At 68.5% G+C, this 57,671-nt stretch carries 45 protein-coding genes and 1 pseudogene (2 of these 46 cut by a window edge); 32 read left to right on the plus strand and 14 right to left on the minus strand.

The annotated features are described in order from the left end of the window. A protein-coding gene (gene hflX, locus ACIPEK_RS19465) for a GTPase HflX (RefSeq protein WP_401997453.1) crosses the window boundary here: on the plus strand, positions 1-221 show its 3' portion. The gene continues 1,300 nt to the left of window position 1, outside the view; only the last 221 of its 1,521 coding nucleotides appear in the window; its start codon lies off the left edge, out of view; its stop codon occupies positions 219-221. Between the two features lie 76 nt (positions 222-297). Here hflX and ACIPEK_RS19470 read toward each other — a convergent pair. The 3 genes and pseudogenes from ACIPEK_RS19470 to ACIPEK_RS19480 form a co-directional block, all read right to left on the minus strand. Continuing rightward, positions 298-477, minus strand: a pseudogene (locus ACIPEK_RS19470) (hypothetical protein); the annotation flags it as partial. After that, the gene (locus ACIPEK_RS19475; RefSeq protein WP_401997455.1) at positions 471-701 is read right to left on the minus strand and encodes a hypothetical protein; all 231 of its coding nucleotides are present in this window, start codon (positions 699-701) and stop codon (positions 471-473) included. The gene ACIPEK_RS19475 and the pseudogene ACIPEK_RS19470, both read right to left, overlap by 7 nt. A gap of 258 nt (positions 702-959) precedes the next feature. Further along, positions 960-2,180, minus strand: coding sequence for a trypsin-like serine peptidase (locus ACIPEK_RS19480; RefSeq protein ID WP_401997458.1), 1,221 nt, complete (start codon positions 2,178-2,180; stop codon positions 960-962). A 327-nt stretch (positions 2,181-2,507) separates the two neighbouring features. Here ACIPEK_RS19480 and ACIPEK_RS19485 point away from each other — a divergent pair, with 327 nt between their 5' ends. Genes ACIPEK_RS19485 through ACIPEK_RS19505 form a run of 5 tightly spaced genes read left to right on the plus strand, consistent with a single transcriptional unit; the run spans position 2,508 to position 10,643 of the window. Continuing rightward, a complete protein-coding gene (locus ACIPEK_RS19485; protein WP_401997461.1) occupies positions 2,508-3,887 on the plus strand; it encodes a diaminobutyrate--2-oxoglutarate transaminase family protein in 1,380 nt (459 codons plus the stop codon). A gap of 29 nt (positions 3,888-3,916) precedes the next feature. Beyond that, positions 3,917-5,806 (plus strand): IucA/IucC family protein, encoded by a 1,890-nt coding sequence (locus ACIPEK_RS19490; RefSeq protein ID WP_401997464.1) that lies wholly within the window; start codon positions 3,917-3,919, stop codon positions 5,804-5,806. 44 nt (positions 5,807-5,850) lie between these two features. After that, positions 5,851-6,657: a GNAT family N-acetyltransferase gene (locus ACIPEK_RS19495; protein WP_401997467.1), complete on the plus strand. Its 807-nt coding sequence runs from the start codon at positions 5,851-5,853 to the stop codon at positions 6,655-6,657. 60 nt (positions 6,658-6,717) lie between these two features. After that, entirely contained in the window at positions 6,718-8,622 is a 1,905-nt protein-coding gene (locus ACIPEK_RS19500) for an IucA/IucC family protein (protein WP_401997470.1), read from the plus strand. A gap of 50 nt (positions 8,623-8,672) precedes the next feature. Beyond that, positions 8,673-10,643: an ATP-dependent DNA helicase gene (locus ACIPEK_RS19505; RefSeq protein ID WP_401997473.1), complete on the plus strand. Its 1,971-nt coding sequence runs from the start codon at positions 8,673-8,675 to the stop codon at positions 10,641-10,643. An 83-nt stretch (positions 10,644-10,726) separates the two neighbouring features. Here the strand turns inward: ACIPEK_RS19505 and lexA are convergent, their stop codons facing one another. Further along, positions 10,727-11,521 carry a transcriptional repressor LexA gene (lexA, locus tag ACIPEK_RS19510; protein ID WP_383073634.1) on the minus strand — a complete coding sequence of 265 codons (795 nt, stop codon included), beginning with the start codon at positions 11,519-11,521 and terminating at the stop codon, positions 10,727-10,729. Positions 11,522-12,055: 534 nt separating this feature from the next. On the opposite strand from lexA, the gene nrdR reads away from it, so the two are divergent. Beyond that, a complete protein-coding gene (nrdR, locus tag ACIPEK_RS19515) occupies positions 12,056-12,568 on the plus strand; it encodes a transcriptional regulator NrdR (protein WP_093898913.1) in 513 nt (170 codons plus the stop codon). A gap of 162 nt (positions 12,569-12,730) precedes the next feature. Continuing rightward, complete coding sequence (locus ACIPEK_RS19520) at positions 12,731-15,634, plus strand: vitamin B12-dependent ribonucleotide reductase (RefSeq protein ID WP_401997478.1); 2,904 nt, start codon at positions 12,731-12,733, stop codon at positions 15,632-15,634. Between the two features lie 164 nt (positions 15,635-15,798). On the opposite strand, the gene ACIPEK_RS19525 is transcribed toward ACIPEK_RS19520, so the two are convergent. Both ACIPEK_RS19525 and ACIPEK_RS19530 read right to left on the minus strand, forming a co-directional pair. Further along, positions 15,799-16,335 (minus strand): TerD family protein, encoded by a 537-nt coding sequence (locus tag ACIPEK_RS19525; RefSeq protein ID WP_401997481.1) that lies wholly within the window; start codon positions 16,333-16,335, stop codon positions 15,799-15,801. A 133-nt stretch (positions 16,336-16,468) separates the two neighbouring features. Continuing rightward, positions 16,469-17,425: a DUF1152 domain-containing protein gene (locus tag ACIPEK_RS19530; RefSeq protein ID WP_401997484.1), complete on the minus strand. Its 957-nt coding sequence runs from the start codon at positions 17,423-17,425 to the stop codon at positions 16,469-16,471. An 89-nt stretch (positions 17,426-17,514) separates the two neighbouring features. Between ACIPEK_RS19530 and ACIPEK_RS19535 the strand changes: the two genes are divergently transcribed. Continuing rightward, on the plus strand, positions 17,515-18,120 hold the full coding sequence (locus ACIPEK_RS19535; RefSeq protein WP_266357288.1) for a YdbC family protein: 606 nt from the start codon (positions 17,515-17,517) through the stop codon (positions 18,118-18,120). A gap of 58 nt (positions 18,121-18,178) precedes the next feature. Here ACIPEK_RS19535 and ACIPEK_RS19540 read toward each other — a convergent pair whose 3' ends face one another. After that, positions 18,179-18,871 carry a TetR/AcrR family transcriptional regulator gene (locus ACIPEK_RS19540; RefSeq protein ID WP_401997488.1) on the minus strand — a complete coding sequence of 231 codons (693 nt, stop codon included), beginning with the start codon at positions 18,869-18,871 and terminating at the stop codon, positions 18,179-18,181. A gap of 167 nt (positions 18,872-19,038) precedes the next feature. On the opposite strand from ACIPEK_RS19540, the gene ACIPEK_RS19545 reads away from it, so the two are divergent. The 6 genes from ACIPEK_RS19545 (at position 19,039) to ACIPEK_RS19570 (ending at position 26,003) form a co-directional block, all read left to right on the plus strand. Continuing rightward, the gene (locus ACIPEK_RS19545) at positions 19,039-20,649 is read left to right on the plus strand and encodes an ABC-F family ATP-binding cassette domain-containing protein (protein WP_401997492.1); all 1,611 of its coding nucleotides are present in this window, start codon (positions 19,039-19,041) and stop codon (positions 20,647-20,649) included. Between the two features lie 25 nt (positions 20,650-20,674). Continuing rightward, complete coding sequence (locus ACIPEK_RS19550; RefSeq protein ID WP_401997495.1) at positions 20,675-21,334, plus strand: histidine phosphatase family protein; 660 nt, start codon at positions 20,675-20,677, stop codon at positions 21,332-21,334. Positions 21,335-21,346: 12 nt separating this feature from the next. Further along, on the plus strand, positions 21,347-22,249 hold the full coding sequence (locus tag ACIPEK_RS19555) for an ADP-ribosylglycohydrolase family protein (RefSeq protein WP_401997498.1): 903 nt from the start codon (positions 21,347-21,349) through the stop codon (positions 22,247-22,249). Positions 22,250-22,482: 233 nt separating this feature from the next. Next, complete coding sequence (locus ACIPEK_RS19560) at positions 22,483-24,210, plus strand: DUF4153 domain-containing protein (RefSeq protein ID WP_401997501.1); 1,728 nt, start codon at positions 22,483-22,485, stop codon at positions 24,208-24,210. A 401-nt stretch (positions 24,211-24,611) separates the two neighbouring features. Continuing rightward, positions 24,612-25,322, plus strand: coding sequence for a ribonuclease HII (locus tag ACIPEK_RS19565; RefSeq protein ID WP_401997504.1), 711 nt, complete (start codon positions 24,612-24,614; stop codon positions 25,320-25,322). A 60-nt stretch (positions 25,323-25,382) separates the two neighbouring features. Then, positions 25,383-26,003, plus strand: coding sequence for a hypothetical protein (locus ACIPEK_RS19570; protein ID WP_401997507.1), 621 nt, complete (start codon positions 25,383-25,385; stop codon positions 26,001-26,003). Between the two features lie 67 nt (positions 26,004-26,070). On the opposite strand, the gene ACIPEK_RS19575 is transcribed toward ACIPEK_RS19570, so the two are convergent. Both ACIPEK_RS19575 and ACIPEK_RS19580 read right to left on the minus strand, forming a co-directional pair. Further along, entirely contained in the window at positions 26,071-26,706 is a 636-nt protein-coding gene (locus ACIPEK_RS19575) for a hypothetical protein (protein ID WP_401997510.1), read from the minus strand. A gap of 216 nt (positions 26,707-26,922) precedes the next feature. Beyond that, on the minus strand, positions 26,923-29,094 hold the full coding sequence (locus ACIPEK_RS19580; RefSeq protein WP_401997513.1) for a RecQ family ATP-dependent DNA helicase: 2,172 nt from the start codon (positions 29,092-29,094) through the stop codon (positions 26,923-26,925). A 110-nt stretch (positions 29,095-29,204) separates the two neighbouring features. Here ACIPEK_RS19580 and ACIPEK_RS19585 point away from each other — a divergent pair, with 110 nt between their 5' ends. The 6 genes from ACIPEK_RS19585 to ACIPEK_RS19610 all read left to right on the plus strand — a co-directional run bounded on the left by ACIPEK_RS19585 (position 29,205) and on the right by ACIPEK_RS19610 (position 37,400). Continuing rightward, complete coding sequence (locus ACIPEK_RS19585) at positions 29,205-30,503, plus strand: DUF4192 domain-containing protein (protein ID WP_401997516.1); 1,299 nt, start codon at positions 29,205-29,207, stop codon at positions 30,501-30,503. A gap of 375 nt (positions 30,504-30,878) precedes the next feature. Beyond that, positions 30,879-31,643: an NUDIX domain-containing protein gene (locus tag ACIPEK_RS19590; RefSeq protein WP_383073659.1), complete on the plus strand. Its 765-nt coding sequence runs from the start codon at positions 30,879-30,881 to the stop codon at positions 31,641-31,643. Between the two features lie 112 nt (positions 31,644-31,755). Next, positions 31,756-33,519 (plus strand): ATP-binding cassette domain-containing protein, encoded by a 1,764-nt coding sequence (locus ACIPEK_RS19595; RefSeq protein WP_401997519.1) that lies wholly within the window; start codon positions 31,756-31,758, stop codon positions 33,517-33,519. A 160-nt stretch (positions 33,520-33,679) separates the two neighbouring features. After that, positions 33,680-34,567, plus strand: a complete 888-nt coding sequence (locus ACIPEK_RS19600; protein WP_401997522.1) for a FadR/GntR family transcriptional regulator — start codon at positions 33,680-33,682, stop codon at positions 34,565-34,567. Positions 34,568-34,890: 323 nt separating this feature from the next. Continuing rightward, positions 34,891-36,438, plus strand: coding sequence for an RNA polymerase sigma factor (locus ACIPEK_RS19605; RefSeq protein WP_383073666.1), 1,548 nt, complete (start codon positions 34,891-34,893; stop codon positions 36,436-36,438). A 131-nt stretch (positions 36,439-36,569) separates the two neighbouring features. Beyond that, positions 36,570-37,400 (plus strand): S1 family peptidase, encoded by an 831-nt coding sequence (locus tag ACIPEK_RS19610; RefSeq protein ID WP_401997525.1) that lies wholly within the window; start codon positions 36,570-36,572, stop codon positions 37,398-37,400. Between the two features lie 100 nt (positions 37,401-37,500). Here ACIPEK_RS19610 and ACIPEK_RS19615 read toward each other — a convergent pair whose 3' ends face one another. Further along, a complete protein-coding gene (locus tag ACIPEK_RS19615) occupies positions 37,501-37,734 on the minus strand; it encodes a hypothetical protein (protein ID WP_024489001.1) in 234 nt (77 codons plus the stop codon). Positions 37,735-38,168: 434 nt separating this feature from the next. Here ACIPEK_RS19615 and ACIPEK_RS19620 point away from each other — a divergent pair, with 434 nt between their 5' ends. The 6 genes from ACIPEK_RS19620 (at position 38,169) to ACIPEK_RS19645 (ending at position 44,933) form a co-directional block, all read left to right on the plus strand. Continuing rightward, on the plus strand, positions 38,169-40,289 hold the full coding sequence (locus ACIPEK_RS19620) for a type IIA DNA topoisomerase subunit B (RefSeq protein WP_401997528.1): 2,121 nt from the start codon (positions 38,169-38,171) through the stop codon (positions 40,287-40,289). A gap of 128 nt (positions 40,290-40,417) precedes the next feature. Continuing rightward, entirely contained in the window at positions 40,418-40,936 is a 519-nt protein-coding gene (locus ACIPEK_RS19625; RefSeq protein ID WP_401997531.1) for a DUF1453 domain-containing protein, read from the plus strand. After that, positions 40,933-42,096 (plus strand): sensor histidine kinase, encoded by a 1,164-nt coding sequence (locus ACIPEK_RS19630; RefSeq protein WP_401997534.1) that lies wholly within the window; start codon positions 40,933-40,935, stop codon positions 42,094-42,096. Before ACIPEK_RS19625 ends, ACIPEK_RS19630 begins: the two co-directional genes overlap by 4 nt. Further along, positions 42,093-42,770, plus strand: a complete 678-nt coding sequence (locus ACIPEK_RS19635) for a response regulator (protein WP_401997537.1) — start codon at positions 42,093-42,095, stop codon at positions 42,768-42,770. Before ACIPEK_RS19630 ends, ACIPEK_RS19635 begins: the two co-directional genes overlap by 4 nt. A 130-nt stretch (positions 42,771-42,900) precedes the next feature. Further along, the gene (locus ACIPEK_RS19640) at positions 42,901-43,344 is read left to right on the plus strand and encodes a DUF485 domain-containing protein (RefSeq protein ID WP_401997809.1); all 444 of its coding nucleotides are present in this window, start codon (positions 42,901-42,903) and stop codon (positions 43,342-43,344) included. Continuing rightward, entirely contained in the window at positions 43,341-44,933 is a 1,593-nt protein-coding gene (locus ACIPEK_RS19645; RefSeq protein ID WP_401997540.1) for a cation acetate symporter, read from the plus strand. The genes ACIPEK_RS19640 and ACIPEK_RS19645 overlap by 4 nt, the downstream gene beginning before the upstream one ends. Before the next feature lie 31 nt (positions 44,934-44,964). Here ACIPEK_RS19645 and ACIPEK_RS19650 read toward each other — a convergent pair whose 3' ends face one another. Then, on the minus strand, positions 44,965-45,648 hold the full coding sequence (locus tag ACIPEK_RS19650; protein WP_401997543.1) for a response regulator: 684 nt from the start codon (positions 45,646-45,648) through the stop codon (positions 44,965-44,967). After that, on the minus strand, positions 45,645-47,336 hold the full coding sequence (locus tag ACIPEK_RS19655) for an ATP-binding protein (RefSeq protein ID WP_401997546.1): 1,692 nt from the start codon (positions 47,334-47,336) through the stop codon (positions 45,645-45,647). Before ACIPEK_RS19655 ends, ACIPEK_RS19650 begins: the two co-directional genes overlap by 4 nt. A 116-nt stretch (positions 47,337-47,452) precedes the next feature. Here ACIPEK_RS19655 and ACIPEK_RS19660 point away from each other — a divergent pair, with 116 nt between their 5' ends. Next, the gene (locus tag ACIPEK_RS19660) at positions 47,453-48,472 is read left to right on the plus strand and encodes a LacI family DNA-binding transcriptional regulator (RefSeq protein ID WP_401997549.1); all 1,020 of its coding nucleotides are present in this window, start codon (positions 47,453-47,455) and stop codon (positions 48,470-48,472) included. A gap of 29 nt (positions 48,473-48,501) precedes the next feature. Here the strand turns inward: ACIPEK_RS19660 and ACIPEK_RS19665 are convergent, their stop codons facing one another. Beyond that, positions 48,502-49,818 carry a citrate/2-methylcitrate synthase gene (locus ACIPEK_RS19665; RefSeq protein WP_401997551.1) on the minus strand — a complete coding sequence of 439 codons (1,317 nt, stop codon included), beginning with the start codon at positions 49,816-49,818 and terminating at the stop codon, positions 48,502-48,504. Positions 49,819-49,928: 110 nt separating this feature from the next. Here ACIPEK_RS19665 and ACIPEK_RS19670 point away from each other — a divergent pair, with 110 nt between their 5' ends. Further along, on the plus strand, positions 49,929-51,089 hold the full coding sequence (locus tag ACIPEK_RS19670; protein ID WP_401997554.1) for a citrate synthase/methylcitrate synthase: 1,161 nt from the start codon (positions 49,929-49,931) through the stop codon (positions 51,087-51,089). A 21-nt stretch (positions 51,090-51,110) separates the two neighbouring features. Next, complete coding sequence (locus tag ACIPEK_RS19675) at positions 51,111-52,244, plus strand: CobW family GTP-binding protein (protein WP_401997557.1); 1,134 nt, start codon at positions 51,111-51,113, stop codon at positions 52,242-52,244. 29 nt (positions 52,245-52,273) lie between these two features. Here ACIPEK_RS19675 and ACIPEK_RS19680 read toward each other — a convergent pair whose 3' ends face one another. Next, positions 52,274-54,724 (minus strand): DNA topoisomerase (ATP-hydrolyzing) subunit A, encoded by a 2,451-nt coding sequence (locus tag ACIPEK_RS19680; protein WP_401997560.1) that lies wholly within the window; start codon positions 54,722-54,724, stop codon positions 52,274-52,276. 270 nt (positions 54,725-54,994) lie between these two features. On the opposite strand from ACIPEK_RS19680, the gene ACIPEK_RS19685 reads away from it, so the two are divergent. Together ACIPEK_RS19685 and ACIPEK_RS19690 are read left to right on the plus strand one after the other, a co-directional pair. Then, complete coding sequence (locus ACIPEK_RS19685) at positions 54,995-56,383, plus strand: M16 family metallopeptidase (protein ID WP_383073694.1); 1,389 nt, start codon at positions 54,995-54,997, stop codon at positions 56,381-56,383. A 26-nt stretch (positions 56,384-56,409) separates the two neighbouring features. Continuing rightward, a protein-coding gene (locus ACIPEK_RS19690) for a M16 family metallopeptidase (protein WP_401997811.1) crosses the window boundary here: on the plus strand, positions 56,410-57,671 show its 5' portion. It continues 121 nt past the right edge of the window; 1,262 of the gene's 1,383 nt are visible here — the first part of the coding sequence; its start codon is at positions 56,410-56,412; its stop codon lies off the right edge, out of view.

Here is a 57,671-nt window from a genome sequence, read left to right on the forward strand (position 1 = left end):
GTATCGCCGAGCTGCTCGCACTCATCGACATCGAACTGCCTCGGCCCTCGGTCGAGGTCGAGGCGCTCGTCCCGTACACCCAGGGCGGACTTGTCTCCAGGGTGCACGCCGAGGGCGAGGTGATCTCCGAGGAACACACGTCGGAGGGCACCCTGCTCAAGGCGCGGGTCCATGAGGAACTGGCAGCCGTCCTCTCCTCGTTCGTCCCCGTGGCGCACTGACCGCAGCGCGGCACGGCTCAGAACGGACCGAAGGCCCGCTTCCTCGGGAGCGGGCCTTCGGGCGTACGGGCGGCTGCTACCGGATGCCGAACTTCTCACTCATCGCGGTGAAGACGTCCTGTGCTCCCTTGCCCAGGTGGGGGCCGGCGAGCCAGCCCGAAGTCACCGGGCCGATGGAGGTGTCGGAGACCAGCGCGAGCTTGCCGTCACTGCCTTCGCTGAACCACCCGCCGCCGGAAGAGCCGCCGGTCATGGTGCCCAGTTCTTCCACTCGCCGTTCTTCCACTTCTCCAGGTCGACGCCATGCTTCTTCAACGTCTCGGCCAGACCTTCGGACAGGGAGCCGGAGTCCTTGCCACCCGAGGAGTCCGCGGCGGGTTTGTCGGCTGCGTTGTCCTCGCTCGGACCACAGGCCGTGGCCGTCAGCGCGAGCACGCGACGAGGCCCGGTCGCGGCGAGTAGCGGACGTATGGATCGCATGGAAAAGATCCCCCCGAAATCTCCGAAATTGCCATGAACTCGTCATGCAAAATGGTGGCCGGACCAACGGCCACCGACGATGCAGACCCACCCTGTGACGGTGCGGACCGTGCTCTCTGCCGCAGAGACACAACCCGCATGGGGTGCGGGCCATCGGGGCCGTAGCGCGACAGCAAAGGCCCCGGCGGGCAACAGCCGCACCGGGGTCTCTGATGTGCCGTCACCGTCACCCGAGCCTGGCCGGGTGACGGTCCGTCGTCACTGCCCTGCGTACTTCTTGCTGACCGACTCGTAGACGCCCTTGGCTTCCTTGCCGAAGCGCGGTCCGGCCAGCCAGCCGGCCGTCACCGGGCCGATGGAGGTGTTCGAGACGAGGGCGGCCTTGCCGTCCTGACCCGCCGCGACCCAGCCACCACCGGACGCACCGCCCGTCATGGTGCAGCCGATGCGGTACATCGTGGGGTCCTGCGCGGTCAGCGAGAGCCGACCCGGCTTGTCCGCGCACTGGAAGGCCTTCTGGCCGTCGTAGGGCGGAGCGGCCGGGAAGCCGGTGGCGGTCATGCTGTCGATGTTCGGCACGGCCGGGGCGTTGAACTCGACAGGCAGCGCGGAGCCGACCGTTTCCTCCAGGGACTTACCCGTCGAGCCCTTCTCCGGCGTGACATGCAGCACCGCGAAGTCGTACGGGGCGCCCAGCCCGCCGATCGAGGAACCCTGCGAGATCCACTGGTCGGACGTCTGTGCCCACTGGCCCCACCACACGCCGTAGGGCGCGATCTCCTGCTTGGTCGCCTTCTGCAGCTCGGCCGTCGACAGACCGCTGTTGTTGTACGACGGCACGAAGGCGATGTTGCGGTACCAGCCGCCCTTCTTGCCCGCGTGCACACAGTGCCCCGCGGTCCACACCAGGTTGGACTTTCCGGGGTGCGCCGGGTCCTTCACCACGGTCGCGGAGCAGACCATGGAGCCCTCGGGGCTGTCGAAGAGCAGCTTCCCGGACTGCGCGGCATTGGCGTGGTACGGCGTCCGGACGCCGGCGGCCTGGACCGGCGCGGGCGTCGGGTCCGTCACACCCACGTCACCCGAGATGTCATTGTCGACCGGCTTCTCCGGCGATTTGTCGGCATCCCGCATCCGGTCCGGGTCCCAGAGGCCCTCGATGATCGGGTTGACGAAGTCCTTGGCCTCGCGCAGCCACTTGTCCCTGTCCCAGTTCTTCCACTCGCCGTTCTTCCACTGGTCGAGGTCGATCCCGTGTTCCTTGAGCCGGTCCTTCAGATCGTCCGGAATGGTGATCTTGCCGTCCGAGGACTGGCCGGCGGAACTGCTCGGCTTGTCACTGGCGTTGTCCTCGCTCGGACCGCAGGCGGTGGCGGTGAGCGCAAGGACCGCTGTGGCCGCGGCCACGGCGAGCACCGAGGAACGCGTGCGACGTGCGCTCCCCTGACGTGCGGTGAGAGCTGGTCGAATGAGTCGCATGTGGTGATCCCCCTGGGACTTCGTAACTCAACACTTCTGTACTGCACTTCGGTGCTGCTCCGAGCCACCGGATCCGAACGTCCTGCGGACTCCCGGATATCTGCCCGAGCCCTCCGTGCGCCCCCACTATGCCGGTGCCGATGGGGACGGTACGCAGCAGGGCCATGGTTCCGCCCCGCAGGGATCTTCAGATCCACCCGTGATCCCCTGCGCCTGGCGTCGTTGGTACGTACGAGGGACTCGAGGACAGCGTTCATCCTCGCAGTCCGTCCGTGCGCCGACGTACTGACGTGCAACGCAACTGTTACAGCGGGAGGACCAACAGCCGTGGCCGTGACCGAACCAGCCCCGGTGGCAGCACCGGCGGTGCACGAGGGGATCCTGCGCCGCCAGTCGCTGCGTGAATCCGCCGCCCGTACCTATGCGCGTTCACTGCCGATCGTGCCGGTACGCGCCCGTGGGATGACCATCGAAGGCGCGGACGGGCGGCGATACCTCGACTGCCTCTCCGGAGCCGGCACCCTGGCGCTCGGGCACAATCATCCGGTGGTTCTGGAGGCGATCAGGAAGGTGATCGACTCGGGCGCACCGCTGCATGTGCTCGACCTCGCCACCCCCGTAAAGGACGCCTTCACCACGGAGCTGTTCGCCACCCTGCCGCGGCAGTTCGCCGACAACGCCCGGATCCAGTTCTGCGGACCTGCCGGTACGGACGCCGTCGAGGCAGCGTTCAAACTGGTCCGTGCCGCGACCGGCCGCAGCGGACTCCTCGCCTTCACCGGCGCCTACCACGGGATGACGGCAGGAGCCCTTGCCGCCTCGGGCGGTGCCGAGGACGTACGGGTGACGCGTCTGCCCTTCCCGCAGAACTACCGTTGCCCCTTCGGTATCGGCGGTGAGCGCGGCGCGGAGATCGCCGCCCGGTGGACCGAGAATCTCCTGGACGACCCCAAGGGAGGCGTGCCCGCGCCGGCCGGGATGATCCTCGAACCGGTGCAGGGGGAGGGCGGTGTGAACCCCGCCCCCGACAGCTGGATGCGCCGGATGCGCGAGATCACCGAGACCCGGTCCGTCCCCCTGATCGCCGACGAGGTCCAGACGGGCGTCGGCCGCACCGGTGCCTTCTGGGCGGTTGAGCACAGCGGGATCGTGCCCGATGTGATGGTGCTCTCCAAGGCCATTGGCGGCTCCCTCCCGCTCGCAGTGATCGTCTACCGCTCCGAACTCGACACCTGGCAGCCGGGCGCCCACGCCGGCACCTTCCGGGGCAACCAGCTCGCGATGGCGGCGGGCACGGCCACCCTTGCCTTCGTGCGGGAGCACCGCCTCGCCGAGCGCGCCGCGACACTCGGCGCCCGGATGGTCGCACGCCTCCAGGCACTGGCCACGGACCACTCATCCATCGGAGACGTCCGCGGACGAGGCCTGATGATCGGGGTGGAACTCGTCGACCCCGAGGCCGCTGCGCGGGGCGGCAGCCCTGAGCCACCGCCCGCCCCGGTCCTCGCCGCAGCCGTCCAGCAGGAGTGCCTGCGCCGAGGGCTCATCGTCGAACTCGGAGGACGCCACTCCACCGTCGTACGCCTCCTCCCGCCCCTCACCCTCACCGACGAACAGGCAACAGCGGTCGTGGACCGCCTCGCCGACGCCCTGGCGGCCGCCGAGCGCCTGCCGCACCGCCGGACCACGACCGGGTCGATCCGCTGATCCCGGACACCATCACAAGAAGGACCGCCGTGAACCCCACCACCGCACCCCAGGCCGACGGCCCTCCCCCCACCCAGCAGCGAGGACAGGCCGGGCTCACCGGCAACCTCGTCGTCGACCAGACCACCGTGCCCCGTCAGATGGCGGCACTGCACGACGAGCGGTACGCCCCGACGGCCACGTTCACCTGTGCGGCACCGGCCGACCTCCTCGACCATCCGGACCCGCTGAGGGCCGCCGACACGGCGGGTGTCGAGAATCTGATCCGATGCTGGGTGCGGGAGAGCGACCTGCCAGGGCCGGACGGGGAAACGCTCCGAATCCCGCTCCCCGCCAGCGGAACCGCTCTGCTCGTCCCCGTCCTCTACTGGTCCGCCACGGGCTGGCACCGCTTCGGCATGCCCACCCTGGAGGGGGCACCCGAAGAAGCACCGCCCACCGACGCCGTCACGGTCGCCGCTCTCCTGGGCCGCGAGGCCGACCGTCACGAAGGCGCCGACATGGTGGCCCGGGTCGCCGATTCCGTACAGCGGACGGCCGGCTTCATCGCCGAGCGGCGCCGCACACCCGGCGCCCCGGCCGAAGCGGACCTCTTCCTCACCGCCGAGCAGTCACTTCTCCTCGGACATCCGCTCCACCCCACCCCCAAGAGCCGCGAAGGCCTCTCGGACTCCGAATCCCGCCTCTACTCACCCGAGTTGCACGGCTCCTTCCCGCTGCACTGGATGGCTGTCGACCGGTCCGTGCTGGCCACCGACTCCGCCTGGACCGACGGAGGCCGGCCTGTATCGGCCACGGAACTGATCACCTCCCATGCCGAAGGACTGCAACTCCCCGACAACACCACGCCGATTCCGCTCCACCCGTGGCAGGCACGCGAACTCGGACACCGGCCCGCAGCCGCCGCCCTGTTCGACGCCGGACTTCTGCATGACCTCGGACCGCACGGGAAGCACTGGTACCCCACCTCATCCGTCCGCACCGTGCATCGGCCCGGTGCCGAGCTCATGCTCAAGCTCTCCCTCGGCGTTCGCATCACCAACTCCCGTCGAGAGAATCTCCGCAAGGAACTCCACCGGGGAGTGGAGGTCCACCGGCTGCTCCGCAGCGGACTCGCCGCGCAGTGGCACGCCGTCCACCCGGGCTTCGACATCGTCCGCGACCCCGCCTGGCTCGCTGTCGACGGCCCGGACGGCGGGCCTGTCGCAGGCCTCGACGTGATGCTGCGCCACAACCCGTTCGGTCCGTACGACGACGCGGTCTGCATCGCCGCGCTCACCGCCCCGCGCCCCTGGCCGGGCCGTACGGGCATGCACTCACGGCTCGCCGAGATCGTGATCTCCCTGGCCGCTGCCACCGGAAGAGCCGTAGGTGCCGTCGCCACCGAGTGGTTCCTGCGCTACCTCGACCGTGTCGTACGCCCCGTGCTCTGGCTCGACGCCCACGCAGGCGTGGCCCTCGAAGCCCACCAGCAGAACACTCTGGTGCTGCTCGATCCCCACGGCTGGCCCGTCGGCGGCCGGTACCGCGACAATCAGGGCTACTACTTCCGTGAGTCCCACCGCGCGGCACTGGAGCACCGGCTCCCCGACATCGGATCGGTCAGCGACACCTTCGTCTCCGATGCGGTCACCGACGAGCGCTTTGCCTACTACCTCGGCATCAACAATGTGTTCGGCCTGATCGGAGCCTTCGGTGCCCAGCACCTCGCCGGCGAACACGTGCTCATCGCCGCGTTCCGTCGATTCCTCGGCTCGGCCACCGCACTGGGCTCCCCGCTGCCCGCACATCTGCTGGAAAACTCCCACCTGCGGTGCAAGGCCAACCTGCTGACCCGGCTGCACGGCCTCGATGAACTCGTCGGGCCTGTCGACACCCAGTCCGTCTACGTCACCATTGCCAACCCCCTATGTGCCTGAGGGAACATGACCACCGCCTGAACCGCCGAGAGGAGAGCGACACCGTGGCTCCCGCCGATGCGCACACCGACGCCGGTACCGGCCCTGCCCCACAGGCCGACACAGGTGCCGAGGACACCCTGGACCTGCCGCTCCCCGAAGAACTCCTTGCCCTGTTCGGCGAGGACCCACCCGCCACCGCGACATGCCCCCAGCCGCCGAACGCGTCCGCGTCATCCGAACCGGACGACGCGGGCCCGGCCACAGGCACGCAGGCAACCATGAGCAGGCCGGCCGCCTCGGATCTGCTCGACCACCCTGCCGACTGGGGGCCGGTCACCACCCCGGCCGGAGTGTTCCAGCTCGTCCCCGTGCGAGTGGGACGCGATCTCGCCGTGATCAGCCGCTGGATGAACGACCCCGCAGTCGCCGCATTCTGGGAACTCGCCGGATCCGAATCCGTCACAGCCGACCATCTGCGTCCTCAACTCGATGGTGACGGACGCAGTGTCCCGTGCCTCGGCGTGCTGGCAGGCGTTCCCATGAGCTACTGGGAGATCTACCGCGCGGATCTCGATCCGCTGGCGCGCCACTACCCCGCTCGGCCGCACGACACCGGAATCCACCTCCTCATCGGCGGTGTGAACAACCGTGGACGCGGGGTCGGTACCGCCCTGCTCCGGGCCGTCTCCGACCTCGTACTCGACAACCGTCCCCTGTGCGCACGTGTTGTGGCAGAGCCCGACCTGCGTAACACCCCTTCCGTTTCCGCTTTCCTCAGCGCAGGCTTCCGCTTCTCCGCAGAAGTCGAACTCCCCGACAAACGAGCCGCCCTGATGGTCCGCGACCGAACCCACCGTGCCCTGCTGTGAACGGTCTGCTGCTTTGCATACACCGCTCGAACCCCATCGGTTTCATCCCGAGGAGTCCCCGTGCCGAAATATCCTGCGAGCCATGATTCAGCGGAGTCTGCCGACCTGCTCAGCCCGCCAGAACTGAACCGGACGGTCTGGGACGGAGCCGCTGCCCGACTGCTCGCGAAGATGCTCGGGCAATTCGCCTACGAGGAAGTCATCGCGCCGGTCCGGCAGGACGACGGGGGCGATACGTACACCCTCGGGCTCGATGACGGTGGAACCCTGAGCTTCAGCGCCCGGCGGGGCGTGTACGGCAGTTGGCGCGTCGCCCCCGATTCGGTTCTGGAGACGCGCGGGAGCGCCCGGGAGTCGCCGGCGGACTCGATGCGGGACAGCGGCCGGGGCGCGCCTGCCGAGCCACTGCGGGACCAGAACAACGACACCGTCCCCTTCCGCGACCCGCTGCAGTTCCTCGCCCGCGCCCGCCACATCCTCGGAATCGACGGCGCCACCCTCGGCCACCTCATCCGCGAGATCACCACCACCCTCGCCGCCGACGCCCGGCTCGACCACACCGCGCTCTCCGCCGACCGGCTGGCCGATCTCGACTACGCCGAGCTGGAAGGTCACCAGACAGGACATCCCTGGCTCGTCGCCAACAAGGGACGCCTCGGCTTCTGCGCCACCGACGCCTCCCGCTACACACCGGAGGCCCGCACGCCGGTCAGGCTGCCGTGGATCGCTGTCTCCACCCGGATCGCCGCCTACCGCGGAGTGACCGGCCTGGCCACACCCGAGCAGCTGTACGTGCAGGAACTCGACCCGTCGGTCCGTGACTCCTTCGCCGCCGTGCTCCGCGCCCGCGGCCTCGATCCCGGCAGCTATCTGTGTCTTCCCGTGCACCCCTGGCAGTGGGACGAATGGATCGTTCCGGTCTTCGCCCCGGCCATTGCCGCAGGCGATATCGTTCCGCTCCACTCCGACGCCGATCTCCGGCTGCCTCAGCAGTCCATCCGCACGTTCACCAACGTGGCCCGCCCCGACCGGCACACCGTCAAACTTCCCCTGTCGATCCTCAACACGCTGGTCTGGCGAGGACTGCCGACCGAACGCACCCTCGCGGCCCCCGCCGTCACCACCTGGGTCCAGGGCCTGCGCGACCGGGACGCCTTTCTGCGCGACACCTGCCAGGTCATCCTGCTCGGCGAGGTGGCCTCCGTGACCGTCGAGCATCCGCTCTACGACCACCTCCCGGAAACCCCATACCAGTTCAAGGAAATCCTCGGCGCGATCTGGCGAGAACCCCTCCAGCCCCGGCTCGCGCCGGGCGAACGGGCCCGGACCCTCGCCTCGCTGCTCCACACCGATCCACGGGGCCGCGCCTTCACGGCCGAGCTCGTCGCCCGCTCGGGGCTCACGCCCATCACCTGGCTGACCCGGCTCTTCTCCGCGCTGCTCCCGCCGCTGCTGCACTTCCTCTACCGCTACGGCACCGTGTTCTCCCCGCACGGCGAGAACGCCATCGTCGTCTTCGACAACCAGGACGTACCGGTGCGCCTGGCGATCAAGGACTTCGTGGACGATGTGAACATCAGCGCCCAGCCGCTGCCGGAGCATGAGTCGATGCCACAGGACGTACGCCGCATCCTGCTCACCGAGGAGCCCTCCTTCCTCACCCAGTTCATCCACTCCGGACTGTTCATCGGTGTCTTTCGCTTCCTGTCCCCACTGTGCGAGGAACAGCTGGAAGTTGCGGAGGCCGATTTCTGGTCACTCGTGCGGGCCGAGATTCTGCGGTACCACGCCCGCTTCCCCGAGCTCAAAGAGCGATTTGAGATGTTCGACATGCTGACGCCCCGCATCGAACGTCTCTGTCTGAACCGCAACCGCCTGCACGTGGACGGTTACCGGGACCGCCCCCGGCGTCCGCACGCCGCCATTCACGGGACCGTGCCCAACCCGCTCCACCCCTCCGTCTGAGGCCGGGAGTGATCGCCGTTGTCAGTGGTGCCCCGTAGGCTGGTCGGGCTATGACAAAGCCATCCCTCCCCGAGCTCCTCCACGCCGCAGTGACCGCCGTCGGCGGTACGGAACGGCCCGGCCAGGCCGCCATGGCCGAGGCCGTTGCCCAGGCTGTCGACGACAATGCCCATCTGCTCGTCCAGGCCGGCACCGGCACGGGCAAATCCCTCGGCTACCTGGTGCCCGCACTGGCGCACGGGGAGCGCGTCGTGGTGGCGACGGCGACCCTGGCACTGCAGCGTCAGCTCGTGGAGCGCGACCTCCCGCGCACGGTCGACGCCCTGCATCCGTTGCTGCGCCGCCGTCCCCAGTTCGCCATGCTGAAGGGCCGCTCGAACTATCTCTGCCTGCACCGGCTCCATGAAGGCGTGCCCCAGGACGAGGAGGAGGGGCTCTTCGATCAGTTCGAGGCAGCGGCCCCGTCGAGCAAGCTCGGTCAGGATCTGCTTCGGCTGCGGGACTGGTCGGACGAGACCGAGACCGGCGACCGCGACGACCTCACCCCGGGCGTATCCGACCGTGCCTGGGCGCAGATCTCCGTCTCCTCCCGCGAATGCCTGGGCGCCAGCAAGTGTGCGTACGGCGCGGAGTGTTTCGCGGAGCAGGCCCGTGAGCGTGCCAAGCTCGCCGATGTCGTCGTCACCAATCACGCCCTCCTCGCCATCGATGCCATCGAGGGCGCTCCCGTGCTTCCGCAGCATGAGGTACTGATCGTCGACGAGGCCCATGAGCTGGTCTCCAGGGTCACCGGAGTGGCTACCGGCGAGCTCACCCCCGGCCAGGTCAACCGCGCGGTGCGCCGAGCGGCGAAGCTGGTCAACGAGAAGGCCGCTGACGCCCTGCAGACCGCATCGGAGGGCTTCGAGCGAGTGATGGAGCTGGCGCTCCCCGGTCGCCTGGAAGAGGTTCCCGAGGACCTCGGATACGCGCTGCTGGCGCTTCGTGACGCGGCGCGTACGGTAATCTCGGCCCTGGGTGCCACCCGGGACAAGTCCGTCCAGGACGAGGACGCCGTCCGTAAGCAGGCACTCGCATCGGTGGAGACGATTCACGGCGTCGCCGAGCGCATCACCCAGGGCTCGGAGTACGACGTCGTCTGGTACGAGCGTCATGACCGTTTCGGCGCCTCTGTGCGGGTCGCCCCGCTCTCCGTATCCGGACTTCTGCGCGAGAAGCTCTTCGCCGAGCGGTCCGTCGTCCTCACCTCGGCCACGCTCAAGCTCGGTGGGGATTTCAACGGGGTGGGGGCGTCGCTCGGCCTCGCTCCCGAAGGCACTGCGGGCGACGACATTCCGCAGTGGAAGGGACTCGACGTCGGGTCGCCGTTCGACTACCCGAAGCAGGGAATCCTGTACGTCGCCAGGCATCTGGCCACGCCCGGTCGGGAGGGTTCTCGCACCGACATGCTGGATGAACTCGCCGAACTGGTGGAGGCGGCGGGCGGGCGCACCCTCGGGCTGTTCTCGTCCATGCGGGCGGCCCAGGCCGCCGCCGAGGAACTGCGCGGCCGACTCGACAAGCCGATCCTGCTGCAGGGCGAGGAGACCCTCGGAGAGCTGATCAAGAACTTCGCAGCCGATCCCGAGACCTGCCTCTTCGGCACGCTGTCGCTCTGGCAGGGCGTGGATGTGCCCGGGGCCAGCTGCCAGCTGGTGGTCATGGACAGGATTCCGTTCCCACGTCCCGACGACCCGCTGATGAGCGCACGCCAGAAGGCGGTTGAGGAGGCTGGAGGCAATGGATTCATGGCCGTCGCGGCGACGCATGCGGCGCTGCTGATGGCTCAGGGCGCCGGCCGGCTCGTACGGGCCACGGGCGACAAGGGAGTGGTCGCGGTGCTCGATCCGCGGCTGGCCAACGCCCGGTACGGCAGTTATCTGCGAGCCTCGCTGCCCGATTTCTGGTACACCACCGACCGCAACCAGGCGCGCCGCTCACTCGCGGCTATCGACGCGGCGGCCAAGGCCAACGAACAGTAGCCCGCCCCGGGTGCCCGGCGGCACACGCAGGGCCCCGGGATCGGCGCAGTGGATCCCGGGGCCCGGTCGGAACCGGCGAGTCTTCACACTCGCCGCAGCACTGCCACCACCTTGCCGAGAATTGTCGCCTCGTCGCCCGGGATCGGCTGGTACGCGGAGTTGTGCGGGAGCAGCCACACATGGCCGTCCTCCCGCTTGAAGCGCTTGACCGTGGCCTCGCCGTCCAGCATGGCTGCCACGATGTCGCCGTTCTCCGCGACCGGCTGGCGGCGCACGGTGACCCAGTCGCCGTCACAGATCGCCGCCTCGATCATCGAGTCACCGACGACCTTGAGGACGAACAGCTCTCCGTCACCGACCAGCTGGCGGGGGAGCGGGAAGACGTCCTCGACCGATTCCTCGGCGAGGATCGGGCCACCGGCTGCGATCCGGCCGACCAGCGGCACATATGACGCCGCGGGCTTTCCCGTTGTATCGGTGGGCTGCGAGCTGGGCTGGTCCGAACCGCGGACCTCGTACGCCCGCGGGCGATGTGGGTCGCGACGCAGGAAACCCTTGCGCTCCAGGGCCATCAGCTGATGGGCGACGGAGGACGTGCTGGACAGGCCCACCGCCTGACCGATCTCCCGCATCGAGGGCGGGTAGCCACGCCGCTGCACCGAGTCCCGGATCACCTCGATCACTCGCCGCTGCCGGTCCGTGAGCCCCGAGCTGTCCGCCCGGATACCTGGAGGTCGGCCGGGCAACGAGCGCGTCGGGCGCACGGGCTCCGGCCCCTCCGTGTTCGTGACTGAGTCATTCATGGCATGCACCGGCTCGAGTCGGCTCTGGGAGCGGTCCTGGGCAGTGATGGTGGCACTGTCTGCGGTGGTGGTCACGTCGGCCCCTCTCGAATGGTCTCCCTAGCTGGACAACGGTAGTAGCTTTCGAAAGGTTGCGCCAAACACACGTTCGAGTGAAAAACAAATAAAAGTCTGTCATGTGTTCACTGCTGGGTGTATGCGCAATGGCTGGAGCGACCGGGGCCCTGCTTGAGTCCACCTCGTGGACCGACCGGCAATTCGGACTATTACGGTAGCGTTCGCCGGCGTGGCGTCGCCATGCGGGGCGGCCTCTGCGTCGTTGTCCGAGTCTGACAGCAGGAGCCCCGCAATCCTGGCAGCCGCGCGGTTCCCGTAACCTCGTGCTCGGCCGTACGCTGCCTGCGGTCCGCCCGTGATGCGCGACACGCGCTAGGGCTGAATGAGCGGCCAAACCCAAGATCTAGTGGTTGGATTGTTCCGGCCGCCCAGAAGTTGTGGTCCCCCGTCCGCCGGGGGTGCGGCCATCGCCTATGCTTGTGACTGCTTCGAGGGGCCCTGGCGGGCCCTGAAGAGGCTATTCAGTCGTGCTGTGAAGGAGGGTTGAGAGCCATGCACTGCCCCTTCTGCAGGCACCCCGACAGCCGCGTCGTCGACAGTCGCACCACCGATGACGGCACGTCGATCCGCCGTCGCCGTCAGTGCCCCGACTGCTCCCGCCGTTTCACGACGGTGGAGACCTGCTCGCTGATGGTGGTGAAGCGCAGCGGTGTGACCGAACCCTTCAGCCGTACCAAGGTCATCTCCGGCGTGCGCAAGGCATGCCAGGGGCGGCCGGTCACCGAGGACGCCCTCGCCAAGCTCGGCCAGCGGGTCGAGGAGGCGGTGCGTGCCACCGGCAGTGCCGAGCTGACCACCCATGACGTGGGTCTGGCGATCCTCGGCCCCCTGCAGGAACTCGACCTCGTCGCGTACCTGCGTTTCGCGTCCGTCTACCGGGCGTTCGACACACTTGAGGACTTCGAGGCCGCCATCGCGGAACTCCGCGAACGGCGACCTCCCGTGGAGGAGCGCGGGAGGGGCGAGACCCTTGAGGTCCCCGTTCCCGCCGTCGCCGCCGACTGAGCGACACCGGCCGGTCGGCACGGGTCCGTGGATCGGCGACAGGGCGGCTGTATATAGACCCGCTCCGGGTGCTGTGCGTGGCACCCGAAGTATCAGAGACAGACTGTGCCCTGGGAAGTTCTGGGCACTTCAGGGCGTTTTTGCCCACATATGGGAGGCGGCATGACAGAGACGGCGAGCGGCCCGGCACGAGGTTCCCGAGCCAAGGGATCCAAGTCGAGCAAGGGTCTGCGTATCGAGCGCATCCACACCACCCCCGGCGTACACCCGTACGACGAGGTGGCGTGGGAGCGCCGTGACGTCGTCATGACCAACTGGCGCGACGGCTCGATCAACTTCGAGCAGCGTGGCGTCGAGTTCCCCGACTTCTGGTCGGTGAACGCGGTCAACATCGTCACCAGCAAGTACTTCCGCGGGGCCGTCGGCACCCCGCAGCGCGAGACCGGTCTGCGACAGCTCATCGACCGGATCGTGAAGACGTACCGCAAGGCCGGCGAGGACCACGGCTACTTCGCCTCTCCCGCGGACGCCGAGATCTTCGAGCACGAGCTGGCATACGCCCTCCTGCACCAGATCTTCAGCTTCAACTCGCCGGTCTGGTTCAACGTCGGAACGCCCCAGCCGCAGCAGGTCTCCGCCTGCTTCATCCTGGCCGTCGACGACTCCATGGAGTCGATCCTCGACTGGTACAAGGAAGAGGGCATGATCTTCAAGGGCGGTTCCGGCGCCGGCCTGAACCTCTCCCGTATCCGCTCCTCCAAGGAACTGCTGTCCTCCGGGGGCAACGCCTCCGGCCCGGTCTCCTTCATGCGCGGTGCCGACGCCTCCGCCGGAACGATCAAGTCCGGTGGCGCCACCCGACGCGCGGCCAAGATGGTCATTCTCGACGTCGACCACCCCGACATCGAGAACTTCATCGAGACCAAGGTGAAGGAAGAGGAGAAGATCCGCGCCCTGCGCGACGCGGGCTTCGACATGGACCTGGGCGGCGACGACATCACGTCCGTCCAGTACCAGAACGCCAACAACTCGGTCCGTGTGAACGACGAGTTCATGAAGGCCGTCGAGTCCGGCGGCAAGTTCGGGCTGCGCGCCCGGATGACCGGTGACGTCATCGAAGAGGTCGAGGCCAAGTCCCTCTTCCGAAAGATGGCCGAGGCGGCCTGGGCCTGTGCCGACCCGGGCATCCAGTACGACGACACGATCAACCAGTGGCACACCTGCCCGGAGTCCGGCCGGATCAACGGCTCGAACCCCTGCAGCGAGTACATGCACCTGGACAACACCTCGTGCAACCTGGCCTCGCTGAACCTGATGAAGTTCCTCAAGGACGACGGCAAGGGCAACCAGTCCTTCGAGTCCGAGCGCTTCGCCAAGGTCGTCGAGCTGGTCATCACCGCGATGGACATCTCCATCTGCTTCGCCGACTTCCCGACCCAGAAGATCGGCGAGAACACCCGCGCCTTCCGTCAGCTCGGTATCGGTTACGCCAACCTGGGCGCCCTGCTGATGGCGACCGGCCACGCGTACGACAGCGACGGCGGCCGCGCCCTCGCCGGTGCCATCACCTCGCTGATGACCGGCACCTCGTACAAGCGCTCCGCCGAGCTCGCCGCGGTCGTCGGTCCGTACGACGGCTACGCCCGCAACGCCGAGCCGCACCAGCGCGTCATGAAGCAGCACGCCGACGCCAACGCCGCGGCCGTCCACATGGACGACCTGGACAACCCGATCTGGGCCGCCGCGACGGAGGCCTGGCAGGACGTGATCCGCCTCGGCGCGAAGAACGGTTTCCGCAACGCGCAGGCCTCGGTCATCGCCCCGACCGGCACCATCGGTCTCGCGATGTCCTGCGACACCACCGGCCTCGAGCCCGACCTCGCCCTGGTCAAGTTCAAGAAGCTGGTCGGCGGCGGCTCGATGCAGATTGTCAACGGCACCGTCCCGCAGGCCCTGCGCCGCCTGGGCTACCAGGAGGAGCAGATCGAGGCGATCGTCGCCCACATCGCCGAGCACGGCAATGTGATCGACGCCCCCGGTCTGAAGACCGAGCACTACGAGGTCTTCGACTGCGCGATGGGCGAGCGTTCCATCTCCGCGATGGGTCACGTGCGCATGATGGCCGCGATCCAGCCGTGGATCTCCGGTGCACTCTCCAAGACGGTGAACCTGCCGGAGACGGCCACCGTCGAGGACGTCGAAGAGGTCTACTTCGAGGCGTGGAAGATGGGCGTCAAGGCGCTCGCGATCTACCGCGACAACTGCAAGGTCGGCCAGCCCCTCTCCGCGAAGACCAAGGAGAAGGGAAAGTCCGCAGCGGATGCAGTCACGGCCAAGGCCGAGGGGACCATCCGTACCGCGGTCGAGAAGGTCGTCGAGTACCGCCCGGTCCGTAAGCGCCTCCCCAAGGGCCGTCCCGGCATCACCACCTCCTTCACGGTGGGCGGTGCCGAGGGCTACATGACCGCCAATTCCTACCCGGACGACGGTCTCGGCGAGGTCTTCCTGAAGATGTCCAAGCAGGGCTCCACCCTCGCGGGCATGATGGACGCCTTCTCCATCGCAGTCTCGGTCGGTCTGCAGTACGGCGTCCCGCTGGAGACGTACGTCTCGAAGTTCACCAACATGCGCTTCGAACCGGCCGGTATGACGGACGACCCGGATGTGCGGATGGCGCAGTCGATCGTCGACTACATCTTCCGCCGCCTCGCGCTGGACTTCCTGCCCTTCGAGACCCGCTCGGCACTCGGCATCCACTCGGCGGAGGAGCGTCAGCGGCACCTCGACACCGGTTCGTACGAGCCCTCCCTGGAGGACGACGAGCTGGACGTCGAAGGCCTGGCCCAGTCCGCCCCGGTGCGGACGGAGCCCCTGAAGGCGGTGGCCGCCGTGCAGGAGGCCGAGAAGCCGGCCCCGAAGACGGCGCACACCTCGGCGGAGCTCGTCGAGATGCAGCTGGGCATCAGCGCGGACGCGCCGCTCTGTTTCTCCTGCGGTACGAAGATGCAGCGCGCCGGATCCTGCTACATCTGCGAGGGCTGCGGCTCGACCAGCGGTTGTAGCTGACGCCGGGCGCCAGCGCGTGGGACACAACGTCCGACGTAGCCTGCGCGCCCAGCTGATCAGCAGCTCGCACGAAGGGGACCGACCGATGGTCGGTCCCCTTCGTCGTGCCGCAGCTCCTGGGCAGGGACGGGACGTGTGCTGCGTGGACCGCGCCCTGTGACGTGTCACGTTCCGGGCGTACGGTTTCCCATCATTCCGGCGAACGAATCGGGGTCCCCGTCGAAGCCCCGGACCGATCCGTGGAACTCCCAGCCGCCGGCGGTGCCGCGGATGAACTCGGCTACGGTTGCCGCGGTGGCGGTGCCGACCGCGGAGAAGTCGTCCTCCGCGAGATTCGTGTAGCCCTCCCGAATCTGAACGCCGGTGTTCGCTATTTCGGCGAATGTCCTGCGGCCGTCGCGCTGCTGAATGGCGACTCCGACGACGACCCGGGTGTACGTGGTCGACAACCGGTTCAGTTCCAGAGTCATGACCTCGTCGAAACCGAGGCCCTGGCCGGTCCTGCTGTCGCGGTTGAGGGTGATGGTGCCGTCCGGGGACCGGCTGTCGAAGTGCACGAGATATGCAGGGCTGCCGTACGGCGCCTCGGCGAGGTAGGTCGCCGCGATGATGTCGAGGTCATGGGCCGGGGCACCCGGAGGGCTGGGATCCCATTTGAGCCTGACTTCGGCCTTCTCTATGTCCTTGTTGGGCGTGCTCATCGGACTTGCCTCCCTGGCTTGCCGCTGGGCCGTCGTCGGGCTGTTCACACCACCCGATCATGTCCGTAACCGGCCGTGGATCCAACCGGCTTGGCCGTCGGCGACGGAATCGGGCCATTACCGGTTGGGCGGTTCAGTGCGGAATCCGGCGCGGTGGTCTCTGGCGGACCTCTTCCCGGAAGATCTCGATGGCGCTGCTGACCTGTCGGATGAGGTGGGTGTGCTCGATGCGGTCGAGATAGAGGCAGTTGCGGGCCACTCCGTCCAGCTCGAAGGCGAAACAGAGCGTCATCAGAGGGTTGATGAAGAGTTCGCTCCCCCGGGTGCGCAAGGTGAACTGGGCGTCTCCGAAGGCTCCCTGGACTGCTGCGGCAATCGACCCGTTGACGATGCTGGGGTGGTCAGGAGTGTGGTGCTGAGCGTGCGCCACCGCATCGACGAAGAGGGCGCCTTCGCGTGTCGTACGGGATATGGAGAATGCGCCGAGGAAGGAACCGTCGCGTTCGAGGGTGGCGATGTTCTCCAGTACGAGGCCGTGGCTCACCCCGTGATAGGCGTCGATACCGAAGCCGATGGACACAACCAGGCGTTCCGGTACGTCGATTGCGGCGAGTGCCGCGACGCTGGTCAGGTCCTCCTCCGGTGTGCCGAGGCCGGATTCGTCGCCGCGCATCAGGATGTCCGTACCGCCGTCGACCAGGACGACCGCATCGATGTCGTATGTCTGGATCAACGCCCGGTATGCGGCGCGCAGCGGTTGCACGCCCACTCGGGAGAAGGCGTGCACATTGCTCGGGTAGCCGTGCAGGGCGAGCCACTGCGCGAGGGTGCGTTCTGGGAAGTAGGCCTGGTGGAGGGCCGTTTCGGGGGTGACGACGGCGACGTCCGGCGCGAGCCAGGCGTCGACGGGCAGCCCTTCGAGAGCACTGAACGACAGATTGGCGAGCTGGACGTGCTTGCCCTGGTGGAGCAGGGAGAGCGCGATGGGGAGCCCCGCATAGATGTCGAAGCCGCCGCCGGCCCCTGCGACGAGGATGCGTTCTGCGGATTCGAGTCGGGAGAACAGGGAGTTGGTGTGCAATGAGGCCATGGAGATCATTCAGCGATTCACGGCCGTTGATTCGGGCGTACCCCAGCAGAGCGTGACCCGTGCCACGTTCGGCACCGTACGATGGCGCAGTGCTGGTCAAGTGGATTCGTTGCACCGTGGTGGATCGTCGAGGTTTTGAGCGGGGACAGCGAAAGTGGGCGGGGCTGCTGGGTGAGCCGGGGTTCAGGGGACAGGGCGGCGGGTGGAGTCGAGGGCGTCCGGAAGTGGCCCACGTCTTTGCTTTCTGGGAGAACCGCGTCTTCTACGACTCGTTCATGGCGCGGGCGCACGACCGACTGGCTGCCGAGCAGTCCGGCACGTACAGCAGCATCCAGGTCAAGCTGTTCGAGTACCGCTTCGATGTGAAGACCGGCTTTGAGCCCCGCTTCACCGATGCGGATGTTGTCAGGGTGGCACACAGCAAGGTGCACGAGGACCGGGTCGAGCATTTCGCATTGATGCAGGAGCGGGTGTGGAATCCGGCAATGGCCGGATCACCGGGCATGCTGCGAGGGGTGTTCGGGGAGGCGCCGGGGCACGAGTTCCTCGTGTTGTCCATGTGGCAGTCGAGTGCCGAGCGTGGCAAGTATCGGGCGGGGAGCATCGAGCGGCTGACTCAACGGGCGCGGACCGAGGACGATGTGGCGGCGGTGGCGGGAGACGTCGTGCAGCTTGAGCCGTCCTGGACGGTGTGATCGGCCGACACGGATCGGTGTGGCGGGGACGGTGCGCCGGGGGCGATTCGGCTGCTGATCATGCAGGTTCGGCCGAGATGGACGGAGTGCTGAAGACGCCCGCTCGGGCAGCTGCCAGGGCTGCGTCGGCAGCCCGGTCGGCCAGCGTCTCGTCGACGGGCTCGCGGGTGATGAACAGCCTGAAGAACAAGGGCGAGGCTACGGCTCTGACCAGCGTTCCCGCGTCCGTGTGCCGGTCCAGTTCGTTGCGAGCGACGGCGCGCGCGACGATCACCTCGCAGCGGGCGAACCGCTCCGAGTAGAAGGCGCTCAGTGCTTCGGCGGCGCGCTGGGACTGGAAGGCCGCGGCGATGAACGCGGTCGGTGCGGCCGCTGCGGCAGGGTCCGTGAAGGCGTCGGCTGTCGTGTGCGCAAGGGCGCGCAGATCTCCCTCCAGGCTTCCGGTGTCGGGCGGTGTCCAGCTGTCCTCTCCAGCCAGGTCCAGGGCGTCCACGACGAGCCCTTCGAGGTTTCCCCAGCGGCGGTAGAGGGTGGTCTTGTGGACGCCGGAATGCTCCGCGACGTACTCGACGGTGAGGCCTGGGTAGCCGTGCTCGACCAGGCCGGTGAGGACGGCATCCCGAACCGCCGCGCGGGTGCGAGCGGTGCGACCGCCCGGGCGGCGGGTGCCGGGGGCGGGCGGGGCTGCCGGAACGTCGGTCTCCGGGGTGGCTTCCTGCCCGGCCTCCCCGACGGCTCCTTGTCCAGTCAATGGCTACTCCTGTTGCGTTAGTGCGGTCCAGTCTGCCACACTCGGCTTAATGCGACATAGATTGCGTTTATTCGCGGTCGTGAGGCGGAGCGGAGCTCTTCCCCGTCGTTCCCTGCCGGTCGCCGCTGTTTCCGTTGTCTGTTGGTTGTCCGCGTCCGGAGGCACCCTTGCCCACACAGATCTCTCTGCACGCCGTGACCGTGTCCCGCGGTGAAAGGCTGTTGCTCGACGATGTCTCGCTGGCCGTGCGCCCAGGTGAGCGGATCGGCATCGTAGGGGAGAACGGCGCGGGGAAGACGACGCTGCTTCGCCTGCTCGCAGGCCTCGAATCGCCCACTTCCGGTCGTGCGTTCACAGCTGGCGGCCGCGGCACGGGTCTGCTGGCCCAGACTCCACGGCTGCCGCCCGACAGTACGGTCCAGGACACGATCGACGACGCCCTCGCGGAACTGCGCGCCACGGAACAGAAGTTGCGGGAAGCCGAGGCGGAGCTCGGCACGGCCGACAGCGCCGGGCTGGCTGCCTACGGAGACTTGCTCACGGCGTTCGAGCTGCGCGGGGGATATGAAGCGGACGCGCGCGTCGAGAAGGCGATGCATGGCCTCGGCCTGGCGCACGTACAGCCGGTCAGGAGGCTCGGCAGTCTCTCCGGTGGTGAGCAGGCGCGGCTCGGCATCGCCTGCCTGATAGCGGCGTCCCCCGAGGTGGTGCTGCTCGACGAACCCACCAATCACTTGGACGGAGCCGCTCTCGAATGGCTGGAAAGTGCCCTGCTGTCCCATTCCGGCACGGTGATCGCCGTGTCCCACGACCGGATCTTCTTGGAACGCGTGGCCACAGCAGTCCTGGAGGTCGACTCCGACCGCCGGACGGTTGTGCGCTACGGCGGTGGATATGCGGGATTCCGGACGGAGCAGAACGCAGCGCGGCGGCGCTGGGAGCAGTCCTATGCGCAGTGGTGCGAAGAGACGGCACAACTGGAGGAGTACACGGCGACCACGGCTCACAGTGTCGCGGCCGGCCGCACCATCAAGGACAACAACAAGATGGCGTACGACCGGGCTGCGGGCCGGGTCCAGGCCTCGGTGTCCGGGCGGATCCGCAATGCTCGCAAGCGTCTGGAGCGTCTGAAGGAGGAGCCTGTCCCCAGGCCGCCGGACCCGTTGCGCTTCACCGCTCGGCCCACGGCCGGCGCGACCGAAGGGGAACTGGTGTCCCTGACGGACATACGGGTCGGTGATCGGCTCGCAGTTGACCGGCTCTGCGTGGCGGGAGGCGACAGACTGCTGATTCACGGCGGCAACGGAGCAGGGAAATCCACTCTGCTCCGCGTCATGGCGGGCGTACTCGAACCGGACGCGGGCCGAGTGGTCCGGCGGGGTGGAATCGGCTATCTCGCGCAGGAAATACCCATGCACCGCCCAGTGGAGCATGTGCTTGCGGCATTCGGCCGAGGACTGGCGCTCACCGAGGAAGAGCAGGCGGAACTGCTGCTCTCGTACGGACTGTTCCGGTCCCGGGATCTCCAGGTGCCGGTTGGATCGCTTTCCGCGGGGCAGCGCAGACGGCTTGCCCTCGCCCGTCTGCTGGCCCGGCCCGCGGACCTGCTGCTGCTCGACGAGCCCGCGAATCATCTGGCACTCGGACTCGTGCAGGAGCTGGAAGAAGCTCTGACCCTCTGGCAGGGCGCGCTGGTGGTGGTCTCCCACGACCGGCTGCTGCGTCGCCGCTTCACCGGCGACATCCGTCGGATGGAGTCCGGACAACTGCTCGAATGAGCCGCAGCCGATCTAGGGTCACTACATGGCACGACCGCAACGCATTGTCCTCGTCCGGCACGGGGAGTCCGAGGGCAACGCCGATGACACGGTGTACGAGCGTGAGCCGGACCATGCGCTGAGGCTCACCGCCACAGGGCTGCGGCAGGCCAGGGAGACGGGCGTGCGGCTGCGCGAGCTGTTCGACGGCGAGCGGGTCAGCGTGTACGTCTCGCCCTATCGCCGCACGCACGAGACGTTCAGGTCCTTCGGGCTGGACCTTGAGCGGGTGCGTGTGAGGGAGGAGCCGCGGCTGCGGGAGCAGGACTGGGGGAACTGGCAGGACCGGGACGACGTGAGGCTGCAGAAGGCATACCGGGATGCGTACGGTCACTTCTTCTACCGCTTCGCGCAGGGAGAGTCCGGGGCCGATGTGTACGACAGGGTCGGGGCCTTTCTGGAGAGTCTGCACCGCAGCTTCGAAGCCCCCGACCACCCGCCGAATGTTCTGCTGGTCACGCACGGACTGACCATGCGTTTGTTCTGCATGCGCTGGTTCCACTGGTCGGTGGCAGAGTTCGAGTCACTGTCCAATCCGGGCAATGGGGAGACCCGGACGCTCATACTCGGAGGGGACGGGCGCTACACCCTTGACCGGCCGTTCGAGCGGTGGCGTACCCCTGAGCCGTACGGCATCACCGGATAGAGTGGAGGGGCGATGACAACCGCTGACTCTGCTTCCGACCAACGTTTCGAACGCGCCCTCGCCAGCCTGCGAGGGCTGTCCGTGGGGGACGCACTGGGTTCCCAGTTCTTTGTGCCCGCCAACTATCCACTGCTGAAGCAGCGCGAACTCCCACCCGGCCCCTGGCAGTGGACGGACGACACCGAGATGGCCTCGTCGGTGCTGGCCGTGCTGGTGGGTCACGAGCGAATCGATCAGGACGCGCTCGCTCGTTCCTTCGCCGAGCATCATGACTTCGACCGAGGATACGGCCCGGCCGTGAACCGGCTGCTCAGGCTGGTACGGGAAGGCGGCGACTGGCGGGAGCTGGCGTCGGCACTGTTCAAGGGCCAGGGCTCCTGGGGCAACGGCTCGGCGATGCGCATTGCGCCGCTCGGCGCCTGGTACGCGGACGATCCGGAGCAGGCCACACACCAGGCCGAGATCTCCTCGTACCCCACGCACCAGCATCGCGAGGCGGTCGTGGGCGCGATGGCGGTTGCGGCCGCAGCCTCTCTGGCGGCGGCGACCGCGGGACCACCCACTCCGACAGAGCTCCTCGACGGCGTGATCGCGCTCGTACCGCGCAGCGCGGTCGGTGCCGGACTGCGCCGGGCACGCGACATGCTCGACTACGGCGATGCCGGGACGGTCGCCGCGGTCCTCGGCAACGGCCGACGTACCAGTGCGCATGACACCGTTCCGTTCGCCCTCTGGTCGGCGGCACGGAGCCTTGGCGATTTCGAGCAGGCTTTCTGGCTGACGGCCCAAGCGGGCGGCGACGTCGACACGACCTGTGCGATCGTCGGAGGGATCGTCGCAGCGGGCAAGACGGGCGCACCGCCTGCCGACTGGTCGGCACAGACGGAAGAGCTGCCGGACTGGCTCCCGCGATAGTCCGAAGGCGACGACGGCGCCGCCCACGATGCCGCCGCGTCAGTTGGGCCACCCCACTGTCACGGTACTGCCACAGCCCTTCCTCACGCGGTCGCAGACAGTAAGGGGAAGCTACTCTTTCGGCCACGCCGCCCTCGGTGATCATCCTGACGGGTGTGCACCGAAATGAGACGCCGGAGTGCCTCCGCGCTGCCCAGCGGCCGTGCATGCAGACCCCGGTGGGGAGGGGGCCCATGTCCGATCACACGTCAGAAACGCCCCGGCCGGAAGATGTCCCCGAGCGGTCCGAACCGTCGGGTCAGGCCGGGACGTCCGATCCGACCGCATTGTCGAAGGCTCCGCTGCCGGAACATCGCGGAAACGCTGCCGAGCCGCCGAAAGTGCCGGCGTACGCGCAACAGGGCAGGCAACAGCATCTGCCCAACCTCTGGCAGCCAGGCAGCAAACCCCAGGCGTCGGCGCTCTTGCGACTGCGCCCGGCCAGGCCCGCCATCATCCGGAGCGCGACGCTCTACTCGGTCCTCGCCACCGCGATGCTGAGCGCCCTGCTGCTGGGGGACGGCCTCGGCCTGAATCTGCTGATCGTCGCGGTCCCCGCAGCGCTCGCGGCCTTCTTCGCCGCACAGGCGGCCGGTCGCCGCCTCCGCCCATGGACAACTGTCTGGGCGGTCGGAGGCCTGGCGCTCCTTGCCATCCCGGCCCTCCGGGACGCCGGGTGGCCCACCTTCCTCGCCGTTGTGTCGGCCGTCGCACTGGGCTCACTCGCCCTGCACGGCAGCCGCAGCTGGCTCGGGGTGTTTCTCGGCTCGCTGGGCCTGTTCAGCTCCATCGCCGACGGTCTGGCCTGGGGCGGGCGAGGCGTGCGCGAGCGGATGGCGGGCTCCCGAGGCCGGTTGGGCGTGGTATTTCGCACCACCGCGGTGGCGGTCGTCCTGCTCATCGTGTTCGGGGCACTGTTCGCAAGCGCCGATGCCGCCTTCGCCGATGTGCTCGGCAACCTGATCCCCGATGTGTCGGTCGGTGGCAGCCCGTGGCGGTTGTTTCTCTTCGCCGTCGGCCTGATCGGTGCGCTCGCCGCCGCGTACACCGCAGCCGCCCCGGTGCGCTGGGACGGCATCGCCGTTCGTCCGGGGAAGGCACGCGGGCGGCTGGAATGGGCCCTGCCGCTCATTGTGCTGAATCTGCTGTTCGCCGTCTTCATCGCCATCCAGCTCACTGTGCTGCTCGGCGGATACGACAAGGTGATGGGAGAGACGGATCTCAGCTACTACTCCCAGTACGCCCGGCAGGGTTTCTGGCAGCTTCTCTGGGCCACACTCCTCACGCTGCTGGTGATCGCACTCGCCCTGCGCTGGGCCCCTCGCGGACGGGGGAGCGACCGCACTCTCGTCCGGAGCGTGCTCGGCGTGCTCTGCCTGCTGACCCTCATCGTCGTGGCGTCCGCGCTGAGGCGCATGGACCTGTACGTCGATGCGTACGGTCTGACGCGGCTGCGAATATCCGTGGCTGCGGTGGAACTCTGGCTGGGCGTGGTGCTCGTCCTGATCATGGCAGCCGGAGCCTTCGGCGCCCGCCTGCTGCCGCGAGCCGTGGCTGCGAGCGCAGCCTTCGCCGTGCTCGCGTTCGGACTGATCTCGCCCGACGGGCTGGTCGCGGAGCAGAACGTTCAGCGGTACCGCAACGACCACTCGATCGACATCGACTACCTCCGGGGCCTGTCGGCCGACGCCGTACCCGCCCTGGACACACTGCCAGAGCCGCTCCGCTCCTGTGCCCTCATGGATATTGAACGGTCGCTGCGAGACTCCGACGATCCCTGGTACGCCACCAGCTGGGGCGAGGCGCGGGCCCAGGACATTCTGAGAAAGCGGAGTTCGAGCGATCTGGCGCAGGCATGCAACGCTTCGCGTACGAGCAGCGGAGGCAGCGATCGCGGTGGTGACGAAGACGATCCGTACTGACGTGGACTGAGCCGCACAGGTGCAGGCCGAGCGACCGCGGTGCGGCCTGCACCTGCTGTGTGTGTGGGGGGCCGCGGCGGCGCGGCCAATGCTCTGAGCGAGAGGAAGAAGGTCCGCCGCCTCGGCTCGGCGCTGCGTTCCGTGCTTCACGAATGCGATGCAGTCGCTGCTGAGCCCCTCAGCTGGTGATCCTCAGTCGCGTTTTCCTGGCGTCGGCACAACCCTTCGTGAGCACCGGCTTCGTACGCACAGCTCCTTCGGACGCATGTACCGCAGCAAACTGAACGCTGGGTCCCATGACCGTGCCACAGTCCGCTCTGTGGCTCGGTGTGCGGCCGGGGCGGCCGTCGGGCGCCCCGGGGTGTTGTCGGCGTCCCCATCGGCGTACGCTGACAGGCGCCATGCCGTACGAACCACCCACGCACACCGTCGAGCGCTCCTTGCGCGCTACCACTGGTGCCAAGACCGTCGCCGGTGTCGACGAGGTCGGACGCGGAGCGTGGGCGGGTCCGGTCACTGTGTGTGCGGCCGTCACCGGCCTTCGCAGACCTCCCGCCGGACTCACCGACTCCAAGCTGATCAGTCCCAAGCGCCGCGCGGAGCTGGCCCCGTTGCTGGAGCGCTGGGTCACCGCGTTCGGTCTGGGTGATGCCTCTCCGCAGGAGATCGACGACCTGGGGATGACGGCTGCACTGCGCCTCGCCGCTGTGCGCGCTCTCGAAGCCCTGCCGGTGAGGCCCGACGCGGTGATACTCGATGGCAAACACGACTACCTGGGACGGCCGTGGCAGGTCCGCACAGTGATCAAGGGCGACCAGTCCTGTATCGCGGTCGCTGCTGCTTCGGTGATTGCGAAGGTCCGACGGGACACGAAGATGGCCGAACTGGGCGCGGATTCCGGCGAGTACGCCGACTTCGCCTTCGGTGCCAACGCCGGTTACCCGTCGCCCGTGCACAGGGCCGCGCTGGAGGAGTGGGGACCCACACCCCACCACCGCCTCTCGTGGTCCTACCTCGACGCGCTGCCCAGGTGGCAGCACCTCAAGAAGGTCCGCTTCTCCGCCGAGGCGGCTGCACTGGAAAGCGGGGGCCAACTCGGCTTCGACTTCTGATCGCGCACATGTACCCACCCGCTGATGCCTTGCGTGTCGGCGTTTGATAGACAACCACCCATGCCTCTCATCCCCGAGGAGCCTCAGATTCACGAGAGCGTCCAGGGTCCCCGCGTCTCTCCGGCCGCAGGCCGCACCGCGTCGACCCCCCGTCCTGTACCCGGTCCGCGTTCAGCGGCCATGCCGCGCCCCGGTCGCCCGGGACCCGGCCCCGCGCGGCCCGCGCCCCCGGCGCAGCGTCCGCACTCCACCTCCGGCCAGCCGCAGGCGGCCCGGCCGGAGAATCGTTCCGCAACGCAGATCCAGCTGATCCCCGCCTCGGCTGCCGGCGCACTCGACGCTGCCGACGAAGCGGTGGATCTGCTGCTCGACTCCGGACGCGCACCAGGCGACATCCTGGTGCTCACCACCGGTGAGCAGCACCCGTGGGCAGTGCACGAACTCTCCTTCGGTGAGGCCGCCTACTGGGCGCAGCACGAAGCCGGCGACGACGTCTTCTTCGCCGGTGCCGCAGCCACGGAGCGGGTGAAGCCCCGCCCCGTGGTGATCGTCGCCGTCAACGGCGACAGCGGTGACGTCATTGACGGCGCACTGTCCGGTGCGCGGGAACGCGCTGGTGCCCTGCTGATCGTGTGCGGGGACCCGCAGCGGATCAACGCGGTGCTCGGCGCCGGCGTCTGATCCGTTGGGGACACAGGGCCGTGGTGACCCGGCTGCCCGACAGGGCGGCCGGGTCCGCAACCACGGGTCAGCGTGCCGCGGTGCGTCGCAGCGCCTGAGCCGCACCGCCGCCGGTGCGCAGCGGGACCGGATCGTGGTCGAGCGATATGTCGGCAAGAGCGAACGGCTGTGATGTCGAGCTGGGCCGACGTCCGCCCCGGCCCTCGCCCAGCACCTGCCAGCCGCCGCGGGTCAGTGTGATGTACGCGCCGCACCGAAGGCCGTGCAATGTGCAGGCGTCGCGCAGGCCCCACATCCACGCTCCATCCTCCTCCGTCCAACGCTCGTCCCCCTCACGGCAGTAGAGCAGTACTGCGGTACGGGCAGGTGTGCGGCGGCGCAGGTCGTGCGGGATGACCTGCCGCAGATGCGCCAGCAGCGCGTTGCGGAACTCCCAGCCGTCTGCGGCTATGGAGCGGCTGGCGAACGAGGCGCTGGCCGTGAGGCGTTCCTCATGGTCGAGTACGGCGACGACAGCCGTCGCCGGGGTCGGCCGGTGCCGGGCGTGCAGGCCGCTGACAACCTCGCGGGGGCTGCGCAGCAACGGTATGCCCGCTTCGGCCCACTCGGCCGGTTCGAGCATCCTGGCAAGGCGGTTGGCGGAATCGGCAGATGCCGAGGACGCCGACATCGAAGCGGCGGACGGAGCGAATCCGAAGGTCATGATCCTCCCTTCGCATACGCACCCACGGTGCGGACAGGGTCGGGTGAGGGCGCACCGCGGCACGGCCCTTCCGGGCCGCGAAAGGGCCGTGCGGGGAGCGGCCCAATTCTTGCTGGCGTATCGGCAGGCGGCAACGAGCAATTGGCGCAGCTGACGGGAATCAGCCGGAATGACTCTGATATCCCTGCCCACGCCGTGCCTGGATGACGCCTCCTGTCACGCCTGAACGGCAAGGACCAGCGGAAACACTCCCTGCGCCCCGGCCCGACGCAGCAACCGCGCGGCCACGGCCAGTGTCCAGCCGGTATCCGAGAGATCGTCCACAAGCAGCACGGGACCGCCCGCCGTGGCCAAGGCGTCGGCCAGCTCGGGCTCCACGACCAGTGCTTCGTGCAGAGCCCGGACCCGCTGTGCGCTGTTGGTCTGCGAGATCCGTGCCCCGGCGGCCGCCGGGGCGTAGGCGACGCTGCCGAGCAGGGGCATCCGGCCGACCTCGGCGATGCGGCTGCCGAGTGACTGGATGAACTGAGGCTTGCTGCGCGAGGCGATGGTGACCACCCCGACCGGTCGGGGCGCGGCGTCCTCGGCACCGGATGCCCAGCCCCCGGGCCCCTTGGCCCAGTCGGCCAGCACGCTCACCACCGCGTTGGTCACGTCGTCCGGCACGGGGGCATCCGGTGTCTGCGCCGCCAGCATCGGGCGCAGCCGGTTGCCCCAGCCGATGTCGGAGAGCCGGCCCAGTGCGCGGCCGGTGAACGACACTTCTCCGGCAGGAATACGGCCCTTGAGATCAATGCCCACGGCGGCGAGACCGGTCGGCCACATCTTGCGGGGCTCCACCTCCACGCCGGGCCTGCCGAGCTCGCCCCGCGCACCGTCCAGGGCCACATCGGACACGTGGTCGTCGAAGCGGGCTCCCGCGCAGTTGTCGCAGCGCCCGCACACGGTTGCCTGCTCGTCGTCCAACTGGCGGCGCAAAAACTCCATCCGGCAGCCGGTCGTCGTCGCGTAATCGCGCATCGCCTGCTGCTCAGAGGCCCGTTGGCGGGCCACCCAGGCGTAGCGCTCGGAGTCGTACACCCAAGACTCACCCGTGGCGATCCAGCCGCCCTTGACCCGCCTGACCGCGCCATCGACATCGAGCACCTTGAGCATGGTCTCCAGCCGGGTGCGTCTCAGGTCGACCAACGGCTCCAGAGCCGGCAGCGAAAGTGGACGGCCGGCCTGGGCGAGAGCATCGATCGTCCGCCGGACCTGCTCCTCGGGAGGGAAGGCAACCGATGCAAAGTACTGCCAGATCGCCTCGTCCTCCTTGCCCGGGAGCAGCAGCACCTCCGCATGCTCGACACCGCGGCCCGCGCGTCCCACCTGCTGGTAGTAGGCGATGGGGGAGGAAGGCGAGCCGAGATGAATGACAAAACCCAGGTCGGGCTTGTCGAATCCCATGCCCAGCGCGGACGTTGCCACCAGGGCCTTGACACGGTTGGCAAGGAGGTCGTCCTCGGCCTGCTGACGATCGGCATTCTCGGTGCGGCCGGTGTAGGACGCCACCGTGTGCCCGCACTGGCGCAGATATGTGGTGATCTCCTCGGCCGCCGCGACTGTTAGCGTGTAGATGATCCCCGAGCCGGGGAGTTCCTTGAGATGATCGCCCAGCCAGGCCAGCCGATGCGCGGCATTGGGCAGTTGAAGAACGCTGAGGCTGAGGCTCTCACGGTCCAGCGGGCCACGCAGTACGAGCGCATCCGTACCCGCGCCGGTTCCCAGTTGCTCAGCAACATCCGCGGTCACCCGTGCGTTCGCGGTGGCGGTGGTCGCCAGCACGGGTACGCCGGCAGGCAGGTCGGCCAACATGGTCCGCAGACGTCGGTAGTCGGGCCGGAAGTCATGGCCCCAGTCGGAAATGCAGTGCGCCTCGTCGACCACGAGCAGCCCGGTCGCGGCGGCAAGCCGGGGCAGGACCTGATCCCGGAAATCGGGATTGTTGAGCCGCTCGGGGCTGACCAGCAGCACATCCACCTCCCCGGCCGCCACCTCGGCCTGAACGGTGTCCCACTCCTCGGTGTTGGACGAATTGATCGTGCGGGCGCTGATTCCGGCCCGAGCCGCTGCCGCGACCTGGTTACGCATCAATGCCAGCAGCGGCGACACGATCACGGTCGGTCCACTGCCCTGCGCACGGAGCAGCGACGTCGCGACGAAGTACACGGCGGACTTGCCCCAGCCGGTTCGCTGGACGACCAAGGCTCTGCGTTTGTCGGCGACGAGAGCCTCGATGGCCCGCCACTGGTCCTCCCGCAGCCGTGCAGCGCCTGAGGTGTCCCCGACGAGTCGGGCAAGTACGGAATCGGCTGAAGCCCTGAGCTCTGCGCGGTCTGCGTTGGTCATGCCCCCATGCAACCCGATGGCTACGACAAACCGCGAACGGCCCCGCTGTCCTGTGGATAAAGTTATCCACAGGGGTCGCGGAATTTGGCCGCCCGCGGGACGGTCATGCCATGAACCAGCACCACGAATCCACCGGTCCGGCCGACGAGCAGCAGATCACTCTGCGGGGGCCTGCCGAACTCGCCGATGCCCTCCCTTATCTCATGGGGTTCCACCCGAACGACAGCGTGGTCATGGTCGCCCTGCACGGCGGCAGGGGCCGTTTCGGCGGGCGGCTCAGGCTCGGCATCCCGCAGTCACCGCAAGAATGGCCACCCGTCGCCGAGCAGCTTGCCGAGAGCCTGATCAAGGGGAGTGAGCGGCGTGGGGAGCGCCCTGACGCGATCGTCATCTTCCTCTGCCAGGATCCTGCCGAAGGTGAGAGCGGCAGTCAGATCATGGAGCGGCTGAAGCCCCTTGCCCAGCGTCTGCGTACGGCCTGCGGTGCGTTCGACGTACCCGTACTCGAAGCGCTCTGCATCTCTGCCGGCCGGTACTGGTCGTACTGCTGCCCGGACGAGCGTTGCTGCCCGGTCGAAGGAAACCAGTTGGCTCTGCCCGGCACCTCGGTGATGGCGGCTGCCGCCGCATACGCGGGCATTCAGGTGCGCGGAACACTTCGGGAGATGGAGGCCAGGCTCGCACCCCTGAAAACGACGGCGGCTGCAGAACAGCAACGGGCACTCGACTCGGCCGGGGCCGAGCTGGTGCCGAAGATTCTCGACGAGATGGGACGCAAGGACGTGGCCCGAGGGACCTTGGGGCTTGCCCGGAGGCTCATGAAACGCCTCAGGGAGGCCCCGGTTACGGTGTCCTCCGCGTCGGACATCAATGACGACCGGCTGATCAGCCATGACGAGGCCGCTGCGGTGATCCTCGGTCTGCAGGACCGGGAAACCCGTGACAAGGCCGCCGAATGGATGGAAGGGCCCGTAGCCGATTCCGCGTTGCGACTCTGGCGGGCGCTGTCCCGTCGCTGCGTCGCACCGTACGAGGAGCACGCCGCGGCGCCGCTGACCCTGGCCGGGTGGGTTTCCTGGTCGACGGGCGATGAACCGGGCGCACGGGTCGCGCTGGGTCTCGCCCTGCGGGTGGATCCCGGGTACACCTTTGCTCAACTTCTCCATGAGGCGTGCAACCAAGGCCTTGATCCGGAGACGCTGCGTCGCTGTCTACGGGGGGAGCGCAGTGCTCGTTCGGGCCGTCGTGGCCACCGTACGGACCGGAGCACGCGGTCCCGCACGGCACGCCCGACCGCCGCACGGCGAAGGAAGACCCCATCCGGCTCCGCCCGTCCCGAAACAGCAACCACCCGACGCCGGCCAGGGCAAGCATCCCCCAGCCGTCGCGGGTCCAGGAGCGGTCGATGACCCTCGTGCTTTGTCGCTCCGCCCCTGACGAAGGCCGGCAGCGCCCGGGTTGTCGTCGTTGACGGCCGTCGCCGGAGGCTGTGAGGGCGGCCGGTGCTTCGTACGACACCGGTTTGAGGGTGTACACGGCCCACTGTGGTGAAGTCGGTGCCGACTCAAAGGCCAGCTGCGGTTCGACCCTCATGCTGCGGGGGCGGCCGGCAGGAGTCGCCATGGTGCGCGGACTCGGTGATCTCCAGGGCGTCCATGACCGGCGCCCTGGAGATCACCGGCCGGTGAGCGGGCCGGGACCACAGCGAGGAATCTGGCGGCATGACGGACGAAGAGCACGGCGAAGGGAGTGTTTATCGTCAGGCAGACGACTATGATCACCGCATGCCGCCCTACGACCCGTCGACCTTCCCGCCCTTCGCTGTCACCGTCGACCTGGTCGTGCTCACGGTGCGCCGTCATGCGCTCTGCGCGCTGGTGGTACGCCGCGGTGAGCCGCCGTTCCAGGGCCGATGGGCGCTGCCCGGCGGGTTCGTCAAAGCCGATGAGGATCTCGGAGCCGCAGCAGCGCGCGAGCTCGTCGAGGAGACCGGCCTGTGCGCCCAGGATCCCGCAGCCCCGGCGGTGGGCAACGGCGCCCATCTCGAACAGCTCGCCACCTACGGCGACCCCGGGCGTGACCCCAGGATGAGGGTTGTCAGCGTTGCTCACCTCGCTCTGGCCCCTGATCTTCCGGCCCCCCGGGCAGGCGGCGATGCGAACAGTGCGCGTTGGGCGCCCGTTGTGGATCTGCTCGGACCGGAGGGTGGCTTCGGCCATGAGGGCGAAAACCAGGCCCCACTGGCCTTCGACCATGCGCAGATCCTTGCCGACGGCGTCGAACGGGCGCGTTCCAAGATCGAGTACTCCTCCCTGGCCACCGCTTTCTGCCCGCCGGCTTTCACGGTCGGTGAGCTTCGGAGGGTGTACGAGGCGGTGTGGGGCGTGGTTCTCGACCCGCGGAACTTTCACCGCAAGGTGACAGGTACGCCCGGCTTCCTGGTGCCTGCCGGCGGGACGACTACTCGGCAGGGCGGCCGCCCTGCCCAGCTCTTCCGGGCCGGTGCGGCCACGGTACTCAACCCGCCGATGCTGAGGCCAGAAGTCTGACCTTGCGGAACGCCCGCAAGGTCGGCGCTGCGCAAAAAGTCGGATATGTCGCGTTATCTTGCTGCGGTACCCTCCCTGCCGCCGAGCGGTCTCACCTTCCGCGAGAGAAGCGATGCTCCAGGCCATCGGACTCACCAGCACCCGCCGCCGTGGCCTTCCGGCCGCCGTGGACGATCTCACCTTCGAAGCCCGGCCCGGCCGCGTCACCGCACTTCTGGGCGCACCCGGCTCGGGCAAGACCACAGCCCTCCGTCTGATGCTCGAACTCGACTCGGGGCGGGGGGTCACCTACTTTCGGGGCAGACCGCTGCACCGCATCCCGCACCCCGCGCGCGAGGTGGGCGTACTCCTCGGGGACGTGCCGGGTCACCCCGCCCGCACCGCCCGCAGTCAGCTCCGCATGCTCTGCGCCGCCGCAGGCGTACCGGCGTCCCGGGCCGACGAACTGCTCGAGGCCGTCGGTCTTGCCGGACTCCGGGACCAGCGCATCGGCACACTCTCGCTCGGCATGGACCGCCTGCTCGCCCTCGCTTCGGCGCTGCTCGGCGACCCGCACACGCTCATCCTCGACGACCCCGCCGAAGGTCTCTCTCCGCACGAGGAGTGCTGGTTGCACGGGCTGCTGCAGGCCCATGCCGCACAGGGCGGGACCGTTCTGTACACCACGACCGATCCCAGGGAGGCCGCGCGAGCAGCCGCCCATGTGGTCACCATCGACGGCGGACGTCTCGTCGCCGACCAGAGCATCAGGGACTTCTCCCGGACCCGACTCCGCCCCCGGGTCGTGGTCCGTAGCCCACACGCAGCCCGCCTTGCCGCCGTCGTCAGCCGCGAGGCCCGAGCGGCCAGGCGCTCGGTCGAGGTGGTCACCGAAGCGGGCAGCCTCCTCTCCGTGTACGGCTCCACCTGTGCGGAGATCGGCGACGCGGCATTCCGGCACGGGCTCCCGGTGCACCGGCTCGCCGACGAGGTCGGCGACACCGGTCCCACGGAACCTGCAGATGCCGCAGACCCCTCTGTCGGTGAAGGCGAAGGGCAAGTCGAACCGCGACCGGCCGCACAGGCAGCCGGCTCGGAACTTTCGCCGCCGATCCGACGCCGCCCGCCCCATGGCCCGCTCCACCCGCTGCGCTACGAACTGCGCCGCCTCCTCGGGGTCAGGACAACAGCCTTGATCGTGGGTGTTGTTCTGGTCGCCTCGGTCGGGATTTCCGTCCTGCTCGCCCGCTCCGGCCATGATCAGCTGCCGAAGGTGTTGGCGGCCTGGCCGTCGCTGCTGCCATTGCCGCCCGCAGCGGTCGGGGCCGGATTTCTCGGCGCCCTCTCGTTCGGCGACGAGTTCCGCTACCCCGCGTTGGCGGCGGGCCGAGGCGCCGTTCCCCGCCGCCTGGGGTTGCTTCTCGCCAAGCTCGTGGTGTCAGCGGGCGTCGCCCTGGTGCTCGCTCTGGCTGTCGTGCTGGCCTCCGCCGAAGCCCTTCACCTTGTGTACGGCAACGAGATCAAGGTTCCTTCGAATTCGGCATATCTGAGTGCGAGTTGGGCGGGGCTGACCGTGGGCTGCGCCTGGGCGGGCCTCCTGGCCGCCGGAGTCTTCAGGGTGACGACGGCCGGTATCGCTGCGGTACTTGCCATTCCTGTGCTCGTCGTGCCGATTGTCCAGGGCTTGCTGACGGGGCCGGCTTCTCGTCCGGTCGTCGGGCTTCCAACCAGGCTCCGTGAGCTGGTGTGGCCGCGCTGGCCGCAGGAAGCGGACCGATGGGTGGCGGCCGTCGTGCGCGTGGTGGCACACCCGGTGGGGGCCGCGTTGTCGTTGTCGTTGTCGGTCCTGATCTGTGCGTATCTGTTCACCAGCCTTCGCGGCAGGGTCCGTTGGTGATCGCAGCGCGGTGGCGGATCGCTCGGAGCCTCACAACTTCCTTGAGGGTGCCCGATTTCAACCAATAAGGCGTCAATTGGGGGGTGGGTGCCGATCACCCTTTCGTGTGCTTTTCACCAAAGACCTCAAGGGTCGGCTGGGCTGCGCCGACAAAGGATGCGTGAGTACCCTTGCGCACACCATGATGACCGCCGCCCGCTCCGCCGACTCCGGCCTCGCCGGCCCGGGTGAACTCGACCGCTACCCGTATGCGGAGGCGCCGGCCGGCGAGCGTGCCGCTCTTCGCTCCTGGGACGGTCCCGATGCCGAGCTCGGCCGGGCGAGCCGACGAGGCTCAGCCAGTCGTGGCCGTGGCCTCCACGGTCAACTCGTTCAGCAGCTGGGCCAGATGATCGTCTCCGGTGATCTGGGCGCCGACCGCCCCCTCGTGCCGGAAGAGATCGGTCAGCGTTTCGAGGTCTCCCGCACCGTCGTACGTGAATCGCTGCGCGTTCTTGAGGCCAAAGGCCTGGTCAGTGCCCGGCCCAATGTGGGTACCCGGGTCCGCCCCGTCAGTGACTGGAATCTGCTGGACCCTGACATCATCGAATGGCGTGCCTTCGGCCCTCAGCGCGAGGATCAGCGTCGTGAGCTGGGGGAGCTCCGGTGGACGATCGAGCCGCTCGCTGCCCGTCTTGCCGCAGGTCACGGCCGTGAGGACCTTCAGCAGCGCCTCAGTGACATGGTCGAGATCATGGGGCATGCGCTCGGGCAGGGCGACGGGATCACCTGCTCCCGGGCCGACGCGGAGTTCCACTCCCTGCTCATCCAGGCGGCGGGCAATCGCATGCTTGAGCACCTCTCCGGCATCGTCTCGGCGGCCCTGCAGGTCTCGGGCGGTCCAGTCACGGGCTGCGACCGCCCCAGCGAGACATCCCTCGGTCACCATGCCCGGATCGTCGATGCCCTCGCATCCGGCGACTCGGCGGGCGCCGAAGCTGCCATGCGTCAACTGCTCGTCGTCCACCCCGAGGTGGAGCGGGTGGTGCCCGCGCCCCGCGAGCACTGAGCGCAACACGGCCAGGGTGTACGAACCACGTGTCGCCGGGCCCCAGCGGTCCGGCGGCACAATTGTGGGGGATGGTACCTCTGGTCACGTTCGTCGCAAATGAGGTGTGACTCGGGCCACGCGGATTGGGCGTAACACTCCTCGAAACAGTGCGATGACTTAAGAGGTGACCGCCGCGGAAGGAATACAGCAGCCATTCAGTGCGCTGTGCAGTTCTGAGGCCAAACCCGCGCCGTCGGTACATTCCCAGCCCGACGGTCGTCGGTTCCAGCCCTCTCCAGGGCCGGGCCGGAAGCCGTTTCCATCGTTCCGAGAGGTTGTTCGTGTCGGCCAGCACATCCCGTACGCTCCCGCCGGAGATCGCCGAGTCCGAGTCTGTGATGGCGCTCATCGAGCGGGGAAAGGCTGATGGGCAGATCGCCGGCGATGACGTGCGTCGGGCCTTCGAGGCTGACCAGATTCCGCCAACCCAGTGGAAGAATGTTCTGCGCAGCCTCAATCAGATCCTCGAGGAAGAGGGTGTGACGCTGATGGTCAGTGCCGCGGAGCCGTCAAAGCGTGCCCGCAAGAGCGTCGCAGCAAAGAGCCCGGTCAAGCGCACCGCCACCAAGACTGTCGCGGCCAAGACGACCGTGACCAGGACCGTCGCGGCCACTGCCGCCCCGTCGGCAGAGACCGTGGACGTGGTGGCTGACGACGCCGCCGCGGTCGGCCCTGCGAAGAAGACGGCAGCCAAGAAGACGGCTGCCAAGAAGACCGCCGTGAAGAAGACGGCGGCCAAGAAGACAGCAACGAAGAAGTCCGGAAAGCAGGACGACGAGCTCCTCGACGGCGACGAGGCGGCCGAAGAAGTAAAGGCCGGCAAGGGCGAGGAAGAGGAGGGCGAGGGCGAGAACAAGGGCTTCGTCCTCTCCGACGACGACGAGGACGACGCGCCTGCGCAGCAGGTCGCCGTCGCCGGCGCCACCGCTGACCCGGTCAAGGACTACCTGAAGCAGATCGGCAAGGTTCCTCTCCTCAACGCCGAGCAGGAGGTCGAGCTCGCCAAGCGCATCGAGGCCGGTCTGTTTGCCGAGGACAAGCTGGCGAACTCCGACAAGCTTGCGCCGAAGCTCAAGCGTGAACTGGAGATCATCGCCGAGGACGGCCGCCGTGCCAAGAACCACCTGCTGGAGGCCAACCTCCGTCTCGTGGTTTCGCTGGCCAAGCGCTACACCGGCCGCGGCATGCTCTTCCTGGACCTCATCCAGGAGGGCAACCTCGGTCTGATCCGCGCGGTCGAGAAGTTCGACTACACCAAGGGCTACAAGTTCTCCACGTACGCCACCTGGTGGATCCGTCAGGCGATCACCCGCGCCATGGCCGACCAGGCCCGCACCATCCGCATCCCGGTGCACATGGTCGAGGTCATCAACAAGCTCGCCCGTGTGCAGCGCCAGATGCTCCAGGACCTGGGCCGCGAGCCCACTCCGGAGGAGCTGGCCAAGGAACTCGACATGACCCCCGAGAAGGTCATCGAGGTCCAGAAGTACGGTCGTGAGCCGATCTCCCTCCACACCCCGCTGGGTGAGGACGGGGACAGCGAGTTCGGTGACCTGATCGAGGACTCCGAGGCGGTCGTCCCGGCCGACGCGGTCAGCTTCACGCTCCTCCAGGAGCAGCTGCACTCGGTGCTCGACACGCTCTCCGAGCGTGAGGCGGGCGTGGTCTCGATGCGCTTCGGTCTCACCGACGGACAGCCGAAGACGTTGGACGAGATCGGCAAGGTCTACGGCGTGACGCGCGAGCGCATCCGTCAGATCGAGTCGAAGACCATGTCGAAGCTGCGCCATCCGTCGCGTTCGCAGGTGTTGCGCGACTACCTCGACTAGGTCGCAGGAGCGCACAGACCGAGGGCCCGGATCCCGTAGGGAGCCGGGCCTTCGGCCTATCTGCGGGTGCGGTCGGCGGCAGGTCGGATGACTCTGGGTGGGAATGGTTCACCACAGAGTCAGGAGTGTGCATGTCCCGTACAGTTTTTCGCGCCATGGCCGGGGTGTTCGCCCTTGTTGCCGCCACGGCTGCGATAGCGCTCGGATCCCCCGCTACGGCTGTTTCGGACAGCATCGTCATCGGTGGCCAGCCCGCGCACGTCAAGGACAGCCCCTGGGTTGTGGCACTGTCCAGCCGCGACCGGTTCGGAGAGACGCGCGCCGGGCAGTTCTGTGGCGGTGTCGTGGTGGCGCCGAAGAAGGTACTGACTGCTGCGCACTGCCTGAGCCGGGAGGCGCTCGGCGTCGATGTCGGCGAGGTGCACGATCTGCGGGTCATCTCCGGCCGGGACGCCCTGCGTGGGACCGGAGGGCAGGAGACACCGGTGCAGGCGGTGTGGAGCAATCCGAGGTTCGACCCCACCACGAACGCGGGGGACCTGGCGGTGCTCACCCTGGCCGACGAACTGCCCGCCAAGAGCGTGATCCCGATGGCTGAATCCGGTGACGCGGCATACGAGCCGGGTACCGGCGCCGTCGTCTACGGGTGGGGTGACACGACCGGCAACAGCGACTATGCGTCGTCACTCCGCTCCGCCGAAGTGAGCGTCCTGCCGGACAGCCTGTGCCGGCAGGCCTACCCGGGCGGCAGAGACGGTACGTACGACGCCTCAGCGATGCTCTGCGCGGGCGAACTGCTGGGTGGGCACGACGCATGCCAGGGTGACAGCGGCGGGCCGCTGGTGGCCCGTGGGCGGCTCATCGGGCTGGTGTCCTGGGGGAACGGCTGCGCCCGGGTCGGGAGCCCTGGCGTGTACACGCGGATCTCCGCTGCGATCGGCTGGATGCCGGGCAGCAGCTGAACGACATCACTGCGGGTACGAGAACGGGCGGCTCCCCACTCGGGAAGCCGCCCGCCGTCAGGTCCGGGACCCGACCCTGGCTCGTCGTGGATGCGAGGTGTCAGTGTTGTTCCTCTTCGGCGGCTTGGGCCTGCACGGCCGTCAGCCGGTCCGTCTCATCCTGTATTTCCGCGGCGATCTTCTTGAGTTCCGGCTCGAACTTGCGACCGTGGTGGGCGCAGAAGAGCAGTTCACCGCCGCTGATCAGGACGACGCGCAGATATGCCTGGGCGCCGCAACGGTCACAGCGGTCTGCTGCGGTCAGCGGGCTCGCGGGGGTCAGAACAGTAGTCACGTCGCCTCTTCTCTAGCTCGACGAGCTGTCGTACCAGGGTCAACATCCAACCAGGCCGAAAACGTTCCCGCTCGTGGCTTTTCTTCGAAACTTCTTCTCAAGATGGCTGTCTGTTGCCGGTTGGCGGCGAATGTGCCGTATTGCGTAGCGCTACGGTTTCGCGTTGCTTGTCTTGGTGGATCCTCCCGGCTGGCTTGCCGGTTTGTTCATGAGGACGTGCCCGGAGCCTAAATGGTTCATGCCTGGAAGGGAACGTGATGTTCGCGTCACTCCTGCGAGGGATCGAACGTGTATGCGAGGCTGGACTAGTGTGAGGGTTCTCGGAGGGTGGCGTTACATCCGCTCTACCAGGCCTCGGTACCCTCTCAGCGGCGACCGAAGCCGAGCCCGTTACCGACTGGGCCCCAAATGAAATTCAGCGAGGAGCGAACCGCGTGACCGCCGATACGTCCGTGCCGTCCACTGCGCTGCTGACCGGAGCAGACCGAGACGGTTCCAACTACACCGCGCGGCACCTGCTCGTACTCGAGGGGCTCGAAGCGGTTCGCAAGCGTCCCGGGATGTACATCGGGTCCACCGACAGCCGCGGTCTCATGCACTGCCTCTGGGAGATCATCGACAACTCGGTCGACGAGGCTCTTGGTGGCTACTGCGATCACATCGAGGTCATCCTCCATGACGACAATTCCGTGGAGGTCCGGGACAACGGGCGTGGCATCCCCGTCGACGCCGAGCCCAAGACGGGTTTGTCCGGCGTCGAAGTCGTGATGACCAAGCTGCACGCCGGGGGAAAGTTCGGCGGCGGCTCGTACGCCGCGTCGGGCGGTCTGCACGGCGTCGGCGCCTCCGTGGTCAACGCGCTCTCCGCCCGGCTGGACGTCGAGGTCGACCGCAACAGCGCGACCCACTCGATCAGCTTCCGGCGTGGAGTCCCGGGGATCTTCACCGAGCAGGGGCCCGACAGCCCGTTCGACCCGGCCAACGGCCTACTCAAGGGCAAGCGGGTGCCGAAGGCGCGCACCGGCACCAGGGTGCGTTACTGGGCGGACCGGCAGATCTTCCTCAAGGACGCCAAGCTCAACCTGGAGACGCTCCACCAGCGGGCGCGGCAGACGGCTTTCCTCGTCCCCGGCCTCACGATCGTCGTCCGTGACGAGCGCGCTCTCGACGGCCAGGGCAAGACCGAAGAGACCTTCCGCTTCGACGGCGGAATCAGTGAATTCTGCGAGTACCTCGCCCAGGACAAGGCGGTCTGCGACGTCCTGCGCCTGACCGGTCAGGGCACGTTCAAGGAGACCGTGCCGGTCCTGGACGAGCGCGGACACATGACGGCGACCGAGGTCACCCGCGAACTCGCCGTCGACATTGCCCTGCGCTGGGGCACCGGATACGACACCAACCTCAAGTCCTTCGTCAACATCATCGCCACCCCCAAGGGCGGCACCCATGTGACCGGTTTTGAACGCTCCGTGACCAAGACGGTGAACGAGGCGCTGCGCTCCGCCAAGCTGCTCCGCGTCGCCGAGGACGACATCGTCAAGGACGACGCACTGGAGGGTCTCACCGCGGTCGTCACCGTGAGACTGGCGGAGCCGCAGTTCGAGGGCCAGACCAAGGAGGTGCTCGGCACCTCGGCGGCCAACCGGATCGTCGCCAACGTCGTGGCCAAGGAACTCAAGGCGTTCCTGACCTCGACGAAGCGCGATGCCAAGGCCCAGGCCAGGGCGGTCCTGGACAAGGCTGTGGCGGCCGCGCGCACCCGCATCGCGGCCCGCCAGCACAAGGACGCACAGCGCCGCAAGACAGCGCTGGAGTCCTCCTCGCTGCCGGCGAAGCTTGCCGACTGCCGCAGCGACGACGTGGACCGCAGCGAGCTCTTCATCGTCGAGGGCGACTCCGCGCTCGGTACGGCCAAGCTCGCCCGGAACAGCGAGTTCCAGGCACTGCTGCCGATCCGGGGCAAGATCCTCAATGTCCAGAAGGCGTCAGTCTCGGACATGCTGAAGAACGCCGAGTGCGGTGCGATCATCCAGGTCATAGGAGCCGGGTCGGGGCGGACCTTTGACATCGACGCCGCTCGCTACGGGAAGATCGTCCTGCTGGTGGACGCCGATGTCGACGGCGCGCACATCCGCATTCTGCTGCTGACGCTGTTCCAGCGCTACATGCGGCCCATGGTCGAGGCAGGTCGGGTCTTCGCCGCCGTGCCCCCGCTGCACCGGATCGAGCTTGTCCAGCCCAAGAAGGGCCAGGACAAGTACATCTACACGTACTCCGACGGCGAGCTGCGTCAGCGGCTGCTGGAACTGCAGCGGAAGAACATCCGGTACAAGGACTCGATCCAGCGCTACAAGGGTCTGGGCGAGATGGACGCCGACCAGCTGGCGGAGACCACGATGGACCCTCGGTACCGCACACTGCGGCGGATCAACATCGGCGACCTGGAATCGTCCGAGCAGGTCTTCGATCTGCTGATGGGCAATGAGGTGGCGCCGCGCAAGGAGTTCATCACCAGCTCGGCCGCCACCTTGGACCGCTCACGCATCGACGCCTGAGCGTCGCCGTCTCCACCCCTGGGTGGAGACGGCGACTCCACCCAGGATCAACCCCTGAGCCGATCCCCTGACCTGGTCGTTTCCGTAACGTCGAAGGCGTTCAACCTTCCCGCATCTCGGAGGCAGCCATGTCCGGGCTTGTCAATGTCCTGGTGATCGTCGCCGTCATCGCTGTTGTCGTGTTCCGCCAGTGCTCGGCACGGCGGATCTCCGACGACAAGCGCTGGTGGATCTTGCCGGGCATTCTCCTCGTCATGTCGCTGCGCGAGCCCGGGCTGGTGGATCCGCGTCACGAGGCGCTGTCCGTGGCGGTCCTGGGCGCAGAGCTGGCGGTGGGGCTGATGACCGGCGCCGGCTGGGGCTGGACCTCTCGGCTGTGGCGCGAGGCGGACGGCTCGCTGTGGAGCAAGGGCACCAAGGCCACCGTCTTCGTCTGGACAGGGGGACTGGCGCTGCGGGCGGCCCTCTACGGGGCTGCCGCGCTGATGGGCATACATCAAGGCAGCGCCGCACTGCTGTCGGCTCTCGCGGTCACGTTGGCGGTGCGCAGTGGTGTGCTGATGTGGCGGGCCGGGCAGATGCGTCCGGCGTACGGTGGCTCTGCCGACGGGATGTCGTCGCAGCCGGCGTGGAAGGACCGCGTGTGACTCGCACGATCTGGACGAGTTGGCCGTCCAGGGAAGCCCTCTCACGGGTGAGCCGCGCCCGCCCACGGGCGGTGATCGCCTGGTCCATCCGGCTGGGTCTGCTCACCGCCATGTTCTGGGGCACATTGACCGGCGGGCGGTTCGGGCCCTGGGAAGTTGCGCTCGGGCTGGTGGGCGTTCTGGGCTGTGCGGTTGCCGCGTGGGCGTTCTTCCGGACCAGCCTGGAACACCGGCTGTGGCCGTCGCTGGGACTTCTGGCGTTGCTGATGGTGGCGGCACTCGTTGCGGAACAGGCCGGCGCCGGTGTGCCTGCGGTGATCCTTTGGTGCGGTTGCGCGGTCGCCGCGCTGGAGAGGCTGCCGCTCGCGGCAGGTCTCCCGACCACGGCCGTCGCACTCGGCGCGTACGCCGCCGTCAACACTGACGGCTGGCTGACCACGGCCGTGACCACAGCGGGCCTCTCCCTGGCGGGCTACGTGATCAGACTGGATGCCGAGGCCCGCGGCAGCGCCCAGAGACTTCTCACGCAGGAGCGGGCGGCCCGCGCGGCGGAGGCCGAGGCGGCGGCCCTGGACGAGCGGGCCAGGATCGCCCGGGAGATCCACGATGTGCTCGCGCACAGCCTCTCGGCGCAGCTGGTACATCTGGAGGCGGCACGACTGCTGATTGAGCAAGAGCCCGCGGGGGAGTTCCGGGACCGGGTACTCGAGCGGGTGGTGGCGGCACGCTCCATGGCGCGTGAAGGGCTTACGGAGACCCGGCAGGCTCTATCGGCGCTCCGGGGGGAGGTGTCCCCGGTGGAGGATTTCCTGCGGCAGCTGGTGGCCGCGGAGCCCGCCGAGGTCAGCGTGTCGGGGGAACAGCGGACGTTGACCGCCGAGGCGTCGCAGACGGTCCGGCGGGTGGCGCAGGAGGCCCTGACCAATGTGCGCAAGCACGCACCGGGGGCCAGGGTCGTCGTACGGCTGGAGTATCTGCCGGACGAAATCGCCCTGGAGGTCCGGGACTCGGGTGGGCACGGACACGAGGAGGAGCTCGCTGTCAGTGGCTCCGGATACGGTCTGCTGGGGATGCGGGAGCGGGCCGAGCTGATGGGCGGGACGCTGGAGGCCGGTCCCGGCGAGGAGGGTTTCGTGGTGAGTCTGCGGGTGCCCGCGTGAACGCGCGGGTCGTGGTCGCCGATGACCAGTCGGTGGTGCGCGAAGGAATCGTGATGCTGTTGGGGCTGCTGCCCGGAATCGAGGTGGTCGGGTCGGCGAAGGACGGTGAAGAGGCCGTCGCGCTGGTGGCCGAGCTGGCCCCCGACGTGGTTCTGATGGATCTGCGGATGCCCCGTTGCGACGGGGCGGAGGCAACACGGCGGATCCGCAAGGAGTATCCGGGAACCCAGGTGGTGGTGCTCACGACATTCGCGGATGACGACTCGCTCTTCCCCGCGCTGCAGGCGGGAGCCCGGGGCTACCTCACCAAGGACGCCGGGGGCGATGAGATCGTGCGGGCCATCCAGGCTGTGTTGTCGGGCGAGGCCGGGCTCTCGCCTTCCGTGCAGCGCCGTCTGCTGGAGCGCGTCACCACACAGCCCCCGCCGCCCGGGTCGGCCCCCGATCCTCAACTGCCCGACGGTCTGACACCACGTGAGCTGGAAGTGCTGGTTCTGATCGCGGAGGGTCTGTCCAACCTGGAGATCGCCCGCAGGCTGCACATTTCGCATGCCACCGTAAAAAGCCACATCAACAACCTCTTCGCCAAGGCCGGGGTACGCGACCGGGCGCAGGCCGTTCGCTATGCGTATGTTCGGGGCCTCGCACAGCCGCCCGGGTCAACCTTCACCTGAAGTGGTGAAGACCGGCGAATGAATGCCCGGGATCTTCCCGATCTGCCCATTCTTGGATATGCGGCCGAAGTGGTCCGTGGACAAGGGGAGTTGTTCGGTGGAGAAGGAAGCAGGGCACGAGGCCGCAGCGATGCGACTCGACGACCCGTGGGACGACGCGCTGGCCTCCGGATGGGGCGAGCTGGACGGTGCGGGGAGTCTCGCTCCCGCCGGACCACCCGGGCCCGCTGACACGCAGCGCGGCCACAGTGCGGCCGACATCTATCTGGAGGTGCAGCGCAGCGGGGCCTTCCAGGAAGTGCGCCGTCGGTACCGGCGCTTCGTCATCCCCGCCACCCTCGCCTTCCTCGTCTGGTATCTCGCCTACGTCGTTGCCGCGATCACCGCACCCGGGCTGATGGCCCGTCCGGTGGCCGGAGCGGTCAATGTCGCGATGGTTGCGGGGCTCGGGCAGTTCCTCACGACGTTCCTTCTCACCGGGGCGTACGCACGTCACGCACGACTGCGCAGGGACCGGGCCGCACTCGATCTGCGTTGGGAGACGCAGGAGATGACGCGGGGGATCGGGCGTTGAACGGGAACCATCAGACCCTGGCGCTTCTGTTGTTCAGCGCCTTTATCGCGGTGACGCTTGCCATCACCACCTGGGTGAGTCGTAACCGGCACGGCTCGGCAGAGGAGTTCTATGCGGGCGGTCGGCTGTTCTCCCCCATGGAGAACGGTTTCGCCATCGCCGGCGACTACATGTCGGCCGCGTCCTTCCTCGGGATCTCCGGTCTGATCGCCCTCTTCGGCTACGACGGCATGCTCTACTCGGTCGGGTTCCTCGTCGCCTGGCTCGTCGTCCTGCTCCTGGTTGCCGAACTGGTCCGCAATTGCGGCCGGTTCACGCTTGCCGATGTGGTGGCGGCGAGGATGGCGGAGCGCCCGGTCAGGATCGCCGCCGGCACCTCGTCCGTCACCGTCTCCGTGCTCTATCTCGTCGCGCAGATGGTGGGTGCGGGCAGTCTGGTAGCCCTGCTTCTCGGCGGTACGAGCAGCGCCGCCCGTTCCTGGACTGTCATCGGTGTCGGGGCGCTCATGGTGATTTACGTATCGCTCGGAGGGATGCGCGCCACCACCTGGATCCAGATCGTCAAGGCCGTTCTGCTGATGGCGGGAGCGGTCGTGCTCACCGTGCTCGTCCTGGTCCACTTCCATGGCAACTTCAATGCCCTGCTCAACTCCGCCGCCGAACGGAGCGGGCATGGAAGACGGTTCCTCTCGCCCGGCCTCCGGTACGGCGGATACTGGACGGCACGCATCGACTTCATCAGCCTGGGCCTGGCACTGGTACTCGGTACGGCGGGGCTGCCGCACATCCTGTCGAGGTTCTACACCGTGCCCACCGCCCGTGCGGCCCGCCGTTCGGTCGTCTGGTCCATCGGGCTCATCGGCAGCTTCTACCTGATGACGATCGTGCTTGGATTCGGGGCGGCGGCACTGGTCGGCTCGGCGGAAGTACAAGCGTCGAATCCCGCGGGGAACACAGCGGTTCCGCTGCTGGCCCTGGTCCTCGGCGGTGGCGAAGGATCCACCGGGGGAACGATTCTGTTCGCCGTGGTCGCCGCCGTCGCCTTCGCGACCATCCTTGCCGTCGTCGCGGGGATCACCCTCGCCTCGTCCGCCTCTGTGGCCCATGACCTCTACGCCTCGCTCAGGCGTCCTGGCACCAAGCAGTACAGCGAGGTCACCGTGGCCCGGGTCGCCGCAGTGGGAATCGGGGTGGCCGCCATCGGGCTCGGTCTGGTCGCCCAGGACCTGAATGTGGCGTTCCTGGTGGGGCTCGCCTTCGCCGTCGCCGCTTCGGCCAACCTCCCCGTGCTGCTGTACTCCCTGTTCTGGCGGAACTTCACCACCCGGGGAGCGGTCTGGTCGGTCTACGGGGGGCTGATCCCCGCCGTGCTGCTTGTGCTGCTCTCCCCGGTCGTCTCCGGCAGCCCCACCTCGCTCTTCCCCGGTGCCGACTTCCAGCTCTTCCCCCTGGAGAACCCCGGTCTGGTCTCCATCCCGCTGGGCTTCCTGGCCGGCTGGATCGGAACGGTCACGTCCACCGAGCCGCCCGACGCCGCCAAACATGCGGAGACCGAGGTCCGTGCACTGACCGGGGCAGGGGCGGTGTAGCCGCGCGTGGGCTCCGTACGGACCGGATCTCTCAGGCCTGCCCGCCGGTGGACCAGGTGTAGCGGTGTTCCGGGCGGCCCGTTTCGCCGTACCGCAGTGTCAGCCGCACCCTACCGGTCCTTTCCAGCAGCTTCAGATAGCGCTGGGCGGTCTGCCGGCTCATCCCGGCGCTCTCCGCGATCTCCTGCGCGGAGAGCGGCCCTTCGGCACTCCGAAGTGCTTGTTTGACCAGCTCCGCCGTGGTCGGTGAGTGGCCCTTGGGCAGGTCGGATTCGACCGCCGCCCACAGGGCGCCGAAGAGCCGGTCCACCTCACCCTGCTCCGCCTCGCCGCCGCCTTCGAGGGTGTGGCGCAGAGTCGCGTACGCCTCCAGTTTGGTACGCAGCCCCGCGTAGGTGAACGGCTTCACCAGGTACTGCAGAGCGCCATGTCGCATGGCCTCCTGGACCGTGGCGACGTCGCGCGCCGCCGTCACCATGATCACGTCGGTGTGGTGACCGAGTCTGCGCAGCTCACGCACCATCGTCAGACCGTTGCGGTCGGGCATGTAGTGGTCCAGCAGGACCAGGTCCACACGCTGTTCCTCGATCGTGGCGAGGGCTTCGGCGGCGGAGTGCGCCTGGGCGGCCACCCGGAATCCCGGCACCCTGGAGACATAGGCCGCGTTGACCTTCGCGACCCGGATGTCGTCATCCACGACCAGGACCTCGATCACTGAGCCTCTCCCGCGATGCCGGTCTTCGGTTCGGTCATTTCCCGTTCAGTCATTTCAGGGTCCGTCATCTCAGGGACGGCCAAGGCTTCCGGCAGTACGACGGTGAACTCGGCGCCACCGTCCGCGGCCCCGTCGACAGTGACTCCGCCACCCTGCCGTTCTGCCAGCCGCCGAACCAGTGCAAGGCCCAGGCCGCGCTTGCCGTGCGCCGGGAGTTCCTTCGTCGACCAGCCCTCCGTGAAGATCGATTCGCGTTGCCCGGGCGGAACCCCGGGGCCGCTGTCGCGGACCCGCAGTACCACGGTACGGCCCTCGGCGCGCAGGCCCACCTCGATCAGTGCGCCGCCCGCTCCGGCCGCCGCGTCCAGTGCGTTGTCCACGAGATTGCCGACGACGGTGACCAGCCCGCGAGGGTCCACCAGCCGGTCAGGGAGCAGGGTCCCGGGAGCCATGCGGAGCGCGACGCCGCGCTCCGCCGCGACCGTGGCCTTGCCGACCAGTAGCGCGGCCAGCAGTGGGTCGTGCACCTTCTCGGTGACCTGCTCGGCCGTTGCCCGGTGGACACCGACGACCTCGGTGACGTACTCCATGGCGTCCTCGTGCATGTCCAGCTCCAGCAGTCCCAGGAGGGTGTGCATCCGGTTGGCGTGCTCGTGGTCCTGGGCCCGCAGCGCGTCGATCAGGCCTCGGGTGGAGTCGAGCTCGCGGCCGAGATGTTCGAGTTCCGTGCGATCGCGGAGGGTGGCGACGGCGCCGCCTTCGTCGGTCGGCATCCGGTTGGCGAGCAGGACCCGGGTGCCCTGCACCGTCAGCAGATCGTCGCCGACCACCCGGCCGGCCAGTACATCGGCGGTCCGCCCCTCGCCGAGCACGGCGTCGAGCGGGCGGCCCGCGGCATCGGGGCCGAGCCCGAGCAGCCGCTGCGCCTCGTCGTTCAGGAGCCGGATGCGGCCGGTCCGGTCGAGTGCCACGACCCCTTCCCGGATGCCGTGCAGCATCGCCTCGCGCTCCGTCAACAGCGCGGAGATATCGGAGAAGGCGAGATCATGGGTCTGCCGCTGGAGGCGTCGGGAGATCAGATAGGCGGCCAACGCCCCGACAGCGAGCGCCCCGCCCGCGTAGGCGAACAGCCCGGGAATAGCCGCGAGGAGCCGGGCGCGGACACTGTCGTACGCGATCCCGACGGAGACCGCGCCCACGATGCGGTCCGTCCCGTCGCGCAGAGGCGCCTTCCCGCGGGCCGAGCGGCCGAGCGTGCCGCTGTCGATCTCCATGACGTTCCGGCCGGCGAGCGCGTCGCTCGGGTCGGTGGAGACGACCTTGCCGATCTGGTCGGTATCGGTGTGCGACCAGCGCACCCCGCGCCGGTCCATGACGACGATGTACTCGGCGCCGGTGGCGCGTCTGATCCGCTCGGCCGCGGCCTGTACGGGCCCGGTGGGGGCCGGGGCCGTGGAGAGCAGCGACTCCGTGATCTGTGGCTGGGCCGCCGTGCTCTGCGCGATGGCGAGTGCACGGCGCATCGCCTGATCATCGAGCTGTGCGCTGAGGGGTGCCAGGAAGAGGCCGGTGGCGAGTACGGTGACACCGGTGGCGATGGCCAGCTGCATCAGCAGGACCTGGGAGAAGACCCGCTGCGGCCAGCCGAGTCGGCGTGCTCTTCTGGCGATGGGCGGTGCGGCTCTCATCGTATGAACGGTAGAGGACATTCCGGTGCTTTCCGAAATTCCCTTCCGCTTTCCGGATTCTCCTCGTTTCCATATTTACGTAATCCACTTGCACTTCTTGCGTTAATCTTGCGCGCATGACGCGACGACTTGCTCAGGTGGCGCAGAAGGTGGGAGTCAGCGAGGCCACGGTCAGCCGGGTGCTCAACGGTAAACCCGGCGTCTCCGACGCCACCCGGAAGGCCGTCCTCTCCGCGCTCGACGTCCTCGGTTACGAGCGTCCGACCCAGTTGCGCGGCGAACGGGCCCGGCTGGTCGGCCTGGTCCTGCCCGAGCTGCAGAACCCGATCTTCCCGGCCTTTGCCGAGGTCGTCGGCGGCGCGCTCGCCCAGCAGGGGCTCACCCCGGTGCTGTGCACCCAGACGAAGGGTGGCGTCTCCGAGTCCGACTATGTCGAGTTGCTCCTTCAGCAGCAGGTGTCGGGCGTGGTCTTCGCCGGTGGGCTCTACCACCAGGCCGACGCCCCGCACGACCATTACAAGGTGCTTGCCGACCGCAGGATCCCGGTCGTCCTGATCAATGCGGCCATCGACCATCTCGGCTTCCCCGGCATCTCCTGCGACGACTCCGTCGCCGTGGAACAGGCCTGGCGCCATCTCGTCTCGCTCGGCCATGAGCGCATCGGCCTGGTGCTCGGCCCCTCCGACCACGTCCCCTCGCAGCGCAAACTGGCCGCCGCCCGCGCGATCGCCGAGGAGTCGGGCACCACCGTGCCGGACGAGTGGGTGGCCCGGGCCATGTTCTCGCTGGAGGGCGGGCAGGCCGCCGCCATGCGCCTGCTCGACCAGGGCGTCACGGGCATCATCTGCGCCAGCGATCCGCTCGCGCTCGGAGCTGTGCGCGCCGCGCGCCGTCGAGGTCTTTCGGTCCCCGCCGATGTCTCGGTCGTCGGTTACGACGACTCGGCCTTCATGAACTGCACCGAGCCTCCGCTGACCACCGTCCGGCAGCCGATCGAGGCCATGGGGCGCGCCGCCGTCGAGCTGCTGTGCGTGCAGATCGGGGGGCGTACTGTGCCGTCCGACGAGCTGCTCTTCGAGCCGGAACTGGTGGTGCGGGGCTCCACCGCCCAGCCGCCGCGCACCGCTTCTCGCTGACCATCCCGATTTTGCGTTGGACGGACTGTCTATTGCATCGGTCCACCCGCAGCGGTGGGCAGCGGCTGAGGGGGGCGGGGGCCTCCGTACTGGCCACTGGGGCGTATACGCAGCGGCCGTTCTCCGTACTCCTCCAGTGCGTGCGCGATCCAGCCCGCCGTGCGTGACACCGCGAACACCGTCTCGCCCGCCTCCGCGGCCATGCCCGAGGAGACCGAGAGCACGGCGAGCGCGAGGTCGACATTGGCGTGCAGGGGTGCGTGGCGGGCGGTCGTGGTGACCACGTCGCGCGCTGCGGCGAGCGCGGGGGCCGCCTGCGGGACGTCCGCGAGCAGGGCGAACAGCGTCTGTGCCCGCGGGTCCTCGGAGCTGTACAGGCGGTGGCCGAGCCCCGGGACCCTGCGTCCGGTACGGAGATGATCCGCGACCACCGGCACCGCGCTGCCCTGCTCCAGGACCTCGGTCAGCATTCGGTGCGCCAGACCGCTCGCGGCCCCGTGCAGCGGGCCCTCCAGGACTCCCAGGCCTGCGGAGACCACCGCGTACGGATGGGCATGGGCGGATGCGGCGACCCTGGCGGCCAGTGTCGACGCCGCGAGATCGTGGTCGATCAGCAGGACGAGGGCGGTGTCCAGTGCGGCGACTGACGGCTCGTCGGCCGGCCGGGCAGTGAGCTTCGGCCACAGCCGCCGTGCCAGCCCGGCCCCATTTCCGTCCGCCCTTCCTTCGGATCCGTCACCCGTCGAAGATGCGTCCGAGGACAGGGGCAGCGCTCCGACCAGGGTCGGAATCAGGCTCCGTGCACTGGCGAGCACCGCTTCGCGCGAGAGGTCGAAGCGGAGCGGATCGGCGGTCGCCGCGGCGATCACGGCCACCCGCAGCCGGTCCGTCGAGCCGCTGTGCACGGGCAGCGATTCGACCGCCCGGCGTGCCGCAGCCAGCGCCTCAGCAGGTGCCGTGAAGCGGATGCCGGGCCGCAGATCTCCGGTCCAGAGCCATTCGGCGACCTCCTCGTAGGCGTACTGCCTGGCCAGTGCGGTCGCGTCGACGCCACGGAAGTAGTAGCGGTCTCTTTCGATCAGAGTGATGCCGGTGCGGAAGACCAGATCACCGGTGGCGGCCGAGGACTCCCGGCGGCCTGTGCGCCGGGCCAGCGCATCGACCTCCGCGACGTCGAACGTGCTGCCGCGTCCGCCGGGAGCGCGTCTGCTGCTCAGCTGACCCCGGCTGACATAGGCGTACACCGTCTCGGGCTTCACACCGAGGCGCTCAGCCGTCTCCCGGGTGCTGAGCCGCTGCGGGGCCGTCGCACCGGGGCCGTCGCCGGGTGCTGCTTGATCCTTCATGTCGCCAACCGTATCCATATTGACTCAATCAACATTGACAGGATTGAAGTCAATCATAGATGGTCGAATCAATGTTGATGAGATCCACCGGGACGCTCACGGAGGAAGAGATGCCGACCATGACCAGCGCAACCCCGCTCGACGTACCTCGAGGGCTCGCCGGAGTCGTCGTCACCGACACGGCCCTCGGCGATGTTCGCGGGCGCGAGGGCTTCTACCACTACCGGCAGTACTCGGCGATCGAACTGGCACAGACCCGCAGCTTCGAGGACGTCTGGTACCTGATGTTCGAGGGCACGCTGCCCGATGCCGCAGCCGGTGGCGAATTCGCCGCCCGCACCGCCGCACTGCGCCGACTGCCCGCGGAAGTACGCGAGGCCCTGCCCGCCACAGCCCGCGCGGGAGCCGTCTCCGGACCCCTGGCCGGCCTGCGCACCGCACTCTCGCTCCTCGGCGCCTCGGCCGGCTTCCGGCCGGTGTACGACATCGACGCCGACCGGCGCCGCAGCGACGCCCTTGCCGCCTGCGCCGCCGTCCCCACCGTGCTCACCGCCCTGCACCGGCTCGGCCAGGGCCTCGAACCGGTCGAGCCGCGCGATGATCTGCCCTACGCGGCCAACTACCTCTACATGCTCACCGGTTCCATACCGGACGCCGCACGTGTCAGGGCCGTGGAGCAGTACCTGATCTCCACCATCGACCACGGCTTCAACGCCTCGACCTTCACCGGCCGCGTCGTCGCCTCCACCGGCGCCGATGTCGCGGCCTGTCTGGTGGCGGCCGTCGGCGCGCTCTCCGGACCGCTGCACGGCGGAGCGCCCAGCCGCGCCCTCGACACCCTGGACGCCATCGGCACCCCCGACCGCATCGACGGCTGGATCCGCGAACGGGTGCTCGCGGGTGAGCGGATCATGGGCTTCGGTCACCCCGTGTACCGCACCGAGGACCCGCGCTCACGCATGCTGCGCGGAATCGCCCAGGGCTTCGGCGGCCCGCTCGTCGACTTCGCCGTCGAGGTCGAACGGCAGGTCGAGGCGATCCTCGCCGAGCTCAAGCCGGGCCGTGAGCTGCACACCAACGTGGAGTTCTACGCCGGAGTCGTCATGGAGCTGTGCGGGCTGCCGCGCGAGATGTTCACGCCGACGTTCTGCGCGGCGCGGGTGGTCGGCTGGAGCGCCAATATCCTGGAACAGGCGGAGGACTCGAAGATCATCCGTCCGGCGGCCCGATACGTCGGTACGCCCCCGCCGCAGCCGGTCCCGGCGCCCTGACGTCCCCGAGGAAGGTCCCCGTTGAGCCCGTCGTCCCCGCCCCGCAAGCAGCAGATCCCGGTCATCGTCCTTGCGGGGTTCCTGGGATCCGGCAAGACGACACTGCTCAACCACCTCCTCCGTAACCGTGCGGGAAACCGGATCGGCGTGATCGTCAACGACTTCGGCTCCATCGAGATCGACGCCATGACGGTCTCGGGGCAGGTCGGCTCGACGGTCTCGCTGGGCAACGGATGCCTGTGCTGCGCGGTCGACGTGAGCGAACTCGACACCTTCCTGGAGACGCTGACCCGGCCCGCCGCCCGCCTCGACGTGATCGTCATCGAGGCCAGCGGACTGGCGGAGCCGCAGGAGCTGGTGCGCATGCTCCTGGCCAGCGACAACCCACACATCGTGTACGGGGGACTGGTGGAGGTCGTCGATGCCGCAGAGTTCGATGCCAGCCGGGAGCGCCATCCGGAGATCGACCGCCATCTCGCTGTCGCCGATCTTGTCGTGCTCAACAAGACCGATCGGGTCGGGAGCGAGGAACAGGCCCGTATCCGGGACGTCATCGCTGCGGCAGGTGCCCCGTTCGGCGACGCAGCGGCGGGTGGCAGCGCGGCTGCCGTCATCTGCGCCACGTACGGACGCATCGACCCCGAGCTGCTCTTCGATCCGGCGCTGCGGCCGGACGGTGAGGAGAAGGCGCGCCAGCTCACTTTCGAGGATCTGCTCCTGGCGAAGCGGGCCGAGGAAGAGGCCGGCGCCGGTCACGGTCACCATCTGCATGCGGCGTACGAGAGCGTGTCCTTCACCGCTGACGTCCCCATGAACCCCCGCCGATTGATGGAGTTTCTCGACTCCAGGCCGCAGGGTCTCTACCGGATCAAGGGGTTCGTCGACTTCGGCGTGGGCGACCGCGGCAACAAGTACGTCCTGCACGCGGTCGGCAGGTTCCTGCGGTTCGACCCGCAGCTGTGGACCCGCGACGAACCGCGCCTCACGCAGCTGGTGCTGATCGGCTCAGGCATCGATCCGGAGCAGCTTCACAAGGAGCTGGCCGACTGCCGCGAGAGCGCAGCACCGACGCCTGACACGGCGCAGGACGCCGCACATGAACGAAGCATGTGGGGCGTCCTGCGGTACGTGCACCGGCCCGACGACGACGCGTAGCGGCAGGCCACCCGTCGTCGGCCGACTGCCTACACCGGCCCCGCGATCACCGCGACCGGCTTGGCCAGCGGCGTCCCCGAACCGTCACGCCGCGGGTCGGGCTCCGGCAGCTCGGTCGGCGTGCCGTTCTTCTGCGCGGCCCGGGCGGGCGTCGCGCCCGCCCAGCCGAACACCAGAACGTCCTCGCCCTTGAGGAAACGCTGGCAGCGCACCCCACCGGTGGCCCGGCCCTTGCGCGGATACTGGTCGAACGGGGTGAGCTTGGACGTCAGCACCGAGTCGTCCAGCGTGCCGTGCGAGCCCGCCACCGTGAACACCACGGCGTCCGCCGCCGGATCCACCGCCGTGAACGAGATCACCTCGGCATCCGCCGTGAGTTTGATCCCCGCCATGCCTCCCGCGGGCCGGCCCTGCGGCCGCACCTGTGCCGCCGGGTAGCGCAGCAACTGCGCGTCGGACGTGATGAAGACCAGGTCCTCCTCGCCCGTACGCAGCTCGGCCGCGCCGACGATCCGGTCACCGTCCTTGAGGGCGATGACCTCCAACTCGTCCTTGTTGGACGGGTAGTCCGGCACCACCCGCTTGATGACCCCCTGAAGAGTGCCGATCGCCAGGCCGGGGGAGGCCTCGTCGAGCGTGGTGAGGCAGATGACCTCCTCGTCGCTCTCCAGCGTGAGGAACTCCGAAACCATCGCACCGCCCGAAAGGTTGGGCGCGGCATGGGTGTCCGGCAACTGGGGCAGATCGATCACCACAAGCCGCAGCAGCCGCCCTGTGGACGTCACCACGCCCACATCGCCACGGGCCGTCGCCGGTACGGCCGACACGATCACATCGTGCTTGGCTCGCTTGGCGTCCTCGGCGAAGACGATCGGATCGTCATTGGCGGTACGGGCCAGCAGGCCGGTCGAGGACAGCAGCACCCGGCACGGGTCGTCCGCGACCTCGAGCGGCACCGAGGCGACCTGCGAACCAGCCGACTCCAGCAGCACCGTACGCCGGTCGGTTCCGAACTTCTTGGCGACCGCTGCCAGTTCGGAGGAGACGAGCTTGCGCAGCTCGGTGTCCGATTCGAGGATGGCGGTCAGCTCGTCGATCTCGGTGTTGAGCCGGTCCCGCTCGCTCTCCAGCTCGATCCGGTCGAACCGGGTCAGCCGGCGCAGCGGGGTGTCCAGGATGTACTGCGTCTGGGTCTCGCTCAGCGAGAAGTGCTCGATGAGCCGCTCCTTCGCCTGCGCCGAGTTGTCGCTGGACCGGATGAGCCGGATGACCTCGTCGATGTCGATCAGCGCGACGAGCAGGCCCTCGACCAGATGCAGCCGGTCGCGACGCTTGCCCCGGCGGAACTCGCTGCGTCGGCGCACCACGTCGAAGCGGTGGTCGAGATAGACCTCGAGGAGCTCCTTGAGGCCCAGAGTGAGCGGCTGTCCGTCGACCAGTGCCACATTGTTGATACCGAAGGAATCCTCCATCGGAGTCAGCTTGTAGAGCTGTTCCAGCACGGCCTCCGGCACGAAGCCGTTCTTCACCTCGATGACCAGGCGCAGGCCGTGCTCGCGGTCGGTCAGGTCCTTCACGTCCGCGATGCCCTGGAGCTTCTTCGCCGAGACCAGATCCTTGATCTTGGCGATCACCTTCTCCGGGCCGACGGCGAAGGGAAGTTCGGTGACGACCAGACCCTTGCGGCGCGCCGTCACATTTTCCACGGCGACGGTCGCACGGATCTTGAACGTGCCGCGCCCGCCGGCGTACGCATCCTTGATGCCGCCCAGGCCCACGATCCGGCCACCCGTCGGCAGATCGGGACCGGGGACGAACCGCATCAGGGTCTCCAGGTCCGCACCCGGATGCTTGATCAGATGGCGGGCGGCGGCGATGACCTCGCCCAGGTTGTGCGGCGGCATATTGGTCGCCATGCCGACCGCGATCCCGGACGACCCGTTGACCAGGAGGTTGGGGTACGCGGCGGGGAGAACGGTCGGCTCCTGCTCCTGACCGTCGTAATTCGACTGGAAAGCGACGGTGTCCTCGTCGATCGACTCCGTCATCAGTGACGTCGCGTCGGCCATCCGGCACTCGGTGTACCGCATGGCGGCCGGCGGGTCGTCGTTTCCGAGCGAGCCGAAGTTGCCGTGGCCGTCGACCAGGGGGAGCCGCATGGAGAACGGCTGCGCCAGACGGACCAGCGCGTCGTAGATCGACGCATCGCCGTGCGGGTGCAACTTGCCCATGACCTCGCCGACGACACGGGCGCACTTCACATAGCCGCGGTCGGGGCGCAGGCCCATCTCGTTCATCTGGTACACGATGCGGCGGTGCACCGGCTTCATGCCGTCACGGGCATCCGGCAGGGCCCGTGAGTAGATCACCGAGTACGCGTACTCAAGGAAGGAGCCCTGCATTTCGTCGACGACGTCGATGTCGAGGATCTTCTCCTCGAAGTCGTCCGGCGGCGGGGTCTTCGTGCTGCGGCGGGCCATCGCTGCTGCGACTCCTTCACGGATTCTGTTCGGGCAACCTCAGGTTCTGACGCGGACCATTGTGGACCGCCGCACTGACATCGCCGACCTCGACCCGTCCCAAGAGCCGTTCCCGACCCCTGCCGAGGTGGTTTCACGACCCGTCCCGCAGGGGATGCGCCCCTCTTTCACGCGAACTTCCGCGGTATGGGAACTTCGCCAGGTGTCTGTGCGCTTGCTTACAGTGGGAGGTCTCGCAGGAAATCCAGTATCGCGATCGAAGGGACGTACATGCCCATGGGTCACACGGCCACAGCCCAGGCCGGCTCCGGCGGCTTGACAGCGACCGAGCACCGTCTGGCCAACGGCCTGCGCGTGGTGCTCTCCGAGGACCATCTGACCCCGGTCGCCGCGGTCTGCCTCTGGTACGACGTCGGCTCGCGCCACGAGGTCAAGGGACGCACCGGTCTGGCTCACCTCTTCGAGCACCTGATGTTCCAGGGCTCCGGCCAGGTCAAGGGGAACGGACACTTCGAGCTGGTGCAGGGAGCCGGCGGTTCGCTCAACGGGACCACCAGCTTCGAGCGCACCAACTACTTCGAGACCATGCCCACGCACCAGCTGGAGCTGGCTCTCTGGCTCGAGGCCGACCGGATGGGCTCGCTGCTCGCCGCGCTCGACGAGGAGTCCATGGAGAACCAGCGCGACGTCGTCAAGAACGAGCGCCGCCAGCGCTACGACAACGTCCCCTACGGCACGGCGTTCGAGAAGCTGACGGCACTGGCCTACCCCGAGGGTCACCCATACCACCACACACCGATCGGCTCGATGGCGGACCTGGACGCCGCGACCCTCGAGGACGCCCGTACCTTCTTCCGTACGTACTACGCGCCCAACAACGCGGTGCTCTCGGTCGTCGGCGACATCGACCCCGAGCAGACCCTCGCCTGGATCGAGAAGTACTTCGGCTCCATCCCGTCCCACGACGGCAAGCAGCCGCCGCGCGACGGCACGCTCCCCGAGACCATCGGCGAGCAGCTGCGCGAAGAGGTGCGTGAGGAGGTTCCGGCGCGGGCGCTGATGGCCGCCTACCGGCTGCCGCACGACGGCACCCGTGAATGTGACGCGGCAGACCTCGCGCTGACCGTGCTCGGCGGCGGCGAGTCGTCGCGGCTGCACAACCGCCTGGTCCGCCGTGACCGCACGGCCGTGGCGGCCGGGTTCGGGCTGCTGCGGTTGGCCGGTGCGCCCTCGCTGGGCTGGCTGGACGTCAAGACGTCCGGCGGCGTAGAGGTGCCGCAGATCGAGGCGGCGGTCGACGAGGAGCTTGCCCGGTTCGCCGCCGAGGGCCCCACGCCCGAGGAAATGGAACGCGCGCAGGCCCAGTTGGAGCGCGAGTGGCTGGACCGGCTCGGTACGGTCGCGGGCCGCGCCGACGAACTCTGCCGGTTTGCCGTGCTGTTCGGCGACCCGCAGCTCGCCCTCACCGCCGTACGGCGGGTACTCGATGTCACCGCGGCAGAGGTCCAGGCGGTCGCCAAGGCCCAGCTGCGCCCCGACAACCGGGCGGTGCTGGTCTACGAGCCGGTCGAATCGGCCGAGCCCGCAGACGCAGCGGACACCGAGACCGGCGCCGACGGCGCCGACGACACCGACGCGCACGAAGGAGCGGACAAGTGACCGACGCTGCCGCGACTGGAGTTTCGATGCAGTACCACCCGCAGCCGGCCCCCGGCCTCGCCCGCCCCTGGGCCTTCCCCGCGCCGGAGCGCGGCACCCTGCCCAACGGCCTCACGGTGCTGCGCTGCCACCGCCCCGGCCAGCAGGTCGTGGCGGTCGAGATCTTCCTCGACGCCCCGCTGGACGCCGAGCCCGAGGGCCTCGACGGCGTGGCCACGATCATGTCGCGGGCGCTGTCCGAGGGCACCGACAAGCACACCGCCGAGGAGTTCGCCGCCGAGCTGGAGCGCTGCGGCGCCACCCTCGACGCGCACGCCGACCACCCCGGCGTCCGGGTCTCCCTGGAGGTCCCGGCCTCCCGGCTGGCCAAGGCGCTCGCGCTGGTCGCCGAGGCGCTGCGGGCGCCCGCCTTCGCCGACAGCGAGATCGAACGGCTGGTACGCAACCGGCTCGACGAGATCCCGCACGAGCAGGCCAACCCGGCCCGGCGAGCCGCCAAGCAGCTCTCCAAGGAGCTCTTCCCGGCCGCGGCGCGGATGTCGCGCCCGCGCCAGGGCACCGAGGAGACGGTGGAGCGGATCGACTCGGCGGCCGTGCGCGCCTTCTTCGACGCCCACGTCCGGCCGTCCACGGCGACCGCCGTGGTCGTCGGCGACCTCACCGGCATCGACCTGGACGCCCTGCTCGCCGATACCCTCGGCGACTGGTCGGGAGACACCGCGGAGCCCCGTCCCGCCCCGCCGATCACCGCCGACGACACCGGCCGAGTGGTGATCGTCGACCGTCCGGGCGCGGTGCAGACGCAGCTGCTGATCGGCCGGATCGGCGCCGACCGGCACGACAGCGTGTGGCCGGCCCAGGTGCTGGGCACGTACTGCCTGGGCGGCACGCTCACCTCCCGGCTGGACCGTGTGCTGCGCGAGGAGAAGGGCTACACCTACGGCGTACGGGCCTTCGCCCAGGTGCTGCGGTCGTCGGCCCCGGATTCCGCCTCGGGGGCGACCGGTGCCGCCATGCTCGCCATCAGCGGATCGGTGGACACGGAATCCACGGGACCGGCGCTGAAGGACCTGTGGACGGTCCTGCGGACCCTGGCGGCCGAGGGGCTGACCGATGAAGAGCGTGAGACGGCCGTGCAGAACCTCGTGGGTGTCGCACCGCTGAAGTTCGAGACGGCGGCCTCGGTCGCGGGCACCCTCGCCGACCAGGTCGAGCAGCATCTCCCGGACGACTACCAGGCACAGTTGTACGCCCGGCTCGCGGAGACCGGCACGGTCGAGGCGACCGC

The organism is Streptomyces sp. NPDC088246, assembly GCF_044741025.1.
Taxonomy (GTDB): Bacteria; Actinomycetota; Actinomycetes; order Streptomycetales; family Streptomycetaceae; genus Streptomyces.

Coding starts and splice junctions, on each gene's coding strand:
- ACIPEK_RS19475 (WP_401997455.1), bottom strand. CDS start 701: ATGCGATCCATACGTCCGCTACTCGCCGCGACCGGGCCTCGTCGCGTG.
- ACIPEK_RS19480 (WP_401997458.1), bottom strand. CDS start 2,180: ATGCGACTCATTCGACCAGCTCTCACCGCACGTCAGGGGAGCGCACGT.
- ACIPEK_RS19505 (WP_401997473.1), top strand. CDS start 8,673: ATGACAAAGCCATCCCTCCCCGAGCTCCTCCACGCCGCAGTGACCGCC.
- nrdR (WP_093898913.1), top strand. CDS start 12,056: ATGCACTGCCCCTTCTGCAGGCACCCCGACAGCCGCGTCGTCGACAGT.
- ACIPEK_RS19520 (WP_401997478.1), top strand. CDS start 12,731: ATGACAGAGACGGCGAGCGGCCCGGCACGAGGTTCCCGAGCCAAGGGA.
- ACIPEK_RS19525 (WP_401997481.1), bottom strand. CDS start 16,335: ATGAGCACGCCCAACAAGGACATAGAGAAGGCCGAAGTCAGGCTCAAA.
- ACIPEK_RS19530 (WP_401997484.1), bottom strand. CDS start 17,425: ATGGCCTCATTGCACACCAACTCCCTGTTCTCCCGACTCGAATCCGCA.
- ACIPEK_RS19550 (WP_401997495.1), top strand. CDS start 20,675: ATGGCACGACCGCAACGCATTGTCCTCGTCCGGCACGGGGAGTCCGAG.
- ACIPEK_RS19555 (WP_401997498.1), top strand. CDS start 21,347: ATGACAACCGCTGACTCTGCTTCCGACCAACGTTTCGAACGCGCCCTC.
- ACIPEK_RS19560 (WP_401997501.1), top strand. CDS start 22,483: ATGTCCGATCACACGTCAGAAACGCCCCGGCCGGAAGATGTCCCCGAG.
- ACIPEK_RS19565 (WP_401997504.1), top strand. CDS start 24,612: ATGCCGTACGAACCACCCACGCACACCGTCGAGCGCTCCTTGCGCGCT.
- ACIPEK_RS19570 (WP_401997507.1), top strand. CDS start 25,383: ATGCCTCTCATCCCCGAGGAGCCTCAGATTCACGAGAGCGTCCAGGGT.
- ACIPEK_RS19575 (WP_401997510.1), bottom strand. CDS start 26,706: ATGACCTTCGGATTCGCTCCGTCCGCCGCTTCGATGTCGGCGTCCTCG.
- ACIPEK_RS19580 (WP_401997513.1), bottom strand. CDS start 29,094: ATGACCAACGCAGACCGCGCAGAGCTCAGGGCTTCAGCCGATTCCGTA.
- ACIPEK_RS19585 (WP_401997516.1), top strand. CDS start 29,205: ATGAACCAGCACCACGAATCCACCGGTCCGGCCGACGAGCAGCAGATC.
- ACIPEK_RS19590 (WP_383073659.1), top strand. CDS start 30,879: ATGCCGCCCTACGACCCGTCGACCTTCCCGCCCTTCGCTGTCACCGTC.
- ACIPEK_RS19595 (WP_401997519.1), top strand. CDS start 31,756: ATGCTCCAGGCCATCGGACTCACCAGCACCCGCCGCCGTGGCCTTCCG.
- ACIPEK_RS19610 (WP_401997525.1), top strand. CDS start 36,570: ATGTCCCGTACAGTTTTTCGCGCCATGGCCGGGGTGTTCGCCCTTGTT.
- ACIPEK_RS19625 (WP_401997531.1), top strand. CDS start 40,418: ATGTCCGGGCTTGTCAATGTCCTGGTGATCGTCGCCGTCATCGCTGTT.
- ACIPEK_RS19640 (WP_401997809.1), top strand. CDS start 42,901: ATGCGACTCGACGACCCGTGGGACGACGCGCTGGCCTCCGGATGGGGC.
- ACIPEK_RS19655 (WP_401997546.1), bottom strand. CDS start 47,336: ATGAGAGCCGCACCGCCCATCGCCAGAAGAGCACGCCGACTCGGCTGG.
- ACIPEK_RS19660 (WP_401997549.1), top strand. CDS start 47,453: ATGACGCGACGACTTGCTCAGGTGGCGCAGAAGGTGGGAGTCAGCGAG.
- ACIPEK_RS19665 (WP_401997551.1), bottom strand. CDS start 49,818: ATGAAGGATCAAGCAGCACCCGGCGACGGCCCCGGTGCGACGGCCCCG.
- ACIPEK_RS19670 (WP_401997554.1), top strand. CDS start 49,929: ATGCCGACCATGACCAGCGCAACCCCGCTCGACGTACCTCGAGGGCTC.
- ACIPEK_RS19680 (WP_401997560.1), bottom strand. CDS start 54,724: ATGGCCCGCCGCAGCACGAAGACCCCGCCGCCGGACGACTTCGAGGAG.
- ACIPEK_RS19685 (WP_383073694.1), top strand. CDS start 54,995: ATGCCCATGGGTCACACGGCCACAGCCCAGGCCGGCTCCGGCGGCTTG.